Here is a 57,671-nt window from a genome sequence, read left to right on the forward strand (position 1 = left end):
CGAGCTGCAGGCGGGCCGCGACAGTACCCTGGAGGTGGCCTCGGAAGATCTTGGACGGTCCGCCCATCTGCGCTACACGTCCAAACTAGAGGACTTGCGAGCTTGCGAGGTCTTCATCGTCACGGTGCCCACGCCCGTGGACCCGGCCAACCGGCCCGACATGGCGCCGCTGGTGAAAGCTAGCGAAGCTGTCGGCAAGGTGCTGTCTGTTGGTGCTGTGGTGATCTACGAATCGACGGTGTATCCTGGGGCCACCGAGGAAGTCTGTGTGCCTGTGCTGGAGAAGTTCTCCGGACTTAAGTTCAACCGAGATTTCTATTGCGGCTACAGCCCCGAGCGCATTAACCCCGGCGACAAGGTCAACACCCTGACCAAGATCAAGAAAATCACCAGCGGGAGCACGCCCGCAGTGGCCGACGCCGTGGATGCCCTTTATCGCAGCATCATCACGGTCGGCACGCATAAAGCCAGCAGCATCAAAGTGGCTGAAGCCGCTAAAGTGATCGAGAACACGCAGCGCGACCTGAACATCGCCCTCATCAATGAGCTGTCGGTCATCTTTGCACGTCTGGGCATCGACACGCTGGACGTGCTCGAGGCCGCCGGTAGTAAGTGGAATTTTCTTCCTTTCAGGCCGGGACTTGTGGGGGGGCATTGCATCGGTGTCGACCCCTACTACCTTACGCACAAGGCTGAGGAGGTGGGTTATCACCCGCAGGTCATACTGGCAGGGCGCCGTATCAACGACAACATGGCGCGCTACGTGGCGCGCAATACCATTAAGCTAATGCTGCAGAATGGCATGGATGTGCCGCGCTGCCGCGTGGGCGTGCTCGGTGTGACCTTCAAGGAAAACTGTCCAGACATACGTAATAGCAAGGTGGTCGACTTGGTGCGTGAGTTGCAGGGCTGGGGTGTGGAGGTCCTTGTGGCCGACACCTGGGCCAGCGCTAAGGAAGTCGAGCACGAGTACGGGCTCAAGCTAGGTGTTATCGACGTGGCCCATCCGGTGGATGCGCTGGTGGTTGCTGTCGGCCATAACGAATACCGGCGAGCTCAGCTGAAGGATCTGCGTGCCTTGTGCCGCGGCGACCAGCCCGTGCTGGCCGATGTGAAAAGTCTCTACGACCGCCATGCCGCGGCGTCCGCTGGTTTTACCGTGTTTCGACTGTGAGTGCCACTGTGAGCCATGCCCCGATAACCAACCGCAAGATTCGTTTTGCCCTAGTGGGCTGTGGCCGGATCTCGAAAAACCATTTCGACTCGATTCGCCAACACGCCGCCCATGCCGAGCTGGTGGATGTTTGCGACAACGATCCTGTCGCGTTGCAGAAGGCGGTGCAATTCACAGGCGCCGCTGGGCACGTTGATCTGAGGACTATGTTGCAGACGACCTCTGCCGACTGCGTGATTCTGACCACGCCCAGTGGCATTCATCCGCAGCAGGCGGTGGAGGTGGCGCGCTCGGGCCGCCATGTGCTCAGCGAGAAGCCCATGGCCACCAAGTGGGAGGACGGCCTGCGCATGGTGCGCGTCTGCGAAGAAGCCGGTGTGCGTCTCTTCGTCGTCAAGCAAAACCGGAAGAATGCAACCTTACAGCTGCTCAAGCAGGCCGTGAGCCAGAGGCGCTTCGGCCAAATTTATATGGTGACGCTCAACGTCTTTTGGCAGCGGCCCCAAGCGGGCTACTACGACCAAGCCAAATGGCGGGGCAGTTGGGAGCTGGATGGCGGCGCGTTCATGAACCAGGCTAGCCACTACGTGGATTTGTTGGAGTGGTTGATCGGCCCCATCGATACTTTGCACGCTTATACGGCCACGCTGGCGCGCGACATTGAGGCGGAAGATAGCGGCGTACTCAGCGTGCGTTGGCGCAACGGTGCTCTCGGTTCGCTCAATTGCACCATGCTGACCTATCCCAAGAATCTGGAAGGCTCCATTACAATTCTCGGCGAGAAGGGGACGGTGCGCGTAGGTGGTGTAGCCGTCAATGAAATACAGGAGTGGCAGTTCGCCGACACCCGCCCAGAAGACGAACAGATTAAGTTTGCCAGCTACGAGACCACCAGCGTCTACGGTTTCGGCCACCCCCTGTACTACGATAACGTCATCAAGACCCTGCGTGGCGAAGCCGAGCCTGATGTGGACGGTCGCGAGGGCTTGAAGTCATTGGAAGTACTCATTGCAGCCTACCGTTCTGCGCGGGATGGAGTGCGCGTGGGTTTGCCGCTAGAACTGTGATGCGCACAAACTATACCGTTCATCCAACGGCCATCGTCGACGCAGGAGCGCAGATCGGCGAAGGGAGCTACATCTGGCATTGGGTGCATATCAGCGCCGGCGCACGCATAGGTCGGGCCTGCTCTTTTGGGCAAAACGTATTTATTGGTAATGACGTGCTCATCGGCGACAACGTCAAAGTGCAAAACAATGTAAGCGTTTACGATGCAGTGACCCTGGAAGACGACGTTTTCTGCGGCCCCAGTATGGTATTTACCAATGTCTACAACCCGCGCAGCGCCGTGACCCGCAAGGACGAGTACCGGCGGACCCTTATCCGGCGAGGTGCAACGTTGGGTGCCAATTCGACCATCGTTTGTGGTGTGACGATCGGCGAGTATGCCTTTGTCGGTGCCGGCGCCGTGGTGGTTCACGATGTCCCTGACTATGCCTTGATGGTGGGTGTGCCTGCGCATCATATCGGTTGGATGAGCCAGCATGGTGAGCGATTGAATCTGCCGCTGAGTGGCAACGCCGAAGCTGTCTGCGAGCAGACTGGCGCGAGCTATGAGTTACGTGACGGCCGCTGTCGTCTCATGGTCTGAGGACGGGCAAGAGATATTATGGAATTCATCGACCTCAAGAGCCAGTATCAGCGGCTCAAGCCTCAGATAGACGCAGGTATTCAGCGCGTTCTGGACCATGGCCAATACATCCTAGGCCCCGAAGTGGCCGAGCTAGAAGCGAAGCTAGTCGCCTACACAGGTGCCAAGTACTGCATCAGCGTGGCCAATGGCACGGACGCCCTGCAGATCGCGCTGATGGCGTTGGGCTTGGGCCCGGGCGATGAGGTCATTACCCCAGGCTTCACCTATATCGCCACGGCCGAGACGGTAGCCCTGCTACGAGCCAAGCCTGTTTATGTGGACATCGACGCCCGCACGTACAACCTTGATCCGGCTCTGCTGGAGGCGGCAATCACACCGCGCACAAAGGCAATTATTCCAGTCAATCTGTACGGTCAGTGCGCTGACTTCGACGTCATCAACTCCATCGCAGATAAATACGGCATCCCAGTCATCGAAGACGCAGCGCAAAGCTTTGGCGCCAGCTACAAGGGGCGCAAGAGCTGCAATTTGAGCAAAATCGCTTGCGCAAGTTTCTTCCCTACCAAGCCCTTGGGTTGCTATGGCGACGGTGGAGCCGTCTTTACCAGCGACGAGGCGATGGCCAATGTCATCCGTCAGATCGCGCGACACGGGCAGGAGCGGCGCTACCACCATGTGCGGGTGGGGGTGAACAGCCGTCTGGATACCCTGCAGGCCGCGATCTTGCTGCCCAAGCTGGCGGTGCTAGACGAGGAGCTTGAACAGCGCCAGCATGTCGCAGCCCGTTACAACCGACTGCTAGGAGAGGTTGGACTGAAAACTGCGCCGGTGATCGAATCCCACTGCGTGAGCGCTTGGGCACAGTACACCATCCAGGTAACTGGACGCGATTGCGTGCAGAAACATTTGAGTCATGTAGGGGTGCCGACGACAGTGCACTACCCAATACCATTGAACGGACAACCGGCCGTGGCTGATGCCCAGGCTCGCCTTCCCGTGGGGGATGCGGTCGCGCAGCGGGTGCTCAGCCTGCCCATGAGCCCGTATTTGACCGAGATGGATCAGTCCCGAGTGGCAGTCGCGCTCAAAGATGCTGGTGCGGCCGGATGAAGGTCTGGTGTCCGCTTTGAACAGTACTCAAGTTATTATTTTGGGGGCTGGCAAGCCCTTCTCGGGTGAGCGCCCGTCGGCACTGGTCGAAGCACCCTGGTCTAGCCGCCGCGTGCTGGACTGGGTGCTTGACGCCTTCGCTGCACTGGATAAAGTTGAGTTCCATTTCGTGGGGGGGTACCGGCTCGAAGAGGTGGTGGCGCGCTATCCCAACATCTATTTCTCGGTCAATCCTGACTGGAAGCGCAGCGGAGCAGTGGGCTCTCTGCTGTCGGCGCCGTTGGACGCAGCTCGCACTACTTACGTCTGCTACGCGGACACTGTGTTTTCCCCGGAAGTGGTGTCGGCGCTCGAGGCCACTGCCGCCGATATCGCGCTGTGCATCGACAGGCAATGGCGGGTCCGCTATGAAGGCCGCTCGGCCGAAGATCTGGCGCGGGCCGAAAAGATCGCCTTGCGCCTGGATGGACCCATGCAACTCGGGCGACGGATAGATCCGGCCGTTGCGGACGGCGAGCTGGTCGGTGTGTTCCGTTTTTCGGCGCGCGCCATCACTGCAGTTAAGGAACTGGGGCGAGAGCTGGCAGGTGTCGACTTCGGCCGCAGTGACATGCCGCACCTCATCAGCCTGCTTGCGTCGCGCGGCCTTAGCGTTGCTATGGTCGAGAACCCTGGGCGCTGGGCCGAGCTGAACGCGCCGCAGGATTTAGCGCGTTTTGTCTTGGGCACCAAGGCGGAGACGTTGGAGCGCCTGCGCCCTCTGGTGCAGGCAAGTCGCATCGGCGAGCAGATCCGTTTCACAGCTCAAGAGTGGCGCTGCGAAGGCGCTGCCGTCATTGCCGCGATCCAGCAGAAATTCGGCGCGACTTCAGTCGTAGTGCGCAGCAGTGCGCAGACCGAGGACAGCTGGCTATCATCCAATGCGGGCGGCTATGAAAGTGTTCTCAATGTGCCGACCCAAGACACGGCGGGTATCACGGAGGCTGTTGCCCGCGTTATCGCCAGCTACGGTCGTGGCGACCCGCAAGATCAGGTGCTAGTGCAAGCTATGCTGCGTGGCGTGCTGCTAAGCGGTGTCGCCTTCACGCGCACGCTGACCCATGGGGCCCCCTACTACGTCATCAATTACGACGACAGCAGCTCGCGCACCGACAGCGTCACGTCCGGAGACGGCCAAAAACTGCGCACCTTGTTTATTCAGCGCAGCTTCCTCTCCGGCCTACACCGACTCGACCCGCGCATTGCACCAGTTCTCGATGCCATCGTGGAGCTGGAAGAGCTTGTGGGGCACACCTCTTTGGACATCGAGTTCGCTCTGGACTGCGACGGCATTGTGCATATCCTGCAGCTGCGTCCTATCGCTGTGCACCATGGTCTGTCGACTGTCTCGGATGAGCACGTCAAATTGGCGCTGGCGCAGTCAGCCGTGTGGTTCTCCGGCGCGCGCGAACGTGGCAGTCGCCTTCTGGGTGAGCTGACCTTGTTCGGCGTCATGAGCGACTGGAATCCGGCGGAGATTGTCGGAACCAAGCCGCGGCGCCTGGCCATGTCGCTATACCGTCATCTAATTACCGACGAGGTCTGGGCCTCCCAGCGCGCCGAGTATGGCTACCGCGATGTGCGACCTTGTCCGCTCATCGTGAACTTCGCCGGTCATCCCTATGTGGACATCCGCGCCAGTTTCAACTCCTTCCTGCCAGCCGCTCTTGACGAAGGTATTGCGACCCGGCTGGTCGAGCACTATCTAGAGCGTCTGGCGCAGCGCCCGGAGCTGCACGACAAAGTCGAGTTCGAGGTGGCCTTCACGTGTCTGACATTCGACTTCGAGGAGCGAGCCCGCGAGCAGCTGGCACCTGCCGGTTTTTCCGATGCCGACATTGCTGCGCTGCGCTCGTCCTTGCGCGAAGTAACGCGCCAGGGGGTGGCGCGCGTCGAGTCGGACTATGCTGTGATAGCCGAGCTAGACCGCCGTTATGAGAGGCTCCTGCAGCGGCGTTTGGCGCCGTTGGATCTGGCGTTCGAGCTGTTGGAGGATTGTCGCCGCTTCGGTACCCTGCCTTTTGCCCATCTGGCGCGCAGCGCCTTTGTGGCCGTCAGCCTGCTGCGTTCGCTCGAGCGAGTTGGCGTGACCACACGTAAGGACAGCAGCGCATTCTTGGCTTCACTATCCTCCGTGACGCGCGCTTTTGAGCTAGACGGCGCGCGCGTGCACGCTGGCGAGCTGGGGCGCGATGCATTCACGGCGCGCTACGGCCATTTGCGTCCGGGAACTTACGAGATAACCTCGGACGCTTATGCGGACGATCCGCTGCGCTATCTTGAGCCGATGATCAAGCCGCATGCATCGGCAGGGCTCCCGTATGCATGGTCGCACGATGCGCGTTTGCGAATCGAGGCGCTGCTGCGACAGTACGGGCTGGCGGTCGACGTCGATGCCTTCGAGCGCTTTCTGCGCCGCGCCATCGAGGGTCGGGAGTACGCAAAGTTCATGTTTAGCCGCAACCTCAGTGCTGGTCTGACAGCCTTGGCCACCGTAGGTGCGCATTACGGCCTGGATCGCGAAGCTGTTTCGCATCTAGACATCTCTGACCTGTACAAGCTGCGCGTTGGAGCGCATCCCATCGACGTGTCGGCTTGGCTTACGGCACGTGCGGAAGAGGGCGTTGCTGAGCACGAACTTACGAGGGCTATTGAGCTGCCGCCGTTGATCGCCGCGGCCGGCGATTTCGTATGCTTTGAGCGTCCCGCCAGCGAACCTAATTTCGTCAGCCAGGGGCGAGTCGCGGCCGAGGTGGCAGTGTTGGCCGATGGCGTGGCCAGCATCTCCGTCGAGCTGAGGGGCAAGGTAGTGGCTATTCCGCGAGCTGACCCCGGCTATGACTGGTTATTCGCGCACGGCATCGGTGGTTTGGTTACGCAGTATGGCGGCGCCAATTCGCATATGGCAATCCGCGCTGCCGAGCTCGGTTTGCCGGCAGCCATTGGCGTGGGTGAGGCCTTGTTCGAGCGCTTGGCAGCGGCCCGGCTCGTCGTGCTGGACTGTGCGGTACGCAGAATCGAGATACAGGGTTGATCATGAAACGTATTGGATTGACTCAGCGCTCGCACCCTGTGCAGGGCTACGCCGAACGACGCGATATGTTAGACCAGCGCTGGGCCGCGCTCATCGAGCGATTGGGGGGCTGTCCGCTGCCGCTGTCCAACAGCGTACGGGACGTGGATGCCTATCTAGATGCGCTTGGTTTGGATGCTTTGATTCTTACCGGCGGCAATGACCTTTCCATGCTGCCCGATGCGGCCGACGGTGCCCCTGAGCGTGACCGATTCGAGGCAGAGGCCTACCGCCATTTTCTGCAGCGTGGCAAGCCGGTGCTTGGCGTCTGCCGCGGTGCGCAGCTGATCAACCACTTGTGTGATGGTCGCCTAGTGCGGGCGCCTGGGCATGCGGGTACCCGTCATGAGCTCGTCTGGGTCGACACGCCGCTAGCTTGCTGGGATCGCCCGGAAGAGGTCAATAGCTACCATGGCTGGGCCATTCCCGCAGATGGCCTGGCGCCTGGCCTGGAGGCGCTGGCCTGGGCGCCTGATGGCACGGTGGAGGCGTTCCGTTCTCTGCAGGCGAGAGTCAATGCCATCGTCTGGCATCCTGAGCGCGAGACTGAGCTAGCGCCAGCCACAGTGGCATTCCTTTCCACTGCGCTGGGGCTAACCATTGCTCGATGAATCTACGAAATGGATATACATCAATGGGCAGTCCGCAGATTGCATCACCTTTTGATGCATTTATATATGTCTGCCGAAGGAGTCTGAAATGAAAGCCTTGATACTAGCCGCCGGCCAGGGTACCCGGCTGCGCCCTCTGACGGACGATCGCCCCAAGTGCCTGGTTGAGCTTGCCGGCAAGAGCTTGCTGGAGCGACAGGCCAAGGTTCTGCGTCGCTCGGGCGTTCATGACCTGACGGTGGTCTCCGGCTACCGTTCCGATCAGATCGCTGCCCGTGGTTTCGCTACATGCGTGAATCCGCGCTACGCCTTGACCAACATGGTTGCGACCTTGTTCACCGCCGCGAACCTCATGGTCGACGGACAGGATTTGCTGATTTGCTACGGCGACATCGTCTACGAACAGCGTGTGCTGTCGTCCCTGCTCGCAGTCGATGCGCCGGTCACAGTGATGATCGACCGGCAGTGGCTGCGCTACTGGCGCCTGCGTCTGGACGATCCGCTGACCGACGCCGAGACGCTCAAGCTTGGCCCGGCCGGACGTCTGCTTGAGCTGGGGAAGAAGCCGCGCGATTACAGCGAGATCGAAGGCCAGTACATGGGGCTGATCAAGATACGCGCTGACCATGTGGCGAAGTTCAAGCAGGTCTACGCCTCGATGGATCGCGCTGCGATGTACGACGGCAAGGACTTCGACAACATGTACATGACCAGCTTCATCCAGTACCTAATCGATCATGCCTGGGACGTTCGCGTGGCCGAGACCGACAACGGCTGGCTGGAAGTCGACAGTGTCAGCGATCTTGAGCGTTACGAGGCCATGGCAGTGAACGGTTCTCTTGCAACTTTTTATAACTTGATGGAATCAGCATGATGAAGCCCCCATTTTTTCGCAAGGAGTTGGCCTGCTCCATTTGTCATAGAACTGGTACGGTAAGTGAGATCGACACGTATAAGTCGACATGGCATTTTTGTGAGAGCTGCGGGTGTTACTCCCGCCATCAAAAAGATCGTTATCCATATGAAGGGTTGGTCTCGGCGCTGCTTCCATTGTTTCGTTGCGTTCCGAAGCTTAATGGCTTCCTGTCTTCGCTTGGACGCAAAAAGCAGGGCGTCGATTTCTATCGATATTACTCCGCGCAGCTTGCATCGGGTGAGCGTGGGCCATGGGCGGGCCAGTCTGACATGGTGACATCGGAGTTACGCAGTGCGGGACTTTTGGAGGACTGGTCCGGCAAGCGCGTGCTGGAAATCAGTGGGGAGCCTGGCTTCTTTGCGCAGGATCTGATGCATGCTGGGGCGAATATCCGGGTCTCGGCTTTTGCGGATGACGTGGCGCGTGCGATGACGGACCATCTCGGCGTCAATACCCTGACTTACGATTTCAACTCAGACGATATTGTTCGCAAAGCCGGAACAGATGGGGGGGCGTTCGATTTCATTTTTGTACGCTACTCGATTGGCTTCTGTTTGGATGTTCCCGGGTTGATGCGAAGTCTGTCATCTCTTTTGGCCCCGGGAGGGTTGCTCTATGTCTCCTTCAGTCCGGCTTCTCGCGCAGTGCTGCTGCGCTGGATGTTCGATGACTACACCTATTTGCGACAGTATACGGAAGCTCATTTGAATGAGGCAGCTGAAGCAGCCGGTATGTTTTCGTGCGCCCGTTTCGATGAAGGGTCTTTTTATTGGGATCACGGCCCCTTCAGCATGCATTGGTCCTTGCGGCCTTTTGCCCGCCGTTATTTCGAGGCTGGAACTTTTTTCAAAGTGGGTGGTGAGCAAGAAGCCGTACAGTGGCGTGTTGCGCTGGTCTATCGCAAGGGATGAGTGTGATCTGCTCTGTCGCATGTGCTGAAGTGGCTGACGCCAGGCTCCTTTCAAGGGTAGATGCTTGGTTGCATACGTCTCAAGTGGTTGCAAACGAAGAGTGCAAATGGGCGCAGGACTCTGATGTTGTGTTTGATCTGGAGAGCGCTTTGTACGATCCGGCTTGGCATGAACTAAACCCTGCAATGGAAGTGCAACTGGACCGTATTCGCAAGAAAATCGAGGTGCCACGAAAGCTGTACCGACTCTACCTTGCCGACCTGTCGCGTCCGGCTACATCGACACTGCTATCGTCTGCAGCTGTCCAGCGCTTATCCGTGCTGCTCCTTAAGGCGGCCCTGATCTGGCACGATGCCCGGTACCTGAATTCGGCTCTCAAGCTAGTTGACGGGGTACTAGAACGAGATGATTGCGTCTTTCGAGAGGATGTGCGTGCCTTGGCGATATCAACACTGAATGCCATGGTGCCTCCAACACCATCTCTGGCATGAGAACGATACCCTTAGCCCTTCTGGCCTTTCGCGGCGGATGCCCTGTGACCGGAGCTTATCTCGCCTATCTGCGCTTGCACGGCATGCGGCCGGCGCTGGTGCTGGCCGTGGACTATGTGGGGGAGGGGCTGCGGGCGCAGCAACTGCGTGGTGTGCTGGGGAAGGGGCTGGCCGCGCGCTTATTGCGTGTGCGCCGCAATAACGTCGCTCGCGTACCAGCTCACTTAGCAGCCACGATTCAACAGGGCTGGCCAGTGGAGTTGACGCCCGGCAGAGAGCCAGATTATGAGACTGCGGCGGATCGGGTGCTACGTCTGACAGTCGACAGCTATGCAGATCCGCGGCTATTGGATGTCATGCGCGGTTGCGGGGTCCGGACTTTCCTTTATTGTTCGGGTGGTCGCGTACCGGCCGTATTGTTCCAGCAGGACTTCCGCATCCTGCATATCCACCCTGGCGTGGTGCCCCACGTTCGCGGTTCTGATGGCCTGTTGTGGTCACTCATAGCGCGCGGGCGCCCTGGGGCGAGCTGCTTCTACATGGATGCGGGTATTGACACGGGCCGACTGATCGCCACGGCAGAGTATGAGTCGCCGCGCTGGCCGGGCCTACGCGCCGAACCCGCGGCGCTGTACCATGCGCTCTTGCAGTGCTACGACCCTCACCTGCGCGCATCCCTGTTGGTGTCTGTGCTGGAGCGCATGTCGCCGGACCAAGATTTGGCCAATCTGGAGGCGGACGTGCAGCCGCATGCCAACGGTGGTCATTACTACACCATGCACCCGGAGCTGCGCGGACGCGTGCTGGCCCAGCTTTGCAAGTGAGCAGGGCAGATTCATGGCAGGGGGCTTGATTGCGGTTTGGAAGCAGCGCTGGCATCGTTCGGCGCTGTTGCGCCGCCTGGGTGCGTTGACTTCTGGCACGGTACTAGCGCAAGGAATTCAACTGCTCAACTTTGTGGTCCTCGCCAAGATCTACACCTTGACCGACGTCGGCTTGTACAGCGTGTTTTCCGCCATTGTCGGCACCTTGGCGCCCGTGGCGGTGCTTGGCTACGAGATGTTGATCCCGGCAGCCTCCGACGAGGACCTGGGGCCGTTCCTCAAGGCTTTGCTGCTGTTGTTGCTGCCCATGGCTCTGCTGCTCGGGTTGCTGGCCGCTATGCTGTCCTACGGGCATGCGCTCGCAGTGGGCTTGTGGGTGGCAGGCGCAATGGTGCTGCGCTTGGCGGAGATGTACAACGTGCGCAACAACCGCTTTCGCTGGGTCGCTGCCGCTCGCATGGCGCCTCCGCTCCTGATGGTCGTGCTGCTGGCGACCTTCGTTGGGGCTGGCGTGCAAGACATCGATCGTTTGATCACCTGGCAGTCTGGCCTCACGCTGGTGCTGGGACTGCTCTATGCAGCTTTTACCTTTCCGCGTAACCTGCTCACGGCCGCGCATACTGTGGTCCAGATGCGCGTTACGCTGCGTAAATCAGCCAATGCGCCGTTGTACTTGATGCCGTCCAATCTGCTTAATCTAGTGGCCTACAACCTGCCGGTGCTGGTGATCGGCCACAGCTTCGGCTCGGAGTTGGCAGCGCAGTACGCATATGTACTGCGTTTCGGTTTCGGTCCCGTAGGGCTGGTGGGGGGAACCTTGTACCAAGTCTTCTACGGTTTTCTGGCTGAGGCCGCTCGTACCGGCAATGAAGAAATGTTTCGCCAGTTCGTCAGGGCCCGCCAGCATATCGGCTATGCGGCTGTGGCGGCGGGTGCCGGCATTGCGCTGATTTACCCGCTGGCCTTCCGTTATGTGCTGGGGCCGCAGTGGGTGACAGCAGGATGGGTTTCGATGGTCTTTGCTCCTTTCTTTGCCGCCATGCTTTACGTGACGACGCAGTCGGTGGCACTAAACGTATTTTCCAGGCAGCAGTACGAGTTGAAGACGCAGGTGCAGTACTTTGGAATTTCCGTGCTGTCCTTTGGACTGGCGATCTTGCTGGGCAATCCCTGGATCGGTTTTGTTCTCTTTTCGGTCCTCGGCTGTCTGCGCTACGCGCTTCTGCTGCGCGACATCAACATTGTGCTCATCGAGCACAAGGTAATTGGACGTCAACATGCGGCGCGCTCTTAAGTACGCATTGGGGTCGCGAATGCGTCGTGATTTGTTTTCGCTGTTATGGCACTGGATGGGTAGCGCGCCGGACATCCTCTTTGTGGCTGGCAGCCAAGTGGATCTGCAATGGGTGCTCCCAGCCTACGAGCGCGCCGTGGCGCGCGGCATGCGCTGCGCCTTTGCCGGCCCAGGCCTTGTAGTGCCAGATGGTGCTTGCTATGTGGACATAACGGTCCATTTGCTGCGTTTCGTCCGTGCGCGCATCATGGTGACGGCCACCAGCGGGCTGACGGCGAATCGCATGCCGCGGGGTAGCGTGCGCAGGGTTGCAGTGCCACATTCACTGGTGAGCCTGCACATGGTTTATCCTGCCGGCACCTTCGACGGTTATACCGACGTATTTTGCTGCGGCGAACATCATCGCGCGGAAATCGAGGCGATGAACCGGCACGCGGGCGTGACCGATCGTCGGCCGCTGCTGGTCGGGTACGGAAAATTCGAGCGGTTGGCCACGACTCGACCTGACGGTCCGCCCCGCACTGATGGGCGTATGCACGTGCTGATTGGCCCATCATGGGGCGCGGGCAACATCCTCGAAATCATGGGCGGGCCGCTGTTCGCGCGTCTTCTGGCCGAGGGCTATCGTGTGACGCTGCGCCCCCACCCCTCCTTTTTCATCTACGGCGATGCGCAGATCACCCCTCTGGTGCATGCCTGTCGGGACCACCCCTTGTTCACGCTTGAAAACTCGGTGGAGGAAAGCCGGGCCCTGTGGGACGCCGACATGATGATCGCTGACTACTCGGGTTTTGCGATGGAGTTCGCCTTCATCCGCGAGCGCCCCGTCCTTTACGTGGATGTGCCGCCGAAGGTACTCAATCCCGGATGGCGTGAGTTGGGCCCGACGCCCCTGGAGCTGTCTGTTCGTGAGCGTATCGGCTTGGTTGTTCCCGCAGAGCTGGAAGATGTGGTGTCGGGCTTACGGCATCTTGCGCATGACCCGGCGCAATGGGCTGAGCAGATCCGGCGGGAACGCGTGCGTGACTGGGTGAATTTTGGCCGTTTCGGTGAGGTTTGCGCGGGCGAACTGAGTCGTATGTTGAACGACAGGCGACAATAAGACAATGAACGCCTCGAAAGAATCTAGTCCTATGGCTTATCAGATCTGTACACGCTGCATCATGGATACCAGCGATCCGGACATCGAATTCGATGGTGCCGGAGTTTGCAACCATTGCCGCAATTTCGACGAGAATCTGCGGCCGCAGTGGAATCCCGAAGAGAGCGGGCGGCGCATGCTGGATCAGATCGTGGACCAGATCAAGGAAGAGGGGCGGGGCAAGCCCTATGACTGCGCTATAGGTTTGAGCGGTGGGGTCGACAGTTCTTATCTCGCCTATGTGGCGCGTAAGGAGCTGGGTCTGCGTTTATTGGCCGTCCACGTCGACGGCGGATGGAACTCGGAGTTGGCGACTCGCAATATCGAAAACATTGTGCGCAAGCTCGACATCGACCTGCACACCTATGTGGTCGATTGGAAGGAGATGCGCGATTTGCAGCGCGCCTTCGTTCGTGCCGGCCTAGCCAACCAGGATGTCCCGCAAGATCACGCCTTCTTCGCAGCCTTGTACAGCAATGCGCAGTCGTACGGTTTGCGCTATGTTCTCAGTGGCGGCAACATCGCGACCGAGTCGGTGATGCCAGAGGAGTGGGCCTACAACGCTATGGATCTACGTCATCTGGAGGCGATTCACCAACGCTTCGGCAGTGGTCCGCTGAAGACCTTCCCACGTGTGGGCTTCTTCCGCTATTACTTCTGGAACCGTTACGTCAAGCGCATGCGGGTGGTCCGCCCGCTGAATTTCATGCCATACGTTAAGGACGAGGCCATAGCGCTCTTGGAGCGAGAGCTAGACTTCCAATACTACGGCGGCAAGCACTTCGAGTCGCGTTTCACGAAATGGCAGCAACTCTATTATCGCCCTCGCAAGTTTGGTTACGACGAGCGGAGGGCCTACCTCTCCAGCCTAATCCTTTCCGGGCAGACGACGCGTGATCAGGCCCTAACCTCACTGGCCGGCGACGTAGTGAATGTGAAGCAGGCGGAGAAGGACACGGAATACATCCTGAAGAAACTCGATCTCTCCGAGGATGAGTTCGCCCAGATCATGGCCCAGACGCCCAAGACCTATCGAGACTATCCGTCGAATTTCGCACTATTTAACTTCAAGACGGCAGTGCGAGATTGGTTGCGCGCCAAAGGCGTCGTTTTGCACCCTAATTCCTGAGCCGATCGGTACACCCTGATATGTGTGGAATAGCCGGCTATATTTCTTCCCTCGGTAAAGAGGTGCCCGTTGAATTGATCCAGCGCATGACGGATGCGGTTGCGCACCGCGGGCCGGACGGCCAAGGCATATGGCGGCAGGGGCCAGTTGCGCTGGGGCATCGTCGACTTTCTATCTTGGATCTGTCCGAATTGGGGCGCCAGCCCATGGTGGATGCAGAATCCGGCTGCGTCATCAGCTACAACGGAGAAATTTACAACTACTTGGAGCTGCGCCAGGAGTTGGCCAAACGTGGGTATCAATTCCGCTCCGGCACTGATACCGAGGTCATCCTCAAGGCCTATGACTGTTGGGGACAAGCCTGCGTCGAGCGGTTCAACGGCATGTGGGCCTTTGCTATTCACGATCCGCAGCGCGGCATAGTCTTCTGCTCTCGGGATCGGTTTGGTGTCAAGCCCTTCTATTACGCGGAGTCCGCCGGAAGCTTTGTCTTTGGCTCGGAGATCCGTCAACTGCTGCCCTTGTTGCCAAAAGTGGAAGCGGACGCTGGTGTTCTGTTCTCTTTCTTGGCTGCGCGCATGGCAGAAGACCCGCAGCGTACTTTCTACGCTGGTGTCTGCAAACTGCCTGGTGGGCATAACCTCGTATTCGATCTGACCGCGAGGAAATATACGGTCAAACGCTATTACAGTCTAGAAGCAAAGGCCAATTACTCCGAACTCGATTTTGGGGCAGCCTTGGAAACCTTTCAAGGTTTGTTCCAGGATTCGATCCGTCTTCGCTTGCGGTCGGACGTAAGGGTAGGGACCTGTCTGAGCGGAGGCTTGGACAGCTCGAGCATTGCGACTCTGGCTGCGGAAGCCTACGGGCGGCAGAGCAATCAGGCTTTTTCTGCCATTACGGCTATCAGCGAAGACCCGGCCACGGACGAATCACAGTTTGCATGCCGGATTGTCGAGAATTCCGGGTTGGACTGGATTACGGTTAAGCCGGGTTATATAGAGTTTCGAGATACGATCGATGCTGTAGTCAGGGCGCAGGAAGAGCCGTTCGCCAGTGCCTCCATAGTCATGCAGTACTTCGTCATGCGTGAGGCTAGGCGCGCCGGCATTCCCGTTCTGCTGGACGGGCAGGGTGGCGATGAGGCCCTGCTAGGGTACGACCGTTACTTTGCTGACCACTTACTGCAGTCTCTAATGGATGGGCGACCTGCACAAGCGTTCGGGGTCCTTACGGGGATACGTCGCAATGGCCGGAGGGGAGCCTTTAGAGCCTTGTTGCGTAACCTGCTGTATTTTCACGCCCCCGGTTTACGGCGTATGGCCAATAGGGATCAGTTGTCGCTATTCCGGCCGGAGTTTGATCCGCTCATCCGCGTAGCGGGCGGTTCCACCAGAGTGTATGACGGACTCTTTGGGATGCAAAAGCAGGAAATCGAACGCACTAATCTGCCCGCGCTGCTCCGTTACGAGGACAAGAACTCAATGGCGCACTCGATAGAGACGCGACTCCCCTTTCTTGACTATCGTCTGGTGGAGTTTGCGACGTCCGCATCGACTGCAGTCAAGCTGCACGATGGTTGGGGAAAATACCTGCTGCGTAAGTCAATGGAAGGGCGGATGCCCCCAGACATCGTTTGGCGCAAGCACAAGTTTGGATTCGAGGCGCCGGAAACACAATGGATGCGGTTGCATGAGCAAGAGATCCGTTCGGCGATTAGTTCTTCTGCATTGCTGCGCCAGATATTTAAAAAAGGTGTATCAGACAATGAGCGCTATGCGCAGCTGAATACCGGGCTGTGCTGGCGGTTGTTCTCAGTCGCGCGTTGGGCCGACGAGTTCCAGGTTCGGACACTGGACGAACAGCATGCAAAATAGATTATTTTTCGCATATTGCGAATCGAGAGGAGCCTAGTGTTTTCGCTGAGCTACATTTTGTCCAGATTACTTAAAAAGGCTCGAGGCAGTGCCATTGCAGACAGTCTGATCCATTCGACGTCGAAGATCGAATCGGGAAGTACGGTCGTTCGGACAACATTTGATCGACACTCATTTTGCGGCTATGACTGCACTTTTGTTGACTGCGAAATCGGGGCATTTTGTTCGATCGCTAGCAGGGTGACCGTCGGTGGCGCGCGGCACCCTATCGAATATGTTTCGACCAGTCCAGTGTTTCTCGCGCATCGGGATAGCGTCAGTGCTAAGTTTTCCCGTCATCCCTATGAATGGCGCCCCAAAACAGTGATTGGAAGTGATGTGTGGATCGGGGAGAACGTACTTATAAAGGGTGGGGTGACGATTGGGCACGGTGCGGTGATTGGCATGGGCAGCGTCGTGACCCGGGATGTTCCGCCGTATACCATCGTAGCGGGAAATCCGGCCCGTCCGATCCGCATGCGATTCAAACCTGAGACTGTTTTGGCGATGCTGAAGTTGGCGTGGTGGACGCTTCCGGACGAGGATCTTCGTCGGTTGGCACCGGGATTCACTGACCCGGAAGCGATGCTCAGGCAGGAGGGCCTGCTTTGAGAATCGTGCATGTCTGCCTATCCTGTTTTTACATTGACGGATTCGCGTACCAGGAAAATGAGTTGGTCAGGCAGCATGTCTTAGATGGCCATGACGTGACTGTCATTGCTTCGACAGAGACATTCGGTCAGGACCGTTGCTTGACATACTTGGAACCCGGAACGTACATAGGCAAGGATGGCGCCCAAGTTATGCGGTTGCCGTATCGTGGGCTCTTGCCGCACAAGGTTATGCGCAAGCTGCGTTTACATCCTGGGGTGCATGAACTGCTCGAGCGGATCAAGCCTGGAGTCATCTTGTTTCATGGGCTTTGCGGTTGGGAGCTGCATGCCGTAACCCGATACAAACGGGAAAATCCTGCGGTTAGGCTCTATGTTGACAGTCATGAAGACCAGTACAACAGCGCAAGAACTTTTCTCTCTCGGTGGCTTCTGCATCGTCTTTATTACGCGTGGATTGTCCGCCGCTGCCGTAACTATTTTGACAAGATTCTCTGTGTTTCTCTGGAGACGATTGTGTTTGTCCGGCAAACGTACGGTGTACCCGCCGAGCAGCTTGAGTTTTACCCCTTAGGGGGGAGGGTATTCGATGATGCCGAATATCAGGTGCGCAGAACCAGAGGGCGCAATGATGCCGGAATTGAGTCCAATCAGGTCATGCTGCTTCAGTCCGGCAAGATGGGGGTTCGCAAACACCTCTTGGAAAGTTTGCGTGCCTTCGTGGAAATCCCGGACGTCAATCTGCGCTTTGTGATTGCGGGATCTATGGACGAAGACGTCCGCGAAGCCGCTATGGAGTTGGTCGCGAAAGATCCGCGTATTCGGTTTGTAGGCTGGAAAACAGTCGAGGAGCTCAATGATCTGCTGTGTGGCGCTGATGTTTATGTTCAACCGGGCACTCAGTCGGCCACCATGCAGATGAGTCTATGTGCGCGTTGCCCTGTCATTCTTGCCGATGTGCCCAGTCATCGGCCTTTCGTGGACGGGAATGGTTGGATGGTTCGCGACGATGTGGGGCTGGGAGCAGCTTTCGCAGAGCTGGCAAAGAACAAGCAAGAGTTGCAGTCAATGTCGACTCGATCACTGGATATTGCGCGTAAACTGCTTGATTACCGGACCTTGGCGCGGCGGGTCCTCGCGTAGTTTTAGAAGAAAGAGGTCGGCAAATGGGGGGGGCAAAGAATCTAGTCGCTTTAACGGCGATTCAGGCGTCCAATGCCGCGTTGCCGCTATTGATCTTCCCCTACGTGCTTGCTGTCGTTGGAGCGGATCTATATGCAAACATTGTTCTTACAGAAGCGATTGCCATGCTCGTCGTTGCTGTGGTTCTCTACAGCTTTGAAATAGATGGGGTGAGGCAGGTTGTCGGATTGGATGTGAGCAGTGACGGGGGGCGGATTTCGAGAGTCTTCAGCGGAATATTGGGTATCCGGATGTTGTTGTTTTTGATGACATCGCCCATTGCTTTGTTTCTTGCATGGGCAATTGATCCTCAGTTGCTTCCTTTGATGATCTGCTGGTTGTTGCTGCCTCTAAGCTATGTGCTTCAGCCGGGTTGGCTCTGTCAAGGTCTTCAAGACAATGCGTTTTTGGCTGTTACGGTGGTTGGTGCGAGGCTGACGGCGGTAGTGATTTTATTTTTTTTCTTGGATAAGGGAAACTACCTGCTAGTGCCGCTGGCAGTTGCCGGATTTTTTTTAGTCGGTGTTGTGCTCGCTCTGATTTACTCAATGCGCCGTTTCAGAATTCACGTCGAGTGGCTGACTTGGGTAGAACTGAGTCAGATGCTGTCTTCCGGAAAGTACATGTTTGCTTCCAATCTCTCCGTAGCTTTTTATCGGGATGTGAATGTTTTGATTTTAGGTGGGTTGGGTGGCTCCAGCGAGGCGATCGCAAGCTATTCGATGGCCGAAAAAATCATCAAAATGGCTCAAGCTGCAATTCGTCCAATCAATCAAGTCTATCTTCCGAAGGTCTTGTTTTTGACAAAGGGTGTAATGTATCCCAGCAGGGTGATGCTGGGCAAGATAATGGCCCTTACATGGCCTCAAGTGGCTATTTTGGCCAGTGTTTTCTTTGGCGCAGCAATTTTTTACGGCTGCGCGGAAAGTAGGCTAAGTTGGCTGCAACGATTAGAAAATAGAGGAGAGATTCTATTTCTTGTTTCGGTCATGACCTTTGCAGCATTCGCTGGGGTGGCAAATTACATGCTGGGTATGGTCGGTTTGAGTAGTTTGGGGGCGTCGAAGTTTTTTTTTAGGGCTGTTCTTTTTGTTGGAGTTTGCAATCTGGCGATGGCCTCGCTGGCAATTCTTTTATTTGCGCAGTTGGGTGCGGCCATCAGCTTTGTGGTTGCAGAGATGCTTTTGTTCGGGTTGGTTGTCACAAAATATGCAAGGGAGCGGAAATGACAGTATTTCAGATTGCCAAATATATGACTGAGATGACGAGAATGCATTCATGATTTCTCAGAAGCTGCTGGCGATTTTCTTTAGTTTGTTGATACTGGGGCAAGCATGGCTTGTCAGGCGGCATGTCGGCACCTGGATATTTCCAGCCAGTATATTAGGGCTGTTTTGGTTTGCATATACTTTTATCCCTTTAGTGTTGATGTTCCAAGTGCCAGTCGAGCCAATGGCGATTGGTTTCATCCTGGTGAGCTGTTTGGCATTTTCGTTCTCGGCACTGATTTTTAATTGGCGTAAGTTATACCAGGCTGGGGAGTCAGCCGTCTCTCCCATTCGATATGACACCATTTTTCTGCAATTGACCTTTTACGTGCTTAGCTTGACGGCCATCACCTGCATGATCGTGAATTGGAGTTTACAGGGATTCACGCTACGGGAGATTGTTTTTGATTTCTATCAAACCGCAGTCAAATACTTAACGATGAGAGTTCGAGGTGAGGTGTCGAAAAATATCGTTTCACAACTCGGAGTGGTGTTGACCTACCCAGCGGCGGCTCTCGGCGGTTTGTTGTACGGCGCTCGGCGCAAGGATGATGCGGCGGTTTCGGTGGTTATATTTGCGATGGCACCATCTATACTGGCGATGTTGGTAGAGGGTAACAAGGGAACGCTTTTTCTGGCTATGGCCCTGTTTTGGGGGGGTATTCTGGTTTGCAAAGTCAGCAACAATGACCGGAAATTATTTGGCCAGATTTCTTGGGTCAAACTTCTGCTTGTTGCAGTCATTCTGCTTGGTATGGTGTCATTCGCCTTTCTTGCGCGCATAGGAAATAATTATTTAGATACTGGTCAAGAGATCGAGCAAATGATCATGTATTTTTTGTCTTATAGTTGCGGCCACTTGTATGCATTTTCAGATTGGTTTTCTTGGGTGCTCGGTAAGCCGGCGGTTTCAAGTTATTCCGATACTTTCGATGGCGGGGGATTCTATACATTCATGGGTTTTTTTCGTCTCTTGGGTGATGACCGTATAGTGATGCCGGGAGTCTATGGTGAATATTACGTATACAAAAACCTGCTTCACTCAAACATTTACACCATATTTCGGGGGCTGATCAACGACTTCGGCTTATTGGGGGCGGGCCTATTCTGGGCCGCGCTCGGGCTTATCTCTCATGCGATGTTCCGGATGCTCGTTTTGGGGAGGTGTCGTGCTCTGCCAGCTTCATTCTTTATTTATCTGATCGGCTTTTTCTATACATCTTTCATCATCAGCCTATTAATATGGAATAGTGCTTTGGCGAGTTGCATCATCACTGCAGTCATCCTGTTGGGTAACGAGTGGTTCTGTGAGAGAGGTGCGAGGCATGGAATGTCGGTGGGGCGAATATGAAAATAGGGTACGTTTGCACAAACTACAAGAATTCGCAATACACCAGGCATGCGGTTGAGAGCCTGTTGCGCAATGCGGGGCATGAAATTCAGATCGTCGTTGTCGATAATGCATCCGGACCGGAGCATGTGGCTGATCTTAGGAGGATTGCTGATGATTTTGGAAATGTCACTCTGATATGCAGCGAGGAGAATCTTGGCTATTTTTCGGGTCTTAATCTTGGTATCCGTTATCTCCGCGAAGCGGTTCCAGAAATTGATTGGTTGATTGTCGGTAATAACGACCTGCAGTTCCCGGTGGACTTTCTAGATCGAGTCCAGAAAAAATTATTTCATTTGGTCGGACATGCCGTGATATCCCCTGATATCGTAACGATCGAAGGTCAGCATCAGAATCCTCACGTGATCTCTGGCATCGGCAAGATTCGGGAGTTGTTCTACGACCTATATTTCTCCAACTACTATCTCGGAATGGTCGTTATCAAGGCGGCGAAGATGCTGCCTTGGCTCTCGGAGCGCAGAGATGAGCGACAATGGGGAGTGCCGCAGCACATATACCAAGGGCATGGCTCCTGTTATCTGCTCGGCCCCAGATTTTTTGAGAAATTCGACGAACTCTGGGCGCCGACGTTCATGATGTATGAGGAGTATTTCCTTAGCAAGCAGTTGGGCGATGCAGGTATGAAAGTGTATTACGAGCCGGCCATCGTAGTGAAGCACGATTGTCACGGCTCGTTGAGGGATGTGCCTACTCGTAAGCGATGGGAAATGGCACGGCAGGCGCACAAGGAATATCGGAAGTTCGTAAAGATTTTTGGTTGATCATTGAACGGCATGCGCTTTGCATGTCTTTCGATAAATTCAGTAAAGAGGTGGAATGAGCTCATACCATATATGCAGTAACTGCGTGATGGACAGCAGTGATGGTCAGATAGTATTTGACGAACACGGAGTATGCGACCACTGCATTGGTTTCAAACGGGATGTGGCGCCGAACTGGCACCCCGATGATCAGGGCAACGCGTTGTTTCGTGCAATGGTAGGCAAGATCAAGCGTGAGGGCGAGGGCAAACCCTTTGACAGCATTATCGGGATGAGCGGTGGCCTGGACAGTTCCTATCTGTTGCACCTTGCTGTTTCTGAGTTTGGCCTGCGCCCCTTGGTCTTTCACGTGGACGGCGGCTGGAATACCGACATCGCTGTAAACAACATTCAGATGCTGGTGGACAAGCTCGGGCTTGATCTGTACACGGAGGTCATTAATTGGGAGGAGATGCGCGATTTCCAGCTGGCCTTCTTCAAATCTGGTGTCCCGCACCTTGATATACCTCAAGACCACGCCTTTATTGCCACCTTGTACCACTTCGCCAACAAGCACAACATTAAGTACATCCTTAACGGTGGCAACTATGCAACCGAGTGTGTGCGTAACCCGCTGGAATGGCTGTACTATGGCACCGACATGGCGCAGATCAGGGACATACACCGACGTTTCGGTGCGCGTGCGCTTAAGACATACCCGTTCAGCAATGTCCTGTTTCACAAGGTCTACCTGCGCTATATCCGGGGTGTGCAGGTGGTTAAGCCCCTGAACTGGCTACCTTACACTAAGGAAATCGCGATCAGGACTTTGTCGGAAAAGTACGGATGGCGTCCTTATCCGCAAAAGCATTTCGAATCGCGCTTCACCAAGTTCTACGAAGGTTACTGGCTGCCCACGCGATTCGGCTACGACACCCGCCGCGTTCAGTACTCTAGTCTGATTCTTACGGGCCAGATGACGCGCGAGGAGGCGCTGGAAAAACTCACGCGGCCAGCCTATGACCCAGCCACGATCGATGAAGAATTCGAGTACATCGCTACAAAGTTGGGTATCACGGTCGATGAGCTGCGTCATTATCACACTATGCCGTTGAAGACCTATAAGGACTACCGCAACCAGGAGTGGCTGTTTGATCTGGGCGCAAAGACGCTGAAGTGGCTTGGTGTCGAGAGGGCTGTCAAGCGATGATCGCGATCATCGACTACGGATCCGGAAATGTTGGCGCGATCGCCAACATTTACAAGCAGCTAAGGATTCCGCACAAGATCACGGGGGACGTGAAAGAGCTGGAAGAGGCCGAGCGCTACATCCTGCCCGGTGTGGGCGCGTTCGATGCCACGATGGGCTATCTGAACCAGTCCGGCATGATGGCTTTGTTGAACGAACAGGTGCTCGGGCGACGCAAGAAAGTGCTGGGCATCTGCGTGGGCATGCAGATCTTGGCCGAATCCAGCGAGGAGGGCGTTTTGCCTGGCCTAGGCTGGATCCCGGGGCGGGTGCGCAAGATCGATATTTCTTCGTTGTCGGCGTCGCCCAGGTTGCCGCATATGGGCTGGAACACGGTGTCCCCGCGCCCGGGAGCATCGCTGTTCGACGGGGTGGAAGAGGCCCAGGGCTTCTACTTCCTGCACAGCTATCACTTCGAGACCACTGACGCGGCGGATGTGTCTGCCACGGTCGACTATGGTCGCAAGCTGGTGTGCGCCGTAGAGCACCGAAATGTGTATGGCATGCAGTTCCATCCCGAGAAGAGTCACGCCAACGGCGTGAAGGTTTTTCGTAATTTCGCGGGGTTGTGAGCATGCTGCGTTCCCGGATCATTCCCTGCCTGCTCATGCACGACGGAGGGCTCGTCAAGACATGTCAGTTCAAGGATCCGAAATACGTGGGCGATCCGTTGAATGCAGTCAAGATTTTCAACGAGAAACAGGTCGACGAACTGATGTTCGTCGACATCGATGCCAGCGTGCACGGCCGCTCACCCGATCTCGCCTTGTTGCGTAATCTGGCAGGAGAGTCTCGCATGCCCCTGTGCTACGGCGGCGGCATTTCCAGCGCGAGCCAGGCGGCCCAGATCATCGCGCTCGGCTTCGAGAAGGTGTCGATCAGTTCCGCGGCGCTCAAGCGACCTGAGCTGATCCGCGAGATGGCGCAGGCCGTCGGTGGGCAAAGCGTGGTGGTTACCCTGGATGTGCGCCGCAACCGCCTGCTGGGCGGCTATTCCGTCTACACGCACAACGGCAAGGAGCGGCACAAGATCGACTGGCTGGAATTCTGCCAGCGGGCCGTGGAACTGGGTGCGGGCGAGATCGTCATCAATGTGATCGATCGTGACGGTGAAATGCAGGGGTACGATCTGGACCTCGCCCGCAAGGTCCGGGCGACGGTCTCCACGCCGCTGACCCTGCTGGGCGGGGCCGGCAACACCCAGCACATGCAGGAGCTCATCGACGCCGTTGGAGTGGTCGGGGCCGCTGCCGGCAGCATGTTCGTTTTCAAAGGGCCCTACCGGGCCGTGCTTATCAATTACGCACGTCCGGCCCGTTTGCGTTGAGCTCTAAGGATCGATTGATGAAACAGATATTGCAGGACATGGGCAAGGGGGACACCTACATTGCCGAAGCACCCGCGCCTGCACTAAGCGCCGGCACCGTGCTGATCCACAGCACGGTCAGCCTGATCTCGGCAGGTACCGAGCGCATGCTGGTCGATTTTGGACGCGCTTCCTACCTGGAGAAGGCGCGTCAGCAGCCGGAGAAGGTGCGCATGGTGCTGGACAAGATCCGTACGGACGGACTCATGACGACTATCGAGGCGGTGCGTTCCAAGCTGGCGCAGCCGCTGGCTCTAGGTTACTGCAATGTGGGTGTGGTGACGCAGGTTGGCACCGGGGTCGACGGACTGAAGGCCGGGGATCGCGTGGTCTCCAACGGGCCGCATGCCGACGTGGTGAAGGTGGGCAGGAACCTGTGTGCACGTATACCGGACGGCGTGGACGACGAGTCTGCGGCTTTCGTCGTGGTGGCCAGCATCGGCTTGCAGGGAATGAGGCTGGCGCAGCCGACGCTGGGTGAGGCCTTCGTGGTCACGGGCGCGGGTCTGATCGGTCTGCTGACGGTGCAGTTGCTGCGCGCGCACGGCTGCCGGGTGCTGGCGATCGATTTCGATGAAGGCAAGCTGGCCCTGGCCCGCCAGTTTGGCGCCGAGACCTGCAATCCAGGGCGGGGCGAAGACCCTGTTGCTGCCGGTCTGTCGTTCAGCCGCGGACTAGGGGTGGACGGCGTCATCATCACTGCATCCACCCAGTCAAGCGATCCGGTTACGCAGGCGGCGCGCATGAGTCGTCAACGCGGCCGTATTGTGCTCGTCGGTGTCACAGGGCTCGAACTAAACCGCGCTGACTTCTACGCCAAGGAACTGAGTTTCCAGGTTTCCTGCTCCTACGGTCCCGGTCGCTACGACCCCGCCTATGAAGAGCGTGGGATGGACTATCCGCCGGGATTTGTGCGCTGGACCGAGCAGCGCAACTTCGAGGCCATCTTGGACATGCTCAATTCCAGGCAGCTGGACGTCGGGCCTTTGATCACGCACCGTTATGCCTTCGACGATGCGCCGGCGGCCTATCGGCAGCTGACCGAAGACAAGAGCGGACTGGGCACTCTGCTGAAGTACAGCGCCGCAGCGGTTGTGCGTGATGTACGCAGCGTGTCCCTGCGTCCCGAGCAGCAGTTTGATATCGCCCGTCCAGTGCTGGGTTTCATCGGCGCTGGCAACTATGCTTCGCGCATGCTGATCCCCGCCTTCAAGGCGGCAGGGGCGCAATTCCACACGATCGTGACTTCCGGCGGCATCAGTGGCGTCATTCATGGAAGCAAGGCTGGCTTTGCCGAGGCGTCCACCGACATGGTGGGCATGCTGGCCGACCCCGGCATCAACACGGCCGTGATCGTGACCCGCCACGATACGCATGCGCGTTTCGTGGTGCAGGCCCTGAGGGCCGGCAAGCATGTGTTTGTCGAGAAGCCCCTGGCCCTGCACGCGCAGGAGCTGGCTGACGTGCAGGCCGCTTACACGCAGGCCCATGTCACGGGCCGTGGGCCGCAGCTGATGGTCGGCTTCAATCGCCGCTTCGCGCCCCAGGTACAGAAGATGAAGGCCTTGTTGGCGTCCGTGAAGGAGCCCAAGTCCTTCATCATGACCATGAACGCCGGCGCCATTCCCGCCGGGCACTGGACGCAGGATGCGGGTGTGGGCGGCGGGCGCGTCATCGGTGAAGCCTGCCATTTCATCGACCTCATGCGCTTTCTCGCGGACAGTCCGGTCGTCTCGGTCCAGGCGCGACGCATGGGGGACACGCCCGGGATGGCGGTCACGGAAGACAAGGCCTCCATCACCCTGGGCTTCGCAGACGGCTCGTTCGGCACCATCATGTACCTGGCCAATGGTGCCGCCGCCTTTCCCAAGGAGCGCGTGGAGGTATTCACGGCGGGGCGCACGCTGCAGCTGGACAACTTCCGCAAGCTGCGCGCTTACGGCTGGCCGGGCTTTAGCAAGCTCAACCTGTGGCGCCAGGACAAGGGGCAGAACGCCTGTGCCGCTGCCTTCCTGCAAAGCGTGCAGCAAGGTACGTCGGCGATCGCATCCGAGGAAATCTTCGAGGTGACGCGCGTCACCATCGAGGCGGCAGAGCTGCTGCGCCGGCAATGAGCCTGCTCCTGACGCGGTTGCGTACGGCATGGGCACTGGGTGTGCCGAGCATCGCGCGAGTGCTGGCCTATCGCGCGAGTGTCCGTACGGGTCTGAACCCGGTGCGCCGCCTGCGCGCCGCTGTGCCCGTCGGTCTGCTTTTCCGGGCTGTCGAGCCCGGCTTACCGCCGGTGGATGTGCCGCCGGCGAGCGCCTGGTCAGGTGGCGCCAGTCTGTTCGGTCGCTGGGAGATCGCGTTCGGTGACAGGCCGCCGGACTGGCTGGCAAATCCACTCACGGGACAACGCTTTCCCGAGCCGGAGCGGGCGTGGTGGCAGATTCCTGATTTCGATCCGCGGGTCGGTGACGTCAAGCTGATCTGGGAGCTGTCGCGCATGGATTGGGTACTGGCGCTGGCGCAGCGGGTGCGCCAGGGCGATGCCATGGCACTGGCGCGACTGAACGCATGGCTGGCCGACTGGTGCCGGTACAACCCGCCGTATCGGGGCCCCAATTGGAAATGCGGCCAGGAGGCGTCCATCCGGCTCATGCATCTGGCCATGGCGGCGCTGATCATGGGGCAGACCCGCAAGGCCGAGCCGGCCTTGCGCGATCTGATCTATCTGCATCTGCAGCGCGTTGCGCCCACCCTGTCCTATGCGATGGGGCAGGACAACAACCACGGAACCTCCGAGGCCGCGGCCATGTTCATGGGGGGCAGCTGGCTGCAGGCGCTGGGTGTGCCGCAGGGCGCGCGCTGGGCCCGTCAGGGGCGTCGCTGGCTGGAAAACCGCGCGATGCGTCTGATCGCCCGGGACGGCAGTTTCAGCCAGTATTCCTTGAACTATCACCGCGTGATGCTCGACACCTTCAGCATGGTGGAGGTCTGGCGTCGGCACATGGCGCTGCCAGCGTTTTCAGCGCAGTGGTCCGCCCGCGCGCTGGCCGCCATGCGCTGGCTGCACGCCATGGTCGATCCCTACAGCGGCGACGGTCCTAATGTCGGCGCCAATGACGGGGCGCGGCTGCTGCAGCTGACCGAGACGCCATATCGCGATTTCCGACCCAGCTTGCAGTTGGCCGCAGCGCTGTTCGCGCAGCGCCGCGCCCTGGAGGCGCCGGGCGCGTGGGACCATCCTCTGAGCTGGCTCGGCGTGCCCTTGCCCTCCGATGTGCTGGCGCCGGCGGCCGGTCTCCGTGCGGACGGCGGCGGCTTTGCCGTTCTGCGTCGTGGACAGGCCATGGCCATGCTACGCTATCCGCGTTTTCGCTTCCGGCCCAGTCAGGCCGATGCTCTGCATCTCGATCTCTGGCTGGATGGCGACAACTTGTTGCGTGACGCTGGTACCTACAGCTACAACACGCAGGCAACGTGGATGGACTATTTCGGCGGAACGGCCGGCCACAACACGGTGCAGTTTGACGGCCGGGACCAGATGCCGAGGTTGGGGCGTTTTTTGTGGGGTGACTGGTTGCGGACATCCGATGTCGGGGATCTGGTCGACGACGAGACGGGTTTGTGCTTCGCCGCGGCCTACCGCGATTCGCAGGGGGCCAGCCATCGGCGGTATGTCCGTCTGACGGGCTCGTCCTTGTGCGTCGAGGACGAGGTGGCCGGGTTCGAGCGGCGCGCGGTCCTGCGTTGGCGCCTCGCGCCCGGTGCCTGGGTCCTGGAGGGGGGGCGTCTTACGAATGGGGCACATATCCTGACGGTGCATGGCAGCATGCCTATCCTCCGCTGCGAGATCACAGAAGGCTGGGAATCCCGGCACTATCTCGAGAAGACGCCGACGCCCGTGCTCGAGATCGAAATCCAGCAGGCCGGCACCTTGATGACAGACTATCGGTGGGCCGCATGAGGGTTCTTTATTTTCATCAGCACTTCTCCACGCCGCGCGGCTCCGTCGGCATTCGTTCCTATGAGATGGCGCGTCGTTTACTGGCGCGTGGCCATCAGGTCACGATGGTGTGCGGCAGTTACGGTGGCGGCGAGACCGGCCTGACGCAGCCGTTTGCACGGGGATGTCGTCGCGGTCAGGTCGACGGCATCGACATCATCGAGTTTGACTTGAGTTATTCCAACAGCGATGGATTTCTCAAGCGCACGCTGACTTTCCTGAAGTTCGCCGCACGCAGCGTTGGCTTGGTGCTCAGCGAGCGATACGACCTTGTGTTCGCTACGACAACGCCATTGACCGCTAGTTTTCCGGGCATCTTCGCGCGTTTGCTGCGGAGCAAGCCCTTTGTGTTCGAGGTGCGCGATCTGTGGCCTGAACTTCCCAAGGCCATGGGGGCGATCCGAAACCCACTGGTGCTCTGGGCCATGTCCGTGCTCGAGTGGGTCAGCTACCGCTCGGCGCATCGTCTAATCGGCCTGTCGCCCGGCATCGTGGAGGGCATCGCCCACCGCGGCGTGTCCTCGCAGCGCATCCTCATGGTTCCCAACGGCTGTGATCTCGACCTGTTTAGCGCACGCCCCGAACACTGGCGTCCGCAATCCATCGGGCCCAACGATCTGATGGCGGTATTCGCCGGTACGCACGGCATGGCCAACGGTCTGGATGCCGTGCTGGATGCCGCCGCGGAGCTCAAGCGCCGTGGGCGCGTCGATATCAAGCTGCTGCTGATCGGCCAGGGCAAGCTCAAACCTGCCTTGCAGGCGCGTGCGCAGCGCGAAGGTCTGGACAACGTGGTCTTCCACGAGCCAGTCAACAAGGCTCGCCTAGCCGGCCTGATGGCTGCCACGGATCTAGGCATGCAGATCCTGGACAACGTTCCGGCTTTCTACTACGGCACCTCGCCGAACAAGTTCTTCGACTACATTGCGGCGGGCCTGCCAGTGTTGAACAATTACCCGGGCTGGTTGGCCGAGCTGATTGAGCGGCATGGTTGCGGATTTGCCGTTCCGCCCGCCAGTCCTTCCGCCTTCGCCGATGCGTTGGAGCGGGCAGCGGCTGATCGAGGCGAGCTCAAGGCCATGGGCCAGCGAGGGCTGGCCCTGGCCCGGCAGGAGTTTGATCGGCGTCGCCTGGCCGACCGGTGGGTCGACTGGCTGGAAGAGACATGGGGCAAGCAGGCAACACATCCCGGGTCAAAATGACGAGACAATACCCGTATATGGCGAAGCGATCGATGGATGTCCTGGTGGCTGGCATGGCACTCCTGCTGCTGGCATTGCCTTTGCTGGTGCTGGCCAGTCTGGTTCGTGTCCGTCTCGGCAGTCCCGTGCTGTTCCGCCAGGTCCGCCCCGGCCTGCACGGGCGCCCCTTCATGATGGTGAAGTTCCGCACCATGACGGATGAGCGCGGCGCGGACGGCGAGTTGCTGCCCGATGCCCTGCGGCTGACCCCTTTTGGCCGTTTTTTGCGCGCCAGCAGCCTTGATGAGTTACCTGAATTATGGAATGTATTGCGCGGCGAAATGAGTCTGGTTGGTCCGCGCCCCCTATTGATGGAGTATTTGCCTCTTTATTCACCCGATCAGGCGCGTCGCCATGAGGTGCGACCCGGCATTACGGGGTGGGCCCAGATCAATGGCCGCAATGCGGTGAGTTGGGACCAGCGTTTTCAACTGGACGCCTGGTATGTCGACCATCAGTCTCTCTGGCTTGATGTAAAGATACTCTGGCTGACAGTGCGGAAAGTCCTGATTCGCGAAGGTATTAACGCTCAAGGCGACGCTACGATGCCGCGTTTTACTGGGAACAAGTCATGAAGCGGTTGGCACTTTTGGGGGCCAGCGGCCATGGCAAAGTGGTGGCGGATGTCGCGCTAGCGGAAGGTTGGGAGGAGGTAGTTTTCTTTGATGACGCTTGGCCAGCACGTTCGCACAATGGACCTTGGCCCGTTGTTGGGAATAGCCCTGCATTATTGGCGCGCCTCCATGAGTTCCAGGGTGTGGTAGTTTCCATTGGAGACTGTGTCGTGCGCTGGGGCAAGCACTTGGAACTGCGTGCGGCGGGAGCACCTTTGGTTACCTTGGTGCACCCTAGGGCTACTGTCAGTCGCTACGCCAGTTTGGGGCGCGGGTCGGTTGTAGTGGCCGGTGCGGTGGTCCATATAGATTCACATATTGGGCAGGCGGCGATCATTAACACCGGAGCGACGGTGGACCACGACTGTAATCTTGCAGACGGTGTCCATATCTGCCCTGGCGCGCATCTTTCTGGCAACGTCCAGGTGGGGCATTGCACAATGGTGGGTGTTGGCGTAGCGATCAAGCAAGGCGTCGTGATTGGAGGCCACACAATCATCGGCGCTGGTGCCGTGCTTGTTCGTGATGTGGAGGATTGTGTGGTTGTTGCCGGCAATCCTGCGCGCAATTTGCGTTGATTTGTTCGGATAGTTTTTAGTTCAAATTTATGTTGAATACGGAGTTTTCACCTTGGCCAAAATTCACTGACGAGGAGGTTGACGCCGTAGCGGGTGTCATGCGTTCCAACAAAGTGAACTATTGGACCGGATCTGAGTGTCGAGAGTTTGAAAAAGAATTCGCGTTGTGGTGTGGGACTCGCTATGCCATTGCTCTGGCGAATGGAACCCTGGCATTGGACTTGGCACTGAAAGGGTTGAGTATTGGGCCGGGTGATGAGGTGGTTGTGACTCCCCGCACCTTTATTGCCAGCGTCTCTTGTGTAGTGAATGCAGGTGCAATCCCTGTATTTGCAGATGTGGACCCCGATAGCGGGAATCTGTCTGCGGCCACAATCAAAGCGGTATTGACCCCCCGTACCAAGGCGGTAATTTGTGTGCATTTGGCTGGCTGGCCGTGTGACATGGATCCCATCATGGCGTTGGCGACGGAGCGCGGCTTCAAGGTCATTGAAGATTGTGCCCAAGCACATGGTGCCCGATACAAGGGGCGAAGTGTCGGGAGTATCGGTCACATAGGGGCCTGGAGTTTTTGCCAAGACAAAATTATGACCACGGGGGGCGAGGGTGGCATGGTTACCGTTAACGACGAGTCGCTTTGGCGTTCCATGTGGGCGTATAAAGACCACGGGAAAAGTTACGCGTCGGTCTATGAACGTCCACACCCACCTGGATTTCGATGGTTGCATGAGAGTTTTGGTACCAACTGGCGCATGCTGGAAATACAAGCTGTGATTGGGCGCATCCAGCTGAAGCGATTAAAGGCTTGGACTGCACGACGTGCCGAGCACGCGGAAAAAATACTTGCAATTTGCCGCTCGTTTAATTGTGTACGGGCTCCGGTAATTCCTGTAGATCGGGAGCATGCCTGGTACAAATGTTATGTGTATGTAGTGCCCGCTAATTTGAAGAGCGATTGGAGTCGCGACAGAATAATTGCAGAAGTTAATGCGCGTGGTGTTCCGGCTTACCAAGGGTCATGTTCGGAGGTGTATCGGGAGCGTGCATTTGATGGAACTCCGTGGCGACCTCAGGAGCATTTGGTCGTAGCAAATGATCTGGGTGAAACAAGCTTGATGTTTTTGATTCACCCTACTTTGACAGATGCAGAAATTAACAAGACTTGTGCGGTATTGCGTGCAGTATTGTCTGACGCTTCTGCATAATCATCCATTTCTGATTTATGAGGTACTTATGTCCAATTTGATCGACATCCAAAGCCAAATAGAAAAACTGCAAAAGCAGGCCAGTGAAATCAAGGCCAAGGAATTCAATAGTACGGTGCAGGATATTCTGGCCAAAATGCAGGCCTTTGGTATTACTGTCAAAGATCTGCAAGGGGCGAAGCCTCCGCATGCGGGCAAAAAGGGTACTGGTAAAAAAGCTGGCAGTTCCGCCAAATCTGCCAAGGTCAGTAAGAAAGCCGGTGTGGTCGTTGCTGCCAAGTACCGTGGTCCCAATGGGGAAACCTGGTCGGGCCGTGGCCTGACACCCAAGTGGTTGGCCGCTTTAATTGCTCAGGGACAAAGCAAGGAATCTTTCGCTGTCAATGCTCAATAACTGCCAGGTGTTGGCTTGGCCGCGTGCCGCCAAGCGCTTGGCCGTAATTACATTGGACGTGGTGCTGGCGTTGGTGGCAACTTGGGTTGCCTACGCATTACGCCTGGACAACACCTATTACCCAGTGGGGGCGCAGTGGTGGGTCTACGGAGTGGCTCCTATGCTGGCCGTTCCCATTTTTGTCCGCCTGGGGCTGTACCGGGCCATTTTTCGGTACACCGGCCAAGCGGCTCTGGTTGCCACCGGCAAGGCGGTGGCCTTGTATGCCGGGGTGCTGACGACGGTGTTGCTTTGGCAACAATGGCCCGGGGTGCCCCGAAGTCTTGGTTTGCTGCAACCCATCGTGTTTTTGTTGCTGGTTGGCGCCAGTCGTGCCTTTGCCCGGTTCTGGCTAGCCGGCCTTGCTGCGCAGTCCGCTGGCGACCGGGGACGTTTGCTCATTTTTGGCGCAGGTTCGGCCGGAGCGCAGACTGCCGCCGCCTTGGGTATGGCCCGACACTACACGCTGGTCGGGTTTGTCGACGATGACGCCAGTAAGGATGGGCGCAGCATCAATGGGGCGCCGGTGCATGTGTCAGCCAAGCTGCTGCAGCTGGTGCGTGACGAGCAAGTCACCGACATCCTCCTCGCCATGCCCAATGCCACCCGCGAGCGGCGCAACCAGATCATTGAGTCTCTGCAGGGCCTGCCTGTACACGTCCGTACATTGCCCAGCATGGCCGATCTGGCCAGCGGCAAGGTCACGGTGCAAGACATCCACGAATTGGATGTGGAGGATTTGCTGGGCCGTGAGCCTGTGCCGCCCAATGCAGACCTGCTGGCCCAGGACTTGGCTGGGCAAGTGGTGCTGGTCAGTGGCGCGGGCGGCAGCATTGGCGGAGAGTTAACGCGCCAAATCGTGTTGCAGTGTCCACGGCAGTTGCTGCTTTTGGAGCACAACGAGTTTGGTTTGTATGCCATCCACCAGGAGCTGGAGGGCATTTGCAAATCTCGGCAGCTGTCGGTGGAGTTGGTGCCTTTGCTCGGTAGCGTGTCCAACCCCGAGCGTCTGCGTGCCATCTGTGATACCTACCAGCCGGCCACCGTCTACCACGCCGCCGCTTACAAGCATGTGCCCATGGTGGAGGACAACCCCGGCGAAGGCGTGCGCAACAACGTCTTTGGCACGCTGAATCTGGCCCAAGCGGCCGCGGCCAGTGGTGCGCGGCGGTTCGTGCTGATCAGCACCGACAAAGCCGTGCGCCCCACCAACGTGATGGGTGCGACCAAGCGCGTCGCTGAGCTGGTGCTGCAAGCTTTGGCGCAAGAGTATCCCGCTACCTGTTTTTCCATGGTGCGCTTTGGCAATGTACTGGGCTCCAGCGGCAGCGTAGTACCGTTGTTTCGTAAGCAGCTCGCCGCCGGCGGGCCGCTGACGGTGACACACGAAGAGGTAACGCGCTACTTCATGACCATTCCTGAGGCCGCGCAGCTGGTGCTGCAGGCCGGAGCCATGGGGCAGGGCGGTGACGTGTTTGTGTTGGACATGGGCCAGCCCGTGAAGATCATGGATTTGGCGCGGCGCATGGTGCAGCTATCGGGCCTGTCGGTGCGGGATGCAGCGCATCCCACGGGGGACATCGAGATTGCCGTCACTGGCCTGCGCGTGGGCGAAAAGCTATACGAGGAGTTGCTGATTGGTGACAACCCACAGCCTACCGCGCATCCGCGCATCATGAAAGCCCACGAGCCGTTTATGCCCTGGGCCGTGTTGCAGCGGGAGTTGCAGGTGCTGCTGCAAGTGGCCAATGCCAATGACGCAGCCGCTATCAAGGCCTTCATGGTGCAGCACGTGCAGGGCTACCAGCCCGCCTGAGGGCTCCGGCCGTCGGGCTACCGCAAGGATCTGATCCGGCAATGCGGCACAATTCGCGCTTCAGTTCCCGAACCCACTACGGACTTTGACCATGTCTGACTCCAGCGCCGCAGCCCCCATCGCTCCTTTTGACAAAGCCCAAATCCTCGCCCAGGCCTTGCCGTATATCCGCAAGTTCCACGGCAAGACCATGGTCATCAAATACGGCGGCAACGCCATGACCGACCCGGCGCTGCAAAAGGCGTTTGCCGAAGACGTGGTGCTGCTCAAGCTGGTGGGCATCAACCCGGTGGTGGTGCACGGCGGCGGCCCGCAGATCGAGAGCGCGCTCAAGCGCTTGGGCATGCAGGGCCAGTTCATCCAAGGTATGCGCGTGACCGACGGCCCCACCATGGACGTGGTGGAGTGGGTGCTGGGCGGTGAGGTGCAGCAGGACATCGTGGGCCTGATCAACCAGGCCGGTGGCAAGGCCGTGGGCCTGACCGGGCGCGATGGTGCCATGATCCGGGCGCGCAAGCTCAAGATGCTGGACAACAACGACCCTAGCAAGGAACACGATGTGGGCCAAGTGGGCGACATCGTCAGCGTGGACCCCAGCGTGGTCAAGGCGCTGCAGGACGACGCCTTCATCCCCGTTATCAGCCCCATCGGCTTTGGTGAACACAACGAGAGCTACAACATCAACGCCGACGTGGTGGCTGCCAAATTGGCCACGGTGCTGCAGGCCGAGAAACTCATGATGCTCACCAATATCAGCGGTGTTCTGGACAAGCAGGGGGCCCTGCTGACCGACCTGACCGCCAAGCGCATTGACGAGCTGTTTGTGGATGGCACTATCAGTGGCGGCATGCTCCCCAAAATTGCGGGCGCACTGGACGCGGCCAAGAGTGGCGTCAATTCGGTGCACATCATCGATGGCCGCGTACCGCACGTGCTGCTGCTCGAAATCCTGACCGATCAGGCCTTCGGGACCATGATTCGCTCGCATTGATTTGCTATTGAATCGATAGCTGTTTGCGCAATATCCACGGGGCTGGAGGCCTAAATTGCTATGAGATTGCTGCTGGTGGAAGACGATGTGATGGTGGCCAGCGGCATCAAGCTGGGCCTGTCAGACGCCGGGTATGCCGTGGACTGGGTGGGGAGTGCCGAGCGTGCGCTGGAGGTCACCCAGTCGGAGTCTTTCGATGTAGCCGTGGTCGACATCGGTCTGCCGCTGATGGACGGTCTGGCGCTGACGCAGGCGCTGCGCAAGGGCGGGCACAGCATGCCGGTGTTGATCCTCACCGCCCGGGATGCCTTGCAGGATCGGGTGCAGGGGCTGGACATGGGTGCCGATGACTACATGGTCAAACCCTTTGAGTTGCCCGAGTTGTTGGCCCGGCTACGTGCGCTGCTGCGTCGCTCCCAGGCTGCCACCTCCGCTACGCTGAGCTTTGGCCCGCTGGAGCTGGACACGGCCCAGCGCCAGGCTTGCATTCGCGCCGCAAGTGGCAGTGTGCAGCCGATTGAGCTGGGGCCCCGCGAATGGACCGTGATGGAATACCTGCTCTTGCAGGCCCCCAAGCCCGCCAACAAAGACAAGCTGTTGCAGGCGCTAACCGGCTGGGACAAGGAAATCACCCCCAACGCGGTCGAGGTTTACATCTCGCGCCTGCGGGGCAAGCTGGAGCCGCATGGCATCGCGCTGCGCTCCATCCGCGGTTTTGGCTACCGGCTGGAACTGCTGACAAGCTGACGCTGCCATGACCAGCGGCATGTCCTCCGGCCTGCAGCGGCGCCTGTTGCTCTTGCTGCTGCTGCCACTGCTTTTGCTGGCCATGCTCAACACCTGGTTCGACTTTCGCAGCGCCGACAGCGCCGCGCTGGAACAAGACCGCCAATTGCTGAACCTCGCGCCCTTGTTGGCCGACTCTGTCATCGCAGGGGGCGCCAGTGTCGAAAATCCGCCGGTGCTGCTGACTGCTCCGCCGGTGGATGAGTTCTTGAGCACCCGGCCCGAACTGGCTGCCTTTGCGGTGGTCAGCCTGGAGGGTAAGGTGCTGGTGGGCAATGACTGGTTGACAGGGCTGCCACCCACCACCAAAGAAGCCGAGTTTTCCAGCGAAGAACACCAGGGGGTGACTTACCGCATCGTCAGCCAGCGGGCCAAGACGGCGGCTGGCGAGTTGGTGGTGCGCTTAGCAGATGGTTCAGACCCGCGCCAGCAATGGCTGACCCTGCTGGCGCTCAAGGTGGTGCTGCCCAACCTGGTGCTGGCTGTGGCGGGCTTCTTCGCCGTGAACTGGGCGGTGCGTACCGCGTTGCGGCCGCTGCTGGAGCTCAAAGACGCCGTGGAGCGGCGCTCTCCACGTGATCTGTCGGCGCTGGACCCGGACGCCTCCCCTGACGAAGTGCGCCCCCTGGTGCTTTCGCTCAACCGCCTGTTTGGCTTGGTCAATGCCCAAGCGGAGAGCCAAGCCCGTTTTGTGGCTGATGCGGCCCACCAGTTGCGCACCCCGCTGGCGGGTCTGCAAGCGCAGGTGGAAGCATGGGCACAGGCCGTCACCGGCTCCAAAAATGCATCAAATATGCCTTTGACCACCGTGGATTCTGCGCAAGCAGCTATTACTTTAGGAGCGGATCAGGTGCTGCGCCTGCGCCATGCAGCGCGGCGCACCTCGCAGCTGGCCAACCAGCTTCTCGCCCTGTCGCGGGCCGATGCCCGCAGCGCCCAGGCCCAGCCGCTGCAACGCGTGGACCTGCAGCAACTGTGCGAGGCCGTGCTGGAGTCGCTGCTCGAGGCCGCAACCCGCAAAGACATCGACTTTGGCCTGGAGGTCGCCCACGCCCACATCAGTGGCCAGGAATGGCTGCTGCGCGAGCTGCTGGTCAACCTCGCCGACAACGCACTCAAGTACACGCCGGCGGGCGGGCGTGTCACCTTGCGCTGTGGTCTGCGCCCGGCGACAGCGGACGCCACACCCACGCCTTTTTTGGAGGTGGAAGACGATGGTCCGGGCATCGCGGCGCACGAGCAGCGGCGTGTGCTGGAGCGTTTCTACCGCGTACCTGGCACTGCCATTGAGGGCAATGGCCTGGGCCTGGCCATTGCGGACGAAATCGCGCGTGTGCACCGCAGCCATCTGCAGCTGGCTAGCGGGGCGGGCGGGCGCGGTTTGCGGGTCTGGCTTTGCTTTGCCCTGTGAGCTCCGGGGCGGCCGAAACCCTGTGCGAGAATCCTCCGAACCCAACGCGGAACCCACCATGCCTGACGCCAACGCCCCGTTTGCCGACACGGCCGACGCCACGCCTCCCGCAGCTGCCCGCAAGCGCCCCAAACCCGGTGAGCGGCGTATCCAAATTCTGCAAACCCTGGCCAGCATGCTGGAGCAACCTGGCGGAGAGCGCATCACTACCGCGGCACTGGCTGCGCGCCTGGAGGTCAGCGAAGCAGCCCTGTACCGCCACTTCGCCAGCAAGGCCCAGATGTTTGAGGGCCTGATTGACTTCATCGAAGAAACCGTATTCACACTGATCAACCAGATCGTCGAACGCGAGCCCGCCGGTGGCGAGGCCGCCGCTGCCCGCATCGCGACCATGTTGGTCCAGTTTGCCGAGAAAAACCCTGGCATGGCCCGTGTCATGGTGGGCGATGCCCTGGTGTTGGAGAACGAGCGCCTGCAGCTGCGCATGAACCAGCTCTTTGACAAAGTGGAGGCTGCGCTCAAGCAATGCCTGCGCGACAGCGCTACCGCCCAAGCCTCGGTCACGCCCACCGTAGACGCACAGGTGCGCGCGGCCACGGTGACGGCATTTGTGGCGGGGCGCCTGCAGCGCTTTGCGCGGTCCGGGTTCAAGCGGCTGCCGTCGGAGCATCTGGAGCCCGCCTTGCAGGTGATGCTCGGGTAAACCCGTAGATCGCTTAGAAGTAACCCTCTAGAACACCGGGCTTCTGGGGGCTGGCGGTGGAAATGCTGCAGAATAGCACGATCGTTCTATTTTGCGGTGCCTCTCGCCATGTCTCTCGCTTCGGTTCCCAGCCTGCCCCCATCCGCACCGGACGCGGTCGCCAAGCGCGCGCCGTCCAAGCGTGCCATGCAAAAAGGCCAGCAAACCAAGGCCGCCATTGTGGAGGCCGCGCTGGGCCTGGCCACCCAAATCGGCCTGGAAGGCCTGAGCATTGGTGTATTGGCCGAAGTCACACAGATGAGCAAGTCGGGCGTTTTTGCCCACTTTGGCTCGCGGGAAGAACTCCAAATATCTGTCATTCGCGAGTACTTTGGCCGCTTCGAGCAAGAGGTGTTTTACCCTGCGCTGCATGCTGAGCGCGGCCTGCCTCGCGTGGAAGCCTTGTTCCACAACTGGATGAAGCGCGTGGCCGTGGAAATCCAGTCAGGTTGCATTTTCATCAGTGGCGCCGTCGAGTTTGACGATCGCCCCGGCCCGGTCCGTGATGCCTTGGCCAGTTCGGTGCAGACCTGGCTCAGTGCCCTGTATCGCGCGGTGGTGTTGGCCAAGCAATGCGGCCATTTGGACGCCAATGCGGATGAACAGCAAATGGCCTTCGAAATCCACGGCCTGATTCTGGCGCTGCACTACGAAGCCCGCTTCCTCAAAAACCCTGGCTCCATCGAACGCGCCAACCAAGGCTTTGCCAACATCCTGGCGCGATATGGCGCCAGGTCGCCTGATTCACTGTGAGCCACCCCTTTTCTTTCTGTTACCCCTAGGAGAACACACCATGCCAACGTATACCCCCCCACTGCGCGACATGCAGTTTGTGATGCACGAAGTGCTCAACGTGGTCGCCGATTTCAAGCAGATTCCCAAACACGCGGATATCGATGCGGACACCATCAATGCGGTGTTGGAAGAGGGCGGAAAGTTCGCGGCCGAAGTTACTTTCCCCCTGAACATCAGCGGCGACCAAGAGGGTTGCAAGATCGACCAGGGGACCCATGCCGTGACCACCCCCAAAGGCTTCAAGGAAGCCTACGGCAAGTACATCGAAGGCGGCTGGGCTGCGCTGGGCTGCGACCCTGAGTACGGTGGCCAAGGCCTGCCTTACGTGGTCAACAGCATGTTTTACGAAATGCTCAACAGCGCCAACCAGGCCTGGACCATGTACCCTGGGCTCACCCACGGCGCCTACGCAGCGCTGGAAACCCACGGCACTCCCGAACAAAAAGCCACCTACTTGCCCAAGATGACCAGCGGCGAGTGGACCGGCTCCATGTGCCTGACCGAACCCCATTGCGGTACCGACTTGGGCCTGATGCGCACCAAGGCCGAGCCCCAGGCCGACGGCACCTACAAAATCACAGGCAACAAGATCTTCATCAGCGCCGGTGAGCATGACATGACCGACAACATCATCCATCTGGTGTTGGCCCGACTGCCCGATGCGCCTCCTGGTATCAAGGGCGTGAGCCTGTTCATCGTGCCCAAGGTGCTGGTGAACAAGGACGGCTCCCTGGGTGAACGCAACGGTATCTACTGCGGCGGCCTGGAGCACAAGATGGGCATTCACGGCAACGCGACGTGCCAGATGGTGCTGGACAACGCTGTGGGCACCATGGTGGGCCAGCCCAACAAGGGCATGCAAGGCATGTTCGTGATGATGAACGCGGCCCGTCTGGGTGTGGGTAACCAGTCCTTGGGGCTGACCGAAGTGGCCTTCCAGAACGCTCTGGCTTACGCCAAGGACCGGATCCAAATGCGCAGCCTGACCGGCCCCAAGGCCAAGGACAAGCCCGCCGACCCCATCATCGTGCACCCTGATGTGCGCAAGATGCTGATGACCGCACGTGCATACGCCGATGGCGGTCGCGCCCTGCAAGCCTATTGCTCCATGCTGCTCGAAAAAGAGCACAACCACCCCGACGAGAAGGTTCGCAAGGACTCCGGCGAAATGCTGGCCATGCTGACTCCCATTGCCAAGGCCTTCCTGACCGACAACGGTCACATCGCTACCAACGCCTGCATGCAGGTCTTTGGTGGCCACGGCTTCATCAAGGAATGGGGCATGGAACAGTTTGTGCGCGACAACCGCATCAATCTGATTTACGAAGGCACCAACACCATCCAGTCTTTGGACCTGCTGGGTCGCAAGATCCTGGGCAACAACGGCGCCACGCTCAAGAAGTTTGGCAAGCTGGTCGGGGCGCTGGTTGCAGAGGAAGGTGTCAACGAGAAGATGGCCGAGTTCATCACCCCCATCGCCGTGCTGGGTGAGCAGATGACCAAGTTCACCACCGAAATCGGCTTCAAGGGTTTCCAGAACCCCGACGAAGTCGGCGCTGCTGCAGTGGACTACCTGCGCGTGGCCGGTCACCTGGTGTTCGGTTACTTCTTCGCCCGTATGGCGCAAGTGGCCCTGCGTGAAATTGCGGCCGGCAACACCGACCCGTTCTACGCCGCCAAGCTGCAGACCGCGCGTTTCTACTTCGCCAAGCTGTTCCCTGAAACTGCAACGCTGATGCGCACTGCGCGCACCGGTTCCAAGGTTTTGATGGACACCGACGCTGCATTGGCTTGATCGCCAAACGTTTTCCGCAACCCCCTGCTAATTACACAAGGAGACAACGATGATTCGCAATACTTTGGTGGCAACCCTGGGTTTGAGTGCATTGACAGCCATGGCGCAAATGACGCCGGTGGGGCTGTGGAAGACGATCGACGACAAGGACGGATCGGCCAAGTCCGAGATCCGCATCGTGGACAACGGTGGTGTGGTCTCGGGCAAGATCGAGCGCGACCTGAACCCCAAGGCCAAGCCCGATGACAAGTGCACCGAGTGCAAGGATGACCGCAAAGACCAGCCCATCATTGGACTGGAGTTGATCCGCGGTTTGAAGAAAACCGAGGGCAAGGACATCTGGGAGGGCGGCACCATCGTCGAACCTTCGTCCGGCAAGGTCTACAAAATGACCATGACCCCTATTGAAGGCGGCAAGAAGATCGAGATGCGCGGTTACATCGGATTCTTCTACCGCACCCAAACCTGGATTCGCGTCCAGTAACTCTCTTCAGGAATATTTATGTCCCGCTTCCAAGTGAAAAAAGTCGCCGTGCTCGGCGCAGGCGTGATGGGCGCGCAAATTGCCGCCCACCTCGTCAACGTCAAAGTACCGGTGGTGCTGTTCGACCTGCCTGCCAAGGAAGGCCCCAAGAATGGCATCGTGACCCGCGCTGTCGATAACCTCAAAAAGCTCAAGCCCGCGCCCTTGGGTGTGGCCGATGACGCTGTCTTGATTGGCCAGGCCAATTACGAAGAGCACCTGGAGCAGCTGCGTGAGTGCGACCTCATCATCGAGGCGATTGCAGAGCGCATGGACTGGAAGCTGGACCTCTACAAAAAGATCGCTCCCTTCATCGGCCCCGAGACCATCGTGGCCTCCAATACATCGGGCCTGTCGATCACCAAATTGTCGGAAGCGTTGCCCGAAGAAATCAAACCCCGCTTTTGCGGTATCCACTTTTTCAACCCCCCCCGCTACATGGCGCTGGTGGAGTTGATCAACACCCCCACCACAGAAGCCCACTACCTCGATGCGCTCGAAGGCTTCGTAACCAGCGCCCTCGGCAAAGGTGTGGTGCGTGCCAAGGATTCCCCCAACTTCATCGCCAATCGCGTCGGGATCGCCGGCATGTTGGCCACCATGAAGGAAGTGGAAAACTTCGGTCTCACCTTCGATGTGGTCGACGACCTGACCGGCAAGAAGCTGGGCCGCGCATCCAGCGGCACCTTCCGCACCGCCGACGTGGTGGGCCTGGACACCATGGCCCACGTGATCAAGACGCTGCAGGACACGCTCAGCATCGAGACCGACCCTTTCTACGAAAGCTTTGCCACTCCCACGGTGCTGAAGACATTGCTGGAAATGGGCAACCTGGGTCAAAAGACCAAGGCCGGCTTCTTCAAGAAGGTGGGCCGCGATGTGTCCCGCTTCGACTTGGCCAGCAAAGAGTACGTGCCCGCCGGCCAGAAAGCCGACGAGGTGTATGGCCGCATGCTCAAGAAGCCTGCCGCCGAGCGTCTGAAACTGCTGCGCAACGCCGAAGGCAAGGAAGGCCAATTCCTCTGGGCCATCCTGCGCAACAGCTTCCACTACGCTGCCATCCATTTGGCGTCGATCGCCGACAACGCCCGCGATGTGGACTTCTGCATGCGCTGGGGCTTTGGCATGAAGCAAGGCCCCTTCGAGCTCTGGCAAGAGGCCGGTTGGCTTGAAGTCGCCAAGATGGTGCAAGAAGACATCGACGCCGGCAAAGCCCTGTGCAAGGCGCCGCTACCCGAGTGGGTGTTCAAGGGCCCCGTGGCCGATGCCGGTGGTGTCCACACCGCCGTAGGCTCCTGGAACCCCACCACAGGTACCTTTGTGCCGGTGCGCAAGCTGCCCGTGTACGAACGCCAGCACTTCCCTGAGAGCGTGCTGGGCTCCAATGCGCCCAAGGCTGAGACCGCTGGCAAGACCGTGTTTGAAGACGAGTCCATCCGCCTGTGGACGCTCGATGAGCAAGTGCTGATTGCCAGCATCAAGACCAAGATGCACGCCATCGGTGGCGGTGTGATCGAAGGCCTGCTGCAAGCTCAGGAGTTGGCCGAGAAGGACTACCAGGGCCTGGTGATCTGGTCGCCCGACGAGATGTTCTCTGCCGGTGCCGACCTGCAAGGCATGATGCCCGCCTTCATGATGGGCGGCGCCAAAGCCATCGAAGGTGCGGAAGCCGAGCTGCAAAACGCCATGCTCAAACTGCGCTACTCCAACGTGCCCGTCATTTCCGCCATTCGCGGTTTGGCGCTGGGCGGTGGTTGCGAGCTGGCCATCTACTCCAGCAAGCGCGTGGTGGCGATGGAAAGCTACATCGGTCTGGTGGAAGTCGGCGTGGGCCTGGTGCCCGGTGCCGGCGGCTTGACCTACATTGCGCGCCGTGCGGCCGAAAACATGGCCCTCAGCACCTCCAAGGACATCCTGCCCTTTCTCACCGAGGGCTTCACCGCTGCAGCCATGGCCAAGGTGGGCACCAGCGCGCTGGAAAGCCGCAAGCTGGGCTACCTGCTGGACAGTGACATCGTCGTGCCCCACAAGGATGAGCTGCTGTTTGTCGCCATCAACGAAGCCAAGGCCTTGTTCAATGGTGGCTACCGCGCGCCGCACAAACGCAGCTTCCCCGTGGCCGGTCGCAGCGGCATTGCCACTATCCGCGCCCAACTGGTCAACATGCGCGACGGCGGTTTCATCAGCGCGCACGATTTCCATATCGGCTTGCTGATTGCCGAAGTGGTATGCGGCGGCCAAGTGGATGCCGGTACCCTGGTGACGGAGGAATACCTCATGGCCATGGAACGCAAGGCCTTCTGCAGCCTGCTGACCCACCCCAAGACGCAAGAGCGCATCATGGGCATGATGTCCACCGGCAAGCCGGTGCGCAACTAAGATGGCCCAGCCCAACCGCCTGGCCCGGTCGCTCGCCAAGCTCGAGCGCGTGCCTGCCTTCCTGCGTCCCTGGGCGCGCAACAAGGTCATGGGCCGTGCCGTTCCCTTTACGGGGACGGCCGGGCTGGACTTTGCGCACATGGCGCCTGAGCGTGTGGAGATTGCCGTGGCCAATGTGCGCCGCGTGCAAAACCACATTCAGGGCGTGCATGCCGCTGCCATGGCACTGCTGGCCGAGACGGCTACCGGCATGGTGGTGGGTATGAATGTGCGGGACGACTGCTTGCCCTTGGCCAAGACCATGCGCATCGACTTCAAACGACGTGCCCAAGGCGCTATGCGCGCAGTCGCCACCCTGTCGGATGCGCAGCGCCAGCTCATGCAGCAAAGCGACAAGGGCGAGGTCAGCGTGCCGGTGCTGGTCAGCGACGAATCGGGCGAACAGCCTATTCAATGTGAATTCATCTGGGCGTGGATACCCACCCCGCAACCAAAGAGCATTGCGGGACAGACCGCAGCGACGTAGTCGCAAGCTCTGTCCCCAACTGATTAGGAGTTATCCCATGAAACAAGTCCAAGACGCTTACATCGTTGCCGCCACGCGCACGCCTATCGGGCGTTCCGGCCGCGGCTATTTCCGCAACACCCGCCCTGACGAGTTGCTGGTGTCTGCCCTGCGCAGCGCCATGTTGCAAGTCCCCACCCTGGACCCCAAGGCGATTGAAGACGCCATCATCGGCTGCTCCTTCCCTGAAGGCGAGCAGGGCATGAACATGGCCCGCGTGGCTGTGGGTCTGGCGTTTGACCACCCCGTGGGCGGTATCACCGTCAACCGATTCTGCGCGTCCGGCATTTCCGCTATCCAGATGGCGGCAGACCGCATCCGTGTGGGCGAGGCCGATGTGCTGATCGCCGGTGGCGCCGAGTCCATGAGCATGGTGCCCATGGGCGGTGGCAAGCCCTCGTTCAACCCCGAAGTGTTTGCCCGCGACGAAAACGTGGGCATCGCCTACGGCATGGGCCTGACCGCTGAGAAAGTGGCCCAACAGTGGAAGGTGACACGCGAGATGCAGGACGCCTTCGCGCTGGAGTCCCACCTGCGCGCCATCAAGGCGCAGCAGTCCGGCGAGTTCACGGACGAGATCACGCCCATCGACGTGATTGAGCGCACCCCCAACCTGGCGACCGGTGAAGTGTCCACCCGCACCCGCACCGTGAACCTGGACGAAGGCCCGCGCCCTGACACCTCCATCGAAGGTCTGGCCAAGCTCAAGCCCGTGTTTGCGGCGCGCGGCAGTGTGACGGCCGGCAACAGCTCCCAGACCAGTGATGGCGCAGGCGCTTTGATTCTGGCCAGCGAGAAAGCCGTCAAACAGTTCGGCCTGACTCCTTTGGCCCGTTTTGTGAGCTTTGCGGCCCGTGGCGTGCCACCCGAAATCATGGGTATCGGCCCCATTGAAGCCATTCCTGCCGCCCTGCGTTACGCCGGTCTGCAGCACTCCGACATCGACTGGTTCGAGCTGAACGAAGCCTTTGCAGCCCAGTCGCTGGCCGTGATCAACACCCTGGGTCTGGACCCGTCCAAGGTCAACCCCATGGGTGGCGCCATTGCGCTGGGTCACCCGCTGGGCGCCACCGGTGCCATCCGCGCTGCTACCGTGGTGCATGCACTGCGCCGCCACAACCTGAAGTACGGTATGGTGACTATGTGCGTAGGAACCGGGCAGGGTGCTGCCGGCATCTTTGAACGCGTATAACAGAGCGTCACACCAAGGCCACCTCCGGGTGGCCTTTTGCATGGGGCGGGTAAGCTCCGTGGCCACTGGGAGAGTATTTGAATGAGTACCCACGTTTTTGATGAAGCCATTGCCTTGGAGGCACAGCCCAACGGCAGCTGGAAAGGGCACACCCATCCTGCCTACGCCAACATGGTGGGGCCCTTTGGTGGCATCACCACGGCACAGGCCCTGAATGGGGTATTGCAGCACCCGGATCGATTAGGCGAACCGGTGTCGCTCACGGTGAACTTTTGCGCAGCACTGGCCGATGGGCCTTTCACCGTGATGGCCCGCCCGGCTCGCACCAACCGGTCGACCCAGCACTGGACCATCGAGATCCAGCAAGGCGATGCCATTGTGATGACGGGTACCGCCGTAACTGCGGTGCGCCGCGAAACCTGGGGCGTGGACGAGCAGCCCATGCCCCTGTGCCCACCACCCGCCGAGGTGCAGCCCCCCAAAATGTTGGCGCCCATGGAGTTCGTGAAGCGCTTTGAGCAACGTCCCGTCACCGGCCAATTGCCAGCCATATGGGACGGCAGCGGCCACAGCAGCCTGTCGCAAATCTGGGTGCGCGATAACCCGCCGCGCCCGCTGGACTTTGCGTCGCTCGCTTGTATTTCCGATGTGTTCTTTCCCCGCGTCTTCATCCGCCGGGCGACGCACGTGCCGGTGGGCACCGTGTCGATGACGGTGTATTTCCACGCCAGCACAGAGCAGCTGGCGCAGACAGGCACGGGATACCTGCTGGGGCAAGCCCAGGCGCAGGCCTTTCGCAACGGTTTTTTTGACCAGAGCAGCCAACTCTGGAACGAAGCCGGCGTGCTGCTGGTGACCACACACCAGATCGTCTATTACAAACAGTGATCCAATCACGCATCCCTTTTTGAGCGAGCGACCATGCAAGACATCCTGATCCACACCGACGCCGGCATTACCACCATCACCCTGAACCGGGTGGAGAAAAAGAATTCCTTTACCCAAGCCATGTACGCTGCTTGCGCGGACGCGCTCGATGCTGCGCGCGACGACGCTGCCGTGCGTGTGGTGGTGTTCCAGGGCGACGCCACCGTGTTCAGCGCCGGCAACGATATTGGCGACTTTCTGAGCAACGCACCCAAAGCGCAAGATGCACCTGTGTTCCGCTTCCTCCGGGCCCTGGCGGCCTTCCCCAAACCCATCATCGCCGCCGTGTGCGGCCCGGCGGTGGGCATCGGCACCACCATGCTGTTCCATTGCGACCTGGTCTATGCCGGTGACAACGCAGCGTTCTCCATGCCCTTTGTGAACCTGGGCTTGTGCCCGGAAGCGGCTTCCAGCCTGCTGGTGCCCCAGATGATGGGTTACCACCGCGCCGCCGAGGCCTTGCTCATGGGCGAGCCCTTCATGGCCGAAGCCGCGCTGGAAGTCGGTCTGGCCAACCGCGTGGTGCCGCCCACCGAAGCCAATGCCGTGGCCCAGGCCCAGGCCCGCAAGCTGGCCGCCAAGCCCATCGCCTCGCTGATCGAAACCAAGCGCCTGCTCAAGAAAGGCCAACTGGCTGACGTGCTGGCCCGCATCGACGAAGAAGCCGTGAGCTTCGGCCGCATGCTGGGTGAGCCTTCTGCCAAAGAGGCCTTCACGGCGTTCATGGAAAAGCGCAAGCCTGACTTCACTAAGGTCTGAATCCTGTTGCCAGGGTTTTATGCCAAATAAGCCATTGGTGCCCATAGATATTGCGCGAGCAGCTATTGTTTCTGTAGCGTTTTGCGCTGCATCCTTGGCGCTTGCCAATCCTTATTACGACCCGGGCAAACCCCACCATACGCCCGACGGTTTTCGCAACAACTACAGCGGCGCCGTCCAGAAGCCCTTCTCGGAGCTGGTGCGCTGGCAGTGGGAGTCGTGGCGCGAAGGTTTGCCCAAGCCTGCCCAGACACCCACGCCCCAAGTCGCCCCCGATCTGCTGCGCATCCAGGGTTACCAGCGCACGCCGGCCGACAGCACGGCGGGCCAGTCCGCGTCGCCACCGGCCATCACCTGGGTGGGGCATGCCAGCCTGCTGGTGCAGGCTGGTGGGCTGAATGTGCTGACCGACCCCATCTTCAGTGAGCGCGCTTCTCCCGTTCAACTGTTTGGCCCCAAGCGGGCCGTGCCACCCGGCGTAGCTTTGGACGATCTGCCCCCCATCGATGTGGTGCTGATCTCCCACAACCACTACGACCACCTGGACCGCGGCAGTGTGGTTGCGCTGCACCAGCGGGCTTTGACCGCGCGCAGCAGCACCTTGTTTTTGGTCCCACTCGGCCAGAAGCCGTGGTTCACTGCGCTTGGCATCGACAGCGTGGTGGAGTTGGACTGGTGGCAACAGCACGCCGTGCGTGGTGTGGACTTCGTGCTGACGCCCGTGCAGCACTGGTCGGCCCGTGGCGTGGCCGATCGCAGCACCACCTTGTGGGGCGGCTGGGCAGTGCTGGGCCAAGACCTGCATTGGTATTTTGGGGGGGACGCCGGCTATAGCAAAGACTTTCTGGACACCCGCCTGCGCCTGGCTACACGTCAGACGGAAGCCTTGGGCGGCGGCTTTGACATCGCGCTCTTGCCCGTGGGGGCCTATGCGCCGCGCTGGTTCATGCGCGAGCAACATATGAATCCTGAAGAAGCCGTGCAAGCCCACCTCGATTTGGGTGCCCGGCGCAGCGTGGGCATGCACTGGGGGACGTTCCAGTTGACCGATGAGCCGCTGGACCAGCCACCGCAAGACCTGGCAGATGCCAAGCGCGCACGACAGTTGGATGACGCGCAGTTTTTTCTCTTGGCGATTGGCGAAACCCGAACCCTCCCGGCCCGGCCCCGATAGACGCTGTTAAGCGTTAGATATTTTTACCAAGCAAACGCTTGCTAAAAATAAAGGGCTTTGGTATGGTGCGGACATGATGCCACCCGACAGCCTGCTTGCCACGCCCGAAAGCGACACCCCCCCGGCCCCCGACACGCCCAAACGCCCGCGCGGCCGGCCCCGCAAAACGGTGGACGAGCGTGACGATGGCAACCGCCGCCATGCGCTTTTAAGCGCTGCGGCCCAGCTGTTCCGCCGCAAGGGTTTTGCGGCCACCACCACGCGCGACATTGCTGCCGCAGCTGGCATGCAAAGTGGCTCGCCCTTCTACCATTTCAAGAGCAAGGACGCGCTGCTGTTCGCTGTGATGGAGCAAGGCATGCACACGGCGTTGGGCCGGCAACAGGCCGCGTTGGGTGTGCCGGGTTATGCCGCGCTGCCCCCTGCCGAGCAACTGCGGGCGCTGGTGCATGCGCACTTTGCCGTATTGCTGGGGCCAGGCAACGACTTTGTGCCGGTGATGCTGTACGAGTGGCGCTCCCTCAATGTGCGCCAGCGCAAGGTGCTGGCCAAACTGATTGCCGACTACGAAGCTCTGTGGATGCCGGTGCTGACAGCCCTGCATGCCAGTGGCCAGCTCAAGGCCCCGGTGGGCCTGGCGCGCCTGCTCATGCTGGGTGCACTCAACTGGTCGGTGCAGTGGTTTGATGCACGCAAGAGCGCATCGATTGAAGAACTAGGCAATGCCGCCGTATCCCTGTTTTTGAAGGAGTCCTGATGTCTTACGCTTCGGTATTTGCGCCCGGCTTGTTTGCGGGCAAGGTGGTGGTGGTCACCGGCGGTGGTTCTGGTATCGGGCGCTGCGTGGCGCACGAGCTGTCGGCCCTGGGCGCCACGCTGGCGCTGGTGGGCCGCAAGCTGGAGAAGCTGCAGGCCGTGCAGGCCGAGCTTGCAGAGGACGGCGGCAGCGCCACCATCCACATCTGCGACATCCGGCAGGAAGACACCGTCAAACAAACCGTGGTCGACATCCTGGCCCAGCATGGGCGTATTGATGGGCTGGTGAACAATGCGGGCGGCCAGTACATGACACCGCTGGAGGCCATCAGTGCCAAAGGCTGGGAGGCGGTTGTCCATTCCAACCTCACAGGCGGGTTCTTGATGTCGCGCGAGTGTTACACCCAGACCATGGCCAAGCATGGCGGTGCCATTGTCAACATCGTGGCCGACATGTGGGGCTCCATGCCCGGCATGGGCCACAGTGGCGCAGCGCGCGCCGGCATGGTGAGCTTCACGGAAACGGCGGCCGTCGAGTGGGCCAACCGCGGCGTACGTGTCAATGCGGTCGCACCGGGCTACATCGCGTCCAGCGGCATGGACCATTACCCGGCCGAGATGGCGCCCATGGTGCGCGAGATGGCCAAGACCGTACCTCTGGGGCGCTTTGGCACCGAGGCCGAAACCGCGGCCGGCATTGTGTTTTTGTTGAGCCCTGCAGCCTCCTTCATCAGTGGCAGCACGCTGCGCATCGACGGTGCGCGGCCGCAGGCCCGCCTGGGCTACCCCATGCGGGTAGCCGATGAGAAGGCTCAGGCGCGTGACGGTATCAAACCCTTCAACGGCTTCCACCGCGCCAAGCTGCCCAAGGTGTTCACCGTATGAGCGCGGTTGTGGACACATTGCAAGACATTGGGCCCGACGACATCGCGGCGGTGGAAGAGGCGGCGCGCCGCTTCATACGTACCGAGGTGGCCCCGCATTTGGACAAGTGGGAAGAGGCAGGGGCGTTTCCTCGGGCGCTCTACCAGCGCGCCGCCGATCTGGGCTGGCTGGGGCTGGGCTACCCCGAGACCTTTGGCGGCACGCCGGCCCCTTGGGCGCTGCGCAATGCCATGACGATTGCACTGGCCCGCACCGGTGGCAGCGGCGGGCTCATGGCCAGCCTGTTCAGCCACAACATCGGTTTGCCACCCGTGTTGCGCCACGGGTCACCGGCGCTGCAGCAGCGCGTGATTCCCGATGTGCTGGCGGGTAAAAAAATTGCCGCCTTGGCCATCACCGAACCAGGCGGCGGAACCGATGTGTCGGCCCTCAAAACCACCGCACGGCGCGAGGGGGATGACTATGTGGTGGATGGCGAAAAGGTCTTCATCACCTCCGGCATGCGTGCCGACTGGATCACGGTGGCTGTGCGCACCGATCTGCAGAACAAGGGGCCCATGGGCATCTCCATGCTCATGGTGCCGGGTGATGCGGTGGGTCTGTCGCGCAGCCCGCTCCAAAAAATGGGCTGGTTGTGCTCCGACACGGCACACCTGCGTTTTGACGGCGTGCGGGTGCCGGCCAGCAACCTGGTGGGCGAAGAGGGTGCAGGCTTCAAGATCATCCTGACCAATTTCAACGGTGAGCGCCTCTCCATGGCGGCCATGGCGTTGGGCTTTGCCGAATGCTGCTATGACGAGGCCCTGGCCTGGGCGCAGCAGCGCAAGACCTTTGGCGCGGCGCTCATCGACCACCAGGTGATACGCCACAAGTTCATGGACATGAAGATGCGCATCGAGTCCACACGTGCGTGGCTGCATGCGGTGTCGGCCCGCGCGGATGCCGGGGACCGCGGCGACAAGTCTGCCAAGGGGGCGGAGTGGGTGGCGCAGGTGTGCTTGCTGAAGAACCATGCCACCCAAACCATGCAGTTCTGCGCCGACCAGGGTGTGCAGATTCTGGGTGGCATGGGCTTTATGCGTGGCACCGCTTGCGAGCGTATTTACCGTGAGGTCAAGGTCATGATGATTGGTGGCGGGGCCGAAGAGATCATGAAAGAATTGGCCAGTCGTCAGCTCGGCCTGTGACAATGCCCCATGGCCAAAACACTTTCTGTTGATGTGGCGCCGGACGCGGCGCTGCAGTTCGAGCCCGCGTTCATTGCGGGGCTGACCCGCATTTTTGAAGAAAGCATCGTCTTCAACCAGGTACTGGGTCTCAAGATCACCGGCATCACACCGGCCAAGGTGAGCGCACGCATTGCCATGCGCCACGAGCTGGTGGGCCACTACAGCTACAACCGCATCCACGGAGGCGTCATCAGCGCCGGGCTGGACGCCATGGGCGGGTTGGCGGTCATGGCAGCCATTGGCGCGCGCCATATGGACGAAGCCCCCGAGCAGCGCCTGCACCGCTTTGCCAAACTGGGCACCATTGACCTGCGCGTGGACTACCTGCGCCCCGGCATTGGTGAGCACTTTAACCTGCATGCCGAGGTGATGCGCCTGGGTTCGCGCGTGGCTTCCACCCGCATGGAGTTCCTGGGCGCCGACGGCAAGCTGCTGTCTACCGGATCGGCCGCGTATATCGTTTCCTGAGTGCTATTAAAACAGGAGCTTTCAGCGCACTATCCACGGGTCTTTGGGCGTTATTTGACGGTGTTTCTGTGAAATGCGCCGCCTTCTGGCACCACATTGGCGTTTTGCCTCGGGTGGGATGGGACAAGATGCCGCCCTGCACAGGGAGCCACCATGACCATCACCACACTGGGCAATGCGCGCGCCAGCACTGCCGCCGCCAGCAGCCAGACTGCCGCACAAGCCGCCGAAAAGGCTGACCCCATCACCGCGGGTTTGCAAAAGTCCAGCAGCAAACTGCAAACCCTGCTGAACACAGCCACCGCCAGCCTTTCCACTTTGGGCAAGTTCAAGGCCGCTGTGGCTGCCAGCCAGACCGCGGCCACGGGCCTGAGTACCCTGAAGGACAGTGCCACCAGCGACGAGGTGAAAAAGGCCCTGAACAGCTTCGTCAGCACCTTCAACACCATGGTGGCCTCGACCCAATCGGCCGCCGCCGCCAGCAGCGGGGTCGAGCGCATCAGTCGGGGCATGACCCGCGCCATGACAGCGGATTTCTCCCGGGTGGATGCCCTGCGCCAAATGGGTTTTACCAAAGCCAGCGACGGGACCTTGAAACTGGATACCGCGAAGCTGGACGCAGCGTTCAAGGCTTCGCCCTCAGGGGTGTTGGGGACCTTGTCCAAACTGGGCAAGCTGGTGGACAAGGTGTCCACCAAAGAGTTGGCTAGCGGTGGCAGCATTGGCAACACGGTCAACGCCCTGGCCAGCAAGGCCACGGTGCTGCAAATGCAGCAGAGCGCACTCCAAAAAGCGGCCCAACAGTACGCCAGCTTCGCGCAGACGCGCGCATAAAAAAGCCACCTTGCGGTGGCTTTAGGCAGATAAGGGCGCGCCCTTTATTTCTTGGCGGGCATGTCGCCCACATAGTCCGAAACCACCTTCCACTTGCCATCGGTGATCTGGGACAGGCGCGATGCACCGCTGCCCAGGCGTTTGCTGGCGGTGAAGGTCTGCAGGGGCGAGCCAAACATGTCGGGCTGGATGGTCGTGCTGTCCATCACCTTGATGAAGCTGTCGGTGGTCAGGTTCTTGCCGGCTTTGTTGGCCGCAGTGGCAAAGGTGTTGATGATCAGGTAGCCGTAGACCGAGAACACGGTGGGGTCTTCGTTGAACTTGGTCTTGTATTTGTTGGCCCAAAAGCGGATGCCGGGTGTCTGCTCATCCGTGTACGGGTTTTGCACGGTCATGGTGGCGTAGAGACCGTCCATGGCCTTGCCGCCGATCTTGTGGATCAGGTCGGTATAGGCGGCACTCGACCCGATGAAGGTGGGGTTGTAGCCCAGTTTGCGGGCCGTGCCGATGGCGCCAATGGTTTCACGAATGATGGTGCCCAGCACCACAAAGTCGCAGCCGCTGGCCTGCATTTTGGACACTTGTGACGAGAAGTCGGTGGCGCCGCGTTTGTAGGATGTCTTCTCGGCGAATTCCATGCCGATGGTTTTCAGGCCGTCTTCGCCACCTTTGAGCACTTCAAGGCCAAAGTCGTCATCTTGGTACAGCGTGCAGACCTTCTTGGCACCCTTTTCTTTCACCAGTTTGGGCACGGCCAGGCGCATCTGGTCGTAATAGGGGGCAGCAAACGAATACTTGAGCTTGTGGAAGGGCTCGTACATCTCGCGTGCTGCGGTGATGGGGAAGAAGTTCGCCACATTCTTCTCAAACTGCACGGGCATGGCCGCCATGTTTTGGGCGGTGCCGATGTGCCCCACCATCATGAAAATCTTGTCCTGGTTGACCAGTTTTTGTGCGGCCAACACGGCCTTTTTGGGGTCGTAGCCAGAGTCCTCCACCAGTAGCTTGACCTTGCGGCCATTGATACCGCCTTGTTCATTGATTTCGTCCACGGCCAACAACATGCCGGCACGGGCCTGTTTGCCAAAGCCGGCCAGCGGGCCGGACAGGTCCTGGATGGACCCGAGCAGAATTTCGTCTTTGCCGACGCCTTGCTGGGCGCTGGCAAAGGTCGCGGTCAGGGCCAAAGTGCCCAGTGCGATAGCGGTACGCAGTTTCATGGTCTTGTCTCCTCGTTGTTGAAAGGGATGCTGAAAGTTGACAGCATTTCAGCGGTACATCGCCTCTATCTGGGCTTCGTATTTCTTCTCCACCAGCTTGCGTTTGAGCTTCATGGTGGGCGTGAGTTCCTCGTCCTCTGCCGTGAGCTGGTTTTCCAGCAGGAAAAACTTTTTGATCTGCTCCACCCGGGCAAACTTCTTGTTCACCCGGTCGAGCTCGGCCTGAATCAGGGCCTGTACCTCGGGCGCGCGGGTCAGCGATGCGTAATTGCTGAAGGGCACATCGGCGTCCTGGGCAAACTTTTCCACGTTCTCTTGGTCGATCATCACAATCACCGTCAGGTAGGCGCGCTTGTCGCCAATCACCACCGCATCGGTGATGTAGGGCGAAAACTTCAGATCGTTCTCCAGCTCGCTGGGCGTGATGTTTTTGCCGCCGGCGGTGATGATGATGTCCTTCATGCGGTCGGTGATCCGGAAGAATCCGTCCTCGTCCTGCACGCCCACGTCACCCGTGTGCAGCCAGCCGTCGGTGGTGATGGTCTCTGCGGTTTTCTCGGGCAGGTTCAGGTAGCCTGCAAAGACGTTTTTGCCGCGCACCAGTATCTCTCCGGTCGCCGGGTCCAGCTTCACCTCGTTGAAGCCCGCTGCGGGGCCGATGGAGCCGGGTTTGATCTTGTCAGCCGGAACGCCGGTGGAGGCTCCACAAGTCTCGGTCATGCCCCACACTTCGAGCATGGGCACCCCCAGCGCCAGGTACCAGCGCACCAGATCAGGGGAAATGGGGGCTGCACCGGTCACCAAGAAGCGGGCCCGGTGGATGCCAATGAGCTTGCGCACATTGTTGAGCGCCAGCACCTGCGCCACGCGGAACTGGAACTTCAGCGAACCTTCCACAGGCTGCCCCGCCAACACTCTCTCGGCAATCCGGGTACCCACGCCAATGGCCCAACCATAGGCCGCCTGCTGAATGAAGCCGGCTTCCTTCAGGCCAATCATGACCCCGGAGTAAAACTTCTCCCACACCCGCGGCACCGCCGTAAACACCGTGGGGGCAATCTCCCGCACGTTCTCGGGAATGGTCTCGGGGTTCTCTACAAAATTGAGCTTGGCCCCGGTGTAGAGCGCAAAGTACTCGCCGCCCATGCGTTCTGCAATATGGCATAGCGGCAGAAAGCACATGCGTTCATCGTGATCGTCCTGGGCAATCAGGGTGTTGAAACCGCGCACCGTGTAGACCAGGCCCTGATGCAAATGCATGGCGCCCTTGGGCTTGCCCGTGGTGCCTGAGGTGTACACCAGGATGGCCAGGTCTTCCGGCTTGCAGGCATCTACGCGCTGCTGCACAGCCTGCGGGTGGGTGGCGTTGTAGGCACGGCCCAGCGCGCGCAATGCGTCCAGGCTGATGACGCCAGGATCGTCCAATCCGCGCAGACCTTCCATATCAAACACCACAATGCTGCGCAGCTTGGGGCACTGGTCGCGCACCTCCAGGGCCTTGTCGAGCTGCTCATCGTCTTCCACAAACAGGATGCTGGTGGAAGAGTCTTCACACAGGTACTGCACCTGGCTGGCCGCATCAGTGGGGTAAATGCCGTTGGACACGCCGCCGGCGGACAACACCGCCAAATCTGCCCAGACCCACTCCACCACGGTGTTGGCCAAGATGGAGGCGGTATCACCCTGGTGAAATCCCAGGCTCATCAAGCCGCCCGCAATCTCACGCACCGCATCGGCGGTTTGGTTCCAGGTCCAGCTGCGCCACAAGCCCAGATGTTTTTGCCGCAACCAGATGTTCGGGCCGCGGCTTTGTACCGCATTCCAGAACATGGCGGGAATGGTCTCGCCCGCCATGACGATGTCATTGCGCGGCTGTATGTGTGAGGTGTCCCAGAGGCCCATGCTTACTATCTCCAGGTTTTCTTTTTCTTCCAGCGTCGCTCGCCGCGTACGCCAGTTTCCTTCATGCCGAGGTAGAACTCCTTGATGTCGTCCTTCTCACGCAGGTGGGCGCAGGTGTCTTCCATGACGATGCGGCCGTTTTCCAGCACATAGCCGTAGTCGGAGGCGTTGAGCGCCATGTTGGCGTTTTGTTCCACCAGCAGGATGGTGGTGCCGCGCTCGCGGTTGATGCGCACCACGATCTCGAAGATCTCTTTGGTCAGCTTCGGAGACAGGCCCAGGCTGGGTTCATCCAGCAGGATCAGGTCCGGGTCCGCCATCAGCGCGCGGCTGATGGCCAGCATCTGCTGTTGCCCGCCCGAGAGCAGTCCGGCATCCTGCGAGGCGCGCTCTTTCAGGATGGGGAAATAGCCATACACCGTCTCGATGTCTTTGGCCACGCCGTCACGGTCAGAGCGCGTGTAGGCACCCATGAGCAGGTTGTCGCGCACGCTCAGCAGCGGAAACACCTCGCGCCCCTCGGGCACATGGCTCAGGCCTTCTTGCACGATGTAGGCCGGGTCTTTGGCAGTGATGTCTTCACCCTTGAACTCCACTGAGCCCTTGCGCGGGTCGATGATGCCGGAGATGGTTTTGAGGATGGTGGTTTTTCCTGCACCGTTGGAGCCCAGCACGGTGGCGATCTCGCCACGGCGCACCTGCAGGCTCACGCCACGGATGGCTTTGATCGGGCCGTAGGCGCTTTCCACATTGAGCAGCTTGAGCACCGGTTGGTCGCTGATGGGGGGCGGCTGGGTGCTCATACAGCCTCCGAGGTGTACTGGCGGCGCAGCGAGGACACGTCGTCGATGGAGCCCAGGTAGGCCTCCACCACGCCGGGGTCAGTCTGCACCTCACGCGGCGAGCCCATGGCGAGCACTTCGCCCTGGTTCATGGCCAGCACACGGTCGCTGACCTTCGAGACCAGGCTCATGTCGTGTTCCACCATCAGCACGGTGATGCCCAGTTCGCTTTTGATGTCCTGGATCCAGAAGGCCATGTCGTCGGTTTCTTCCACGTTCAGACCGCTGGACGGCTCGTCCAGCAGCAGCAGCTTGGGTTCGGTGCACAGGGCGCGGGCCATCTCCACCACCTTGCGCACACCATAGGGCAAGCCCGCCACCAACGAGTCCCGGTAGTGCTGCAAGTCTAGGAATTCGATGACTTCTTCGGCCTTCTCGCGGGCCTTGAGTTCTGCTTCCCGGGCTGCAGCGGTAAAAAACAGGTCCTGCCACAGCCCGGTTTTGCGGTGGGTGTGGCGGCCAATCAGCAGGTTGTGCAGCACGCTGGCGTGTTCAAACAGCTCGATATTCTGAAAGGTGCGCGCAATGCCCAGCGAAGCGACGTCTTGCGGCGGCTGCGCCGTGAGCTTGAGAGCGCCCTGCGGACCCAGGTAATCAATGTCACCTGTGGTCGGGGTATAGATACGGCTGATCAGGTTGAACACGGTGGTCTTGCCGGCGCCATTGGGGCCAATGAGGGTGAAGACCTCGCCCTGCTTCACATCGAAGCTCACGTTGTTGACCGCCAGCACACCACCAAAGCGCACGCTGAGCTGATTGGCAGAAAGTAAGGTGTCGGGTTTCATTTCAGCCGATCTGACTTTTGGAAGGATTTCTGCCGCTTGAACATGCCCTTGCGGTAGAACGGGAACATCTGCAAATAGGTGCGCACCTTGAGCCACCGGCCGTACAGGCCCATGGGCTCAAACAGCACAAACAGGATCAGCATGCTGCCGTAGATCACGCTCTTGAGTCCGGGGGCCTGGCCGATGATCTCTGGCAAAAACTCTTTCACGGCGGAGATGCCCTGCGGCAGCATGATCAGGAAGATGGCGCCCAGGAACACGCCGTGGATGGAGCCCAGGCCGCCGATCACGATCATCAGCAGCAAGTCGATGGACTGCAGCAGGTTGAATTGGTCGGGCGAGATGAAACGCAGGTTGTGGGCATACAGAGCCCCAGCCACACCGGCCAAAGCCGCAGAAATGGCAAACGACAGGGTTTTGTAATACGCGAGGTGGATGCCCATGCTCTGAGCCGAGATTTCGGAGTCCCGGATCGCCACAAAGGCTCGACCCGTGGGCGCACGCAACAGGTTCAGGATGCCCAGCGTGCAGACCACGGCGATGGCCAAACAGACAAAGTAGAAGCCGGTGCCGCTGCCCAGGTCGTAGCCCAGCAGCTGGACGGCGGCCACGGACTTGCCGGCGTTGCCACCAGTGACCGAATCCCAACGCGCAAACACCTCTTCGATGATGAAGCCAAACGACAGCGTGGCCATGCCGAGGTAAATGCCCTTGAGCCGCAAG

53 protein-coding genes (2 of these 53 cut by a window edge) are annotated in these 57,671 nt (G+C 59.6%); 48 read left to right on the plus strand and 5 right to left on the minus strand.

Annotated elements, in window-relative coordinates:
- The 48 genes from CHU94_RS16490 to fliD all read left to right on the plus strand — a co-directional run.
- Positions 1-1,174, plus strand: the 3' portion of a protein-coding gene (locus CHU94_RS16490; RefSeq protein WP_094482815.1) for a nucleotide sugar dehydrogenase. Its footprint begins 122 nt before the window's first position; the window shows 1,174 of its 1,296 coding nt (coding positions 123-1,296); its start codon lies off the left edge, out of view; its stop codon occupies positions 1,172-1,174.
- A gap of 8 nt (positions 1,175-1,182) precedes the next feature.
- Positions 1,183-2,241, plus strand: a complete 1,059-nt coding sequence (locus CHU94_RS16495) for a Gfo/Idh/MocA family protein (protein WP_094482817.1) — start codon at positions 1,183-1,185, stop codon at positions 2,239-2,241.
- Positions 2,241-2,825, plus strand: coding sequence for an acyltransferase (locus CHU94_RS16500; RefSeq protein WP_094481874.1), 585 nt, complete (start codon positions 2,241-2,243; stop codon positions 2,823-2,825). Before CHU94_RS16495 ends, CHU94_RS16500 begins: the two co-directional genes overlap by 1 nt.
- 18 nt (positions 2,826-2,843) lie before the next feature.
- Positions 2,844-3,938, plus strand: a complete 1,095-nt coding sequence (locus CHU94_RS16505; protein WP_094481876.1) for a DegT/DnrJ/EryC1/StrS aminotransferase family protein — start codon at positions 2,844-2,846, stop codon at positions 3,936-3,938.
- Between the two features lie 7 nt (positions 3,939-3,945).
- Positions 3,946-7,011 (plus strand): PEP/pyruvate-binding domain-containing protein, encoded by a 3,066-nt coding sequence (locus CHU94_RS16510; RefSeq protein WP_176452063.1) that lies wholly within the window; start codon positions 3,946-3,948, stop codon positions 7,009-7,011.
- Positions 7,012-7,013: 2 nt separating this feature from the next.
- Positions 7,014-7,661 carry a gamma-glutamyl-gamma-aminobutyrate hydrolase family protein gene (locus CHU94_RS16515; protein ID WP_094481880.1) on the plus strand — a complete coding sequence of 216 codons (648 nt, stop codon included), beginning with the start codon at positions 7,014-7,016 and terminating at the stop codon, positions 7,659-7,661.
- Positions 7,662-7,749: 88 nt separating this feature from the next.
- Positions 7,750-8,535 carry an NTP transferase domain-containing protein gene (locus tag CHU94_RS16520; RefSeq protein ID WP_094481882.1) on the plus strand — a complete coding sequence of 262 codons (786 nt, stop codon included), beginning with the start codon at positions 7,750-7,752 and terminating at the stop codon, positions 8,533-8,535.
- The gene (locus tag CHU94_RS16525; RefSeq protein WP_094481884.1) at positions 8,532-9,488 is read left to right on the plus strand and encodes a bifunctional 2-polyprenyl-6-hydroxyphenol methylase/3-demethylubiquinol 3-O-methyltransferase UbiG; all 957 of its coding nucleotides are present in this window, start codon (positions 8,532-8,534) and stop codon (positions 9,486-9,488) included. The genes CHU94_RS16520 and CHU94_RS16525 overlap by 4 nt, the downstream gene beginning before the upstream one ends.
- A 128-nt stretch (positions 9,489-9,616) precedes the next feature.
- Positions 9,617-9,979 (plus strand): hypothetical protein, encoded by a 363-nt coding sequence (locus CHU94_RS16530; protein ID WP_141211483.1) that lies wholly within the window; start codon positions 9,617-9,619, stop codon positions 9,977-9,979.
- Between the two features lie 44 nt (positions 9,980-10,023).
- Positions 10,024-10,803 carry a hypothetical protein gene (locus CHU94_RS19125; RefSeq protein WP_141211484.1) on the plus strand — a complete coding sequence of 260 codons (780 nt, stop codon included), beginning with the start codon at positions 10,024-10,026 and terminating at the stop codon, positions 10,801-10,803.
- A 13-nt stretch (positions 10,804-10,816) separates the two neighbouring features.
- Entirely contained in the window at positions 10,817-12,097 is a 1,281-nt protein-coding gene (locus CHU94_RS16540; RefSeq protein ID WP_094481890.1) for a lipopolysaccharide biosynthesis protein, read from the plus strand.
- Positions 12,098-12,116: 19 nt separating this feature from the next.
- Positions 12,117-13,199: a hypothetical protein gene (locus CHU94_RS16545; protein WP_141211485.1), complete on the plus strand. Its 1,083-nt coding sequence runs from the start codon at positions 12,117-12,119 to the stop codon at positions 13,197-13,199.
- 31 nt (positions 13,200-13,230) lie between these two features.
- Positions 13,231-14,367: an N-acetyl sugar amidotransferase gene (locus CHU94_RS16550; protein WP_217901330.1), complete on the plus strand. Its 1,137-nt coding sequence runs from the start codon at positions 13,231-13,233 to the stop codon at positions 14,365-14,367.
- A 20-nt stretch (positions 14,368-14,387) separates the two neighbouring features.
- Positions 14,388-16,244 carry an asparagine synthase (glutamine-hydrolyzing) gene (gene asnB / locus CHU94_RS16555; protein WP_094481896.1) on the plus strand — a complete coding sequence of 619 codons (1,857 nt, stop codon included), beginning with the start codon at positions 14,388-14,390 and terminating at the stop codon, positions 16,242-16,244.
- A gap of 36 nt (positions 16,245-16,280) precedes the next feature.
- Positions 16,281-16,895, plus strand: coding sequence for a CatB-related O-acetyltransferase (locus tag CHU94_RS19665; protein WP_303396089.1), 615 nt, complete (start codon positions 16,281-16,283; stop codon positions 16,893-16,895).
- 5 nt (positions 16,896-16,900) lie between these two features.
- Positions 16,901-18,037: a glycosyltransferase family 4 protein gene (locus CHU94_RS16565; protein WP_255034044.1), complete on the plus strand. Its 1,137-nt coding sequence runs from the start codon at positions 16,901-16,903 to the stop codon at positions 18,035-18,037.
- A gap of 23 nt (positions 18,038-18,060) precedes the next feature.
- Complete coding sequence (locus tag CHU94_RS16570; RefSeq protein WP_094481900.1) at positions 18,061-19,305, plus strand: oligosaccharide flippase family protein; 1,245 nt, start codon at positions 18,061-18,063, stop codon at positions 19,303-19,305.
- A 49-nt stretch (positions 19,306-19,354) separates the two neighbouring features.
- Positions 19,355-20,695 (plus strand): O-antigen polymerase, encoded by a 1,341-nt coding sequence (locus CHU94_RS16575; protein WP_094481902.1) that lies wholly within the window; start codon positions 19,355-19,357, stop codon positions 20,693-20,695.
- Positions 20,692-21,516, plus strand: coding sequence for a glycosyltransferase family 2 protein (locus CHU94_RS16580; protein WP_094481904.1), 825 nt, complete (start codon positions 20,692-20,694; stop codon positions 21,514-21,516). The genes CHU94_RS16575 and CHU94_RS16580 overlap by 4 nt, the downstream gene beginning before the upstream one ends.
- 55 nt (positions 21,517-21,571) lie before the next feature.
- A complete protein-coding gene (locus CHU94_RS16585; RefSeq protein ID WP_094481906.1) occupies positions 21,572-22,705 on the plus strand; it encodes an N-acetyl sugar amidotransferase in 1,134 nt (377 codons plus the stop codon).
- Positions 22,702-23,316 (plus strand): imidazole glycerol phosphate synthase subunit HisH, encoded by a 615-nt coding sequence (hisH, locus tag CHU94_RS16590; RefSeq protein ID WP_094481908.1) that lies wholly within the window; start codon positions 22,702-22,704, stop codon positions 23,314-23,316. Before CHU94_RS16585 ends, hisH begins: the two co-directional genes overlap by 4 nt.
- Positions 23,317-23,318: 2 nt before the next feature.
- The gene (locus tag CHU94_RS16595; RefSeq protein WP_094481911.1) at positions 23,319-24,071 is read left to right on the plus strand and encodes an AglZ/HisF2 family acetamidino modification protein; all 753 of its coding nucleotides are present in this window, start codon (positions 23,319-23,321) and stop codon (positions 24,069-24,071) included.
- 17 nt (positions 24,072-24,088) lie between these two features.
- Complete coding sequence (locus CHU94_RS16600; RefSeq protein ID WP_094481913.1) at positions 24,089-26,224, plus strand: bi-domain-containing oxidoreductase; 2,136 nt, start codon at positions 24,089-24,091, stop codon at positions 26,222-26,224.
- Positions 26,221-28,062 carry an alginate lyase family protein gene (locus CHU94_RS16605; protein WP_094481915.1) on the plus strand — a complete coding sequence of 614 codons (1,842 nt, stop codon included), beginning with the start codon at positions 26,221-26,223 and terminating at the stop codon, positions 28,060-28,062. Before CHU94_RS16600 ends, CHU94_RS16605 begins: the two co-directional genes overlap by 4 nt.
- Complete coding sequence (locus tag CHU94_RS16610; RefSeq protein ID WP_094481917.1) at positions 28,059-29,303, plus strand: glycosyltransferase family 4 protein; 1,245 nt, start codon at positions 28,059-28,061, stop codon at positions 29,301-29,303. The genes CHU94_RS16605 and CHU94_RS16610 overlap by 4 nt, the downstream gene beginning before the upstream one ends.
- A gap of 17 nt (positions 29,304-29,320) precedes the next feature.
- Positions 29,321-29,917, plus strand: coding sequence for a sugar transferase (locus CHU94_RS16615; protein ID WP_094481919.1), 597 nt, complete (start codon positions 29,321-29,323; stop codon positions 29,915-29,917).
- Positions 29,914-30,534 (plus strand): acetyltransferase, encoded by a 621-nt coding sequence (locus CHU94_RS16620; protein ID WP_094481921.1) that lies wholly within the window; start codon positions 29,914-29,916, stop codon positions 30,532-30,534. The genes CHU94_RS16615 and CHU94_RS16620 overlap by 4 nt, the downstream gene beginning before the upstream one ends.
- Positions 30,535-30,563: 29 nt before the next feature.
- Complete coding sequence (locus CHU94_RS16625) at positions 30,564-31,739, plus strand: DegT/DnrJ/EryC1/StrS aminotransferase family protein (protein ID WP_094481923.1); 1,176 nt, start codon at positions 30,564-30,566, stop codon at positions 31,737-31,739.
- Positions 31,740-31,767: 28 nt separating this feature from the next.
- A complete protein-coding gene (locus tag CHU94_RS16630) occupies positions 31,768-32,133 on the plus strand; it encodes an H-NS family nucleoid-associated regulatory protein (RefSeq protein ID WP_094481925.1) in 366 nt (121 codons plus the stop codon).
- Positions 32,123-33,988, plus strand: coding sequence for a nucleoside-diphosphate sugar epimerase/dehydratase (locus tag CHU94_RS16635; protein WP_094481927.1), 1,866 nt, complete (start codon positions 32,123-32,125; stop codon positions 33,986-33,988). Before CHU94_RS16630 ends, CHU94_RS16635 begins: the two co-directional genes overlap by 11 nt.
- Positions 33,989-34,079: 91 nt before the next feature.
- Positions 34,080-34,979, plus strand: coding sequence for an acetylglutamate kinase (gene argB / locus CHU94_RS16640; RefSeq protein WP_094481929.1), 900 nt, complete (start codon positions 34,080-34,082; stop codon positions 34,977-34,979).
- Positions 34,980-35,039: 60 nt separating this feature from the next.
- Positions 35,040-35,726 (plus strand): response regulator transcription factor, encoded by a 687-nt coding sequence (locus CHU94_RS16645; protein ID WP_094481931.1) that lies wholly within the window; start codon positions 35,040-35,042, stop codon positions 35,724-35,726.
- 19 nt (positions 35,727-35,745) lie between these two features.
- Positions 35,746-37,176: a sensor histidine kinase gene (locus CHU94_RS16650; protein ID WP_094482821.1), complete on the plus strand. Its 1,431-nt coding sequence runs from the start codon at positions 35,746-35,748 to the stop codon at positions 37,174-37,176.
- 58 nt (positions 37,177-37,234) lie between these two features.
- Positions 37,235-37,879 (plus strand): nucleoid occlusion factor SlmA, encoded by a 645-nt coding sequence (gene slmA / locus CHU94_RS16655; RefSeq protein ID WP_094482823.1) that lies wholly within the window; start codon positions 37,235-37,237, stop codon positions 37,877-37,879.
- A 186-nt stretch (positions 37,880-38,065) separates the two neighbouring features.
- Positions 38,066-38,671: a TetR/AcrR family transcriptional regulator gene (locus CHU94_RS16660; protein ID WP_255034045.1), complete on the plus strand. Its 606-nt coding sequence runs from the start codon at positions 38,066-38,068 to the stop codon at positions 38,669-38,671.
- 40 nt (positions 38,672-38,711) lie between these two features.
- Positions 38,712-40,508: an acyl-CoA dehydrogenase C-terminal domain-containing protein gene (locus CHU94_RS16665; RefSeq protein ID WP_094481935.1), complete on the plus strand. Its 1,797-nt coding sequence runs from the start codon at positions 38,712-38,714 to the stop codon at positions 40,506-40,508.
- A 49-nt stretch (positions 40,509-40,557) separates the two neighbouring features.
- On the plus strand, positions 40,558-40,992 hold the full coding sequence (locus CHU94_RS16670) for a DUF2147 domain-containing protein (protein WP_094481937.1): 435 nt from the start codon (positions 40,558-40,560) through the stop codon (positions 40,990-40,992).
- 18 nt (positions 40,993-41,010) lie between these two features.
- Positions 41,011-43,410, plus strand: coding sequence for a 3-hydroxyacyl-CoA dehydrogenase/enoyl-CoA hydratase family protein (locus CHU94_RS16675; RefSeq protein ID WP_094481939.1), 2,400 nt, complete (start codon positions 41,011-41,013; stop codon positions 43,408-43,410).
- 1 nt (position 43,411) lies between these two features.
- Positions 43,412-43,936 (plus strand): DUF4442 domain-containing protein, encoded by a 525-nt coding sequence (locus tag CHU94_RS16680; RefSeq protein WP_094481941.1) that lies wholly within the window; start codon positions 43,412-43,414, stop codon positions 43,934-43,936.
- A 37-nt stretch (positions 43,937-43,973) separates the two neighbouring features.
- A complete protein-coding gene (locus tag CHU94_RS16685; protein ID WP_094481943.1) occupies positions 43,974-45,167 on the plus strand; it encodes an acetyl-CoA C-acyltransferase in 1,194 nt (397 codons plus the stop codon).
- Positions 45,168-45,248: 81 nt separating this feature from the next.
- The gene (locus CHU94_RS16690; protein WP_094481945.1) at positions 45,249-46,055 is read left to right on the plus strand and encodes an acyl-CoA thioesterase II; all 807 of its coding nucleotides are present in this window, start codon (positions 45,249-45,251) and stop codon (positions 46,053-46,055) included.
- Between the two features lie 33 nt (positions 46,056-46,088).
- The gene (locus tag CHU94_RS16695; protein ID WP_094481947.1) at positions 46,089-46,853 is read left to right on the plus strand and encodes an enoyl-CoA hydratase; all 765 of its coding nucleotides are present in this window, start codon (positions 46,089-46,091) and stop codon (positions 46,851-46,853) included.
- Between the two features lie 94 nt (positions 46,854-46,947).
- Positions 46,948-48,027, plus strand: coding sequence for an MBL fold metallo-hydrolase (locus tag CHU94_RS16700; RefSeq protein WP_255034007.1), 1,080 nt, complete (start codon positions 46,948-46,950; stop codon positions 48,025-48,027).
- Between the two features lie 73 nt (positions 48,028-48,100).
- Positions 48,101-48,784 (plus strand): TetR/AcrR family transcriptional regulator, encoded by a 684-nt coding sequence (locus CHU94_RS16705; RefSeq protein WP_094481951.1) that lies wholly within the window; start codon positions 48,101-48,103, stop codon positions 48,782-48,784.
- Entirely contained in the window at positions 48,784-49,668 is an 885-nt protein-coding gene (locus CHU94_RS16710; RefSeq protein ID WP_094481953.1) for an SDR family oxidoreductase, read from the plus strand. The genes CHU94_RS16705 and CHU94_RS16710 overlap by 1 nt, the downstream gene beginning before the upstream one ends.
- Positions 49,665-50,855, plus strand: a complete 1,191-nt coding sequence (locus CHU94_RS16715; RefSeq protein WP_094481955.1) for an acyl-CoA dehydrogenase family protein — start codon at positions 49,665-49,667, stop codon at positions 50,853-50,855. Before CHU94_RS16710 ends, CHU94_RS16715 begins: the two co-directional genes overlap by 4 nt.
- A 9-nt stretch (positions 50,856-50,864) precedes the next feature.
- Entirely contained in the window at positions 50,865-51,365 is a 501-nt protein-coding gene (locus tag CHU94_RS16720; RefSeq protein ID WP_094481957.1) for a thioesterase family protein, read from the plus strand.
- Between the two features lie 153 nt (positions 51,366-51,518).
- Positions 51,519-52,199 carry a flagellar filament capping protein FliD gene (gene fliD / locus CHU94_RS16725; RefSeq protein WP_094481959.1) on the plus strand — a complete coding sequence of 227 codons (681 nt, stop codon included), beginning with the start codon at positions 51,519-51,521 and terminating at the stop codon, positions 52,197-52,199.
- 44 nt (positions 52,200-52,243) lie between these two features.
- Here fliD and CHU94_RS16730 read toward each other — a convergent pair whose 3' ends face one another.
- The 5 genes in view from CHU94_RS16730 to CHU94_RS16750 are tightly spaced (at most 48 nt apart) and all read right to left on the minus strand, a layout consistent with a single transcriptional unit that may run on beyond the window.
- The gene (locus tag CHU94_RS16730) at positions 52,244-53,419 is read right to left on the minus strand and encodes an ABC transporter substrate-binding protein (RefSeq protein ID WP_094481961.1); all 1,176 of its coding nucleotides are present in this window, start codon (positions 53,417-53,419) and stop codon (positions 52,244-52,246) included.
- Between the two features lie 48 nt (positions 53,420-53,467).
- Complete coding sequence (locus tag CHU94_RS16735) at positions 53,468-55,321, minus strand: long-chain fatty acid--CoA ligase (protein ID WP_094481963.1); 1,854 nt, start codon at positions 55,319-55,321, stop codon at positions 53,468-53,470.
- A 5-nt stretch (positions 55,322-55,326) separates the two neighbouring features.
- The gene (locus CHU94_RS16740) at positions 55,327-56,124 is read right to left on the minus strand and encodes an ABC transporter ATP-binding protein (RefSeq protein ID WP_094481965.1); all 798 of its coding nucleotides are present in this window, start codon (positions 56,122-56,124) and stop codon (positions 55,327-55,329) included.
- The gene (locus CHU94_RS16745; protein WP_094481967.1) at positions 56,121-56,948 is read right to left on the minus strand and encodes an ABC transporter ATP-binding protein; all 828 of its coding nucleotides are present in this window, start codon (positions 56,946-56,948) and stop codon (positions 56,121-56,123) included. Before CHU94_RS16745 ends, CHU94_RS16740 begins: the two co-directional genes overlap by 4 nt.
- On the minus strand, positions 56,945-57,671 hold the 3' portion of the coding sequence (locus tag CHU94_RS16750; RefSeq protein ID WP_094481969.1) for a branched-chain amino acid ABC transporter permease. Its footprint extends 350 nt past the window's final position; 727 of the gene's 1,077 nt are visible here — the last part of the coding sequence; its start codon lies off the right edge, out of view; its stop codon occupies positions 56,945-56,947. The genes CHU94_RS16745 and CHU94_RS16750 overlap by 4 nt, the downstream gene beginning before the upstream one ends.

Origin of the sequence: Rhodoferax sp. TH121 (genome assembly GCF_002251855.1) — a bacterium.
Taxonomy (GTDB): domain Bacteria; phylum Pseudomonadota; class Gammaproteobacteria; order Burkholderiales; family Burkholderiaceae_C; genus Allorhodoferax.

Bases quoted from the DNA above. Each gene is read 5' to 3' on its own strand.
- CHU94_RS16720 (WP_094481957.1), top strand. From the start codon at position 50,865: ATGGCCAAAACACTTTCTGTTGATGTGGCGCCGGACGCGGCGCTGCAG.
- CHU94_RS16595 (WP_094481911.1), top strand. From the start codon at position 23,319: ATGCTGCGTTCCCGGATCATTCCCTGCCTGCTCATGCACGACGGAGGG.
- CHU94_RS16745 (WP_094481967.1), bottom strand. From the start codon at position 56,948: ATGAAACCCGACACCTTACTTTCTGCCAATCAGCTCAGCGTGCGCTTT.
- CHU94_RS16710 (WP_094481953.1), top strand. From the start codon at position 48,784: ATGTCTTACGCTTCGGTATTTGCGCCCGGCTTGTTTGCGGGCAAGGTG.
- CHU94_RS16665 (WP_094481935.1), top strand. From the start codon at position 38,712: ATGCCAACGTATACCCCCCCACTGCGCGACATGCAGTTTGTGATGCAC.
- CHU94_RS16620 (WP_094481921.1), top strand. From the start codon at position 29,914: ATGAAGCGGTTGGCACTTTTGGGGGCCAGCGGCCATGGCAAAGTGGTG.
- CHU94_RS16685 (WP_094481943.1), top strand. From the start codon at position 43,974: ATGAAACAAGTCCAAGACGCTTACATCGTTGCCGCCACGCGCACGCCT.
- CHU94_RS16500 (WP_094481874.1), top strand. From the start codon at position 2,241: ATGCGCACAAACTATACCGTTCATCCAACGGCCATCGTCGACGCAGGA.
- CHU94_RS16705 (WP_094481951.1), top strand. From the start codon at position 48,101: ATGATGCCACCCGACAGCCTGCTTGCCACGCCCGAAAGCGACACCCCC.
- CHU94_RS16525 (WP_094481884.1), top strand. From the start codon at position 8,532: ATGATGAAGCCCCCATTTTTTCGCAAGGAGTTGGCCTGCTCCATTTGT.
- CHU94_RS16660 (WP_255034045.1), top strand. From the start codon at position 38,066: ATGCAAAAAGGCCAGCAAACCAAGGCCGCCATTGTGGAGGCCGCGCTG.
- CHU94_RS16730 (WP_094481961.1), bottom strand. From the start codon at position 53,419: ATGAAACTGCGTACCGCTATCGCACTGGGCACTTTGGCCCTGACCGCG.
- hisH (WP_094481908.1), top strand. From the start codon at position 22,702: ATGATCGCGATCATCGACTACGGATCCGGAAATGTTGGCGCGATCGCC.
- CHU94_RS16635 (WP_094481927.1), top strand. From the start codon at position 32,123: ATGCTCAATAACTGCCAGGTGTTGGCTTGGCCGCGTGCCGCCAAGCGC.
- CHU94_RS16610 (WP_094481917.1), top strand. From the start codon at position 28,059: ATGAGGGTTCTTTATTTTCATCAGCACTTCTCCACGCCGCGCGGCTCC.
- CHU94_RS16690 (WP_094481945.1), top strand. From the start codon at position 45,249: ATGAGTACCCACGTTTTTGATGAAGCCATTGCCTTGGAGGCACAGCCC.
- slmA (WP_094482823.1), top strand. From the start codon at position 37,235: ATGCCTGACGCCAACGCCCCGTTTGCCGACACGGCCGACGCCACGCCT.
- CHU94_RS16695 (WP_094481947.1), top strand. From the start codon at position 46,089: ATGCAAGACATCCTGATCCACACCGACGCCGGCATTACCACCATCACC.
- CHU94_RS16650 (WP_094482821.1), top strand. From the start codon at position 35,746: ATGTCCTCCGGCCTGCAGCGGCGCCTGTTGCTCTTGCTGCTGCTGCCA.
- CHU94_RS16675 (WP_094481939.1), top strand. From the start codon at position 41,011: ATGTCCCGCTTCCAAGTGAAAAAAGTCGCCGTGCTCGGCGCAGGCGTG.
- CHU94_RS16715 (WP_094481955.1), top strand. From the start codon at position 49,665: ATGAGCGCGGTTGTGGACACATTGCAAGACATTGGGCCCGACGACATC.
- CHU94_RS16625 (WP_094481923.1), top strand. From the start codon at position 30,564: ATGTTGAATACGGAGTTTTCACCTTGGCCAAAATTCACTGACGAGGAG.
- CHU94_RS16570 (WP_094481900.1), top strand. From the start codon at position 18,061: ATGGGGGGGGCAAAGAATCTAGTCGCTTTAACGGCGATTCAGGCGTCC.
- CHU94_RS16735 (WP_094481963.1), bottom strand. From the start codon at position 55,321: ATGGGCCTCTGGGACACCTCACACATACAGCCGCGCAATGACATCGTC.
- CHU94_RS16615 (WP_094481919.1), top strand. From the start codon at position 29,321: ATGGCGAAGCGATCGATGGATGTCCTGGTGGCTGGCATGGCACTCCTG.
- CHU94_RS16585 (WP_094481906.1), top strand. From the start codon at position 21,572: ATGAGCTCATACCATATATGCAGTAACTGCGTGATGGACAGCAGTGAT.
- CHU94_RS16520 (WP_094481882.1), top strand. From the start codon at position 7,750: ATGAAAGCCTTGATACTAGCCGCCGGCCAGGGTACCCGGCTGCGCCCT.
- CHU94_RS16605 (WP_094481915.1), top strand. From the start codon at position 26,221: ATGAGCCTGCTCCTGACGCGGTTGCGTACGGCATGGGCACTGGGTGTG.
- CHU94_RS16550 (WP_217901330.1), top strand. From the start codon at position 13,231: ATGGCTTATCAGATCTGTACACGCTGCATCATGGATACCAGCGATCCG.
- CHU94_RS16540 (WP_094481890.1), top strand. From the start codon at position 10,817: ATGGCAGGGGGCTTGATTGCGGTTTGGAAGCAGCGCTGGCATCGTTCG.
- fliD (WP_094481959.1), top strand. From the start codon at position 51,519: ATGACCATCACCACACTGGGCAATGCGCGCGCCAGCACTGCCGCCGCC.
- asnB (WP_094481896.1), top strand. From the start codon at position 14,388: ATGTGTGGAATAGCCGGCTATATTTCTTCCCTCGGTAAAGAGGTGCCC.
- CHU94_RS16670 (WP_094481937.1), top strand. From the start codon at position 40,558: ATGATTCGCAATACTTTGGTGGCAACCCTGGGTTTGAGTGCATTGACA.
- CHU94_RS16600 (WP_094481913.1), top strand. From the start codon at position 24,089: ATGAAACAGATATTGCAGGACATGGGCAAGGGGGACACCTACATTGCC.
- CHU94_RS16630 (WP_094481925.1), top strand. From the start codon at position 31,768: ATGTCCAATTTGATCGACATCCAAAGCCAAATAGAAAAACTGCAAAAG.
- CHU94_RS16645 (WP_094481931.1), top strand. From the start codon at position 35,040: ATGAGATTGCTGCTGGTGGAAGACGATGTGATGGTGGCCAGCGGCATC.
- argB (WP_094481929.1), top strand. From the start codon at position 34,080: ATGTCTGACTCCAGCGCCGCAGCCCCCATCGCTCCTTTTGACAAAGCC.
- CHU94_RS16545 (WP_141211485.1), top strand. From the start codon at position 12,117: ATGCGTCGTGATTTGTTTTCGCTGTTATGGCACTGGATGGGTAGCGCG.
- CHU94_RS16740 (WP_094481965.1), bottom strand. From the start codon at position 56,124: ATGAGCACCCAGCCGCCCCCCATCAGCGACCAACCGGTGCTCAAGCTG.
- CHU94_RS16505 (WP_094481876.1), top strand. From the start codon at position 2,844: ATGGAATTCATCGACCTCAAGAGCCAGTATCAGCGGCTCAAGCCTCAG.
- CHU94_RS16680 (WP_094481941.1), top strand. From the start codon at position 43,412: ATGGCCCAGCCCAACCGCCTGGCCCGGTCGCTCGCCAAGCTCGAGCGC.
- CHU94_RS16580 (WP_094481904.1), top strand. From the start codon at position 20,692: ATGAAAATAGGGTACGTTTGCACAAACTACAAGAATTCGCAATACACC.
- CHU94_RS16575 (WP_094481902.1), top strand. From the start codon at position 19,355: ATGATTTCTCAGAAGCTGCTGGCGATTTTCTTTAGTTTGTTGATACTG.
- CHU94_RS16515 (WP_094481880.1), top strand. From the start codon at position 7,014: ATGAAACGTATTGGATTGACTCAGCGCTCGCACCCTGTGCAGGGCTAC.